General features: G+C 50.4%; 11 protein-coding genes (1 of these 11 cut by a window edge). 1 reads left to right on the forward strand and 10 read right to left on the reverse strand.

From position 1 onward, the window contains the following. Positions 1-211: 211 nt before the first annotated feature. Positions 212-1,054 (forward strand): pyrroline-5-carboxylate reductase, encoded by an 843-nt coding sequence (gene proC / locus L3V45_RS11520; RefSeq protein ID WP_043867261.1) that lies wholly within the window; start codon positions 212-214, stop codon positions 1,052-1,054. A 34-nt stretch (positions 1,055-1,088) separates the two neighbouring features. Here proC and L3V45_RS11525 read toward each other — a convergent pair whose 3' ends face one another. From L3V45_RS11525 to L3V45_RS11570, 10 genes are all read right to left on the reverse strand, one after another. Beyond that, positions 1,089-1,835, reverse strand: coding sequence for a polyketide synthase (locus L3V45_RS11525; RefSeq protein ID WP_014305356.1), 747 nt, complete (start codon positions 1,833-1,835; stop codon positions 1,089-1,091). Positions 1,836-1,884: 49 nt separating this feature from the next. Next, positions 1,885-3,132, reverse strand: a complete 1,248-nt coding sequence (locus tag L3V45_RS11530) for a hydroxymethylglutaryl-CoA synthase family protein (RefSeq protein ID WP_024085561.1) — start codon at positions 3,130-3,132, stop codon at positions 1,885-1,887. A 56-nt stretch (positions 3,133-3,188) separates the two neighbouring features. Next, positions 3,189-4,343: a cytochrome P450 gene (locus L3V45_RS11535; RefSeq protein WP_058906165.1), complete on the reverse strand. Its 1,155-nt coding sequence runs from the start codon at positions 4,341-4,343 to the stop codon at positions 3,189-3,191. A gap of 81 nt (positions 4,344-4,424) precedes the next feature. Further along, entirely contained in the window at positions 4,425-10,640 is a 6,216-nt protein-coding gene (locus L3V45_RS11540) for a beta-ketoacyl synthase N-terminal-like domain-containing protein (protein WP_234949384.1), read from the reverse strand. After that, positions 10,637-16,792, reverse strand: coding sequence for a type I polyketide synthase (locus L3V45_RS11545; RefSeq protein WP_234949385.1), 6,156 nt, complete (start codon positions 16,790-16,792; stop codon positions 10,637-10,639). The genes L3V45_RS11540 and L3V45_RS11545 overlap by 4 nt, the downstream gene beginning before the upstream one ends. Before the next feature lie 22 nt (positions 16,793-16,814). Continuing rightward, positions 16,815-24,533: a type I polyketide synthase gene (locus L3V45_RS11550; protein ID WP_236837002.1), complete on the reverse strand. Its 7,719-nt coding sequence runs from the start codon at positions 24,531-24,533 to the stop codon at positions 16,815-16,817. Between the two features lie 4 nt (positions 24,534-24,537). Then, the gene (locus tag L3V45_RS11555; RefSeq protein ID WP_236837003.1) at positions 24,538-40,149 is read right to left on the reverse strand and encodes an SDR family NAD(P)-dependent oxidoreductase; all 15,612 of its coding nucleotides are present in this window, start codon (positions 40,147-40,149) and stop codon (positions 24,538-24,540) included. A 51-nt stretch (positions 40,150-40,200) separates the two neighbouring features. Beyond that, positions 40,201-45,927, reverse strand: a complete 5,727-nt coding sequence (locus tag L3V45_RS11560; protein ID WP_236837004.1) for a type I polyketide synthase — start codon at positions 45,925-45,927, stop codon at positions 40,201-40,203. A gap of 39 nt (positions 45,928-45,966) precedes the next feature. Continuing rightward, positions 45,967-52,263: a type I polyketide synthase gene (locus tag L3V45_RS11565; protein ID WP_236837005.1), complete on the reverse strand. Its 6,297-nt coding sequence runs from the start codon at positions 52,261-52,263 to the stop codon at positions 45,967-45,969. 18 nt (positions 52,264-52,281) lie between these two features. Beyond that, on the reverse strand, positions 52,282-57,671 hold the 3' end of the coding sequence (locus tag L3V45_RS11570) for a type I polyketide synthase (RefSeq protein WP_236837006.1). Its footprint extends 7,192 nt past the window's final position; the window shows 5,390 of its 12,582 coding nt (coding positions 7,193-12,582); the start codon falls outside the window, past its right edge; the stop codon is at positions 52,282-52,284.

Below are 57,671 nucleotides of genomic sequence, written 5' to 3' on the forward strand. Positions count from 1 at the left end.
GCAGAGAGCAATGTCCCCGGCTGAAAGACATTGCGGCCCTCTTGTTTACAGAACCTGCCCTCAGAGCGGTTAGGAAAACCTAAACGTATCCCTCGTTACGGGATTTGAGCTGAGCACGGCTGATTCGTGCTAATGTAAGGTGGTACCGCGAAACCTTTTCGTCCTTTTTGACGGGAAGGTTTTTTTGTGTTTTAGAAGAAGGAGGATTTATATGAAGAAAATCGGTTTTATCGGGGCCGGATCAATGGCGGAAGCAATGGTGAACGGACTGCTGCAAAGCGGAATGACAGCCCCCGGACATATATATATGACAAACCGGTCAAATGACAGCCGGCTTGAAGAGCTCCAAAAAACGTACGGAGTGAAACCGTGCCGGGATAAAGAAGAGTTTTTCAGCAATACCGACATTATTGTTCTCGCCTTTAAACCGAAAGATGCGGCAGAAAGCATTGAGAACATTCGCGAATACGTGAAAGATCAGCTTGTGATTTCTGTCATCGCGGGGCTGACGATTCACACGATTCAGCAATATTTCGGCAGAAAGCTCACCATCATCCGGGCGATGCCGAATACATCCGCGGCCATTCAGCAATCGGCGACCGGTTTTTCCGCAAGCTCTGAGGCGAGTGAAGCTGAAATCCGGACGGCAAAAGAGCTTCTGGAAACAATCGGAGAAGCGACGCTCTTTGAAGAAAAACACCTTGATGCCGTCACAGCCATTGCCGGAAGCGGTCCCGCCTATGTGTACCGGTATGTGGAAGCGATGGAAAAGGCCGCCGTTCAAGCCGGCCTGCCGGAAGAAACGGCAAAAGAGCTGATTTTACAAACCATGGCCGGGGCGACGGAAATGCTCAGAACAAGCAGCAAACGGCCTGAACGCCTGCGTAAGGAAATCACAAGCCCGGGCGGCACGACTGAAGCAGGCCTTCGCGCATTAGACGAGCGCCGCTTTGAAGAAGCCATCATGCACTGCATCGCAAAAACCGCAGCCCGGAGCGCCGAAATTAAAGAACAATTCGCAGGCTCCGTTCTGCAAAAGACGGACCAGTCATAAAGCATGGGGGCATCCCATGCTTTTTTCATTCTGTTTAACTGCCGTATAAGCGGCTGATTCTCTCTTTTACTTCAGGAAGATGGAATGTGGCTTCGTGCATGTTTACCTCTTCCTCAACCGCTTTTGTCAGCTCTCTTTTGATCCGTGCGGTCACATTGGTTTTCAGCGCAACCAGTGAGGCTCTCGGTTTATCCGCCAGCAACCGGGCCAATTCGCGGCCTCTTTGAAGGGCGTCTTTTTTCGGCAGCACTTCAAACGGAACACCCCGTTTTTCCAGAGCGGCGCCGCTGAAATTCGCGGCCGTAAACAGCATTTCTTCCCCGAGGACAATTCCCAGTTTTTCAGGCACAATATACGTCGCGCCCATTCCCGGTGTAAATCCGTACTTCATATAATTACAAGAATAAAAACTCTCTCTGCTTAAAATGACGAAATCCGAGCTCAGACCGATCGTAAAGCCGGCTCCGATCGCATGCCCCTGCATGACGGAAATCACAGGGATCCTGCAATCCAATAAAAGACTGTGAAGCTTTAAATCTGTAAATTGAAGCTTTCCGCTCTGAATGGTCAAAAGCCCCTCCTGCGTTCCTCCCGTGCAGAAATAATTTCCGTAACCCGTCAGAAGGACAGTTTTATAGGACGGATGGGCATTGATGTCTTGGAATACCCGGTGCAGCTCTCTTACAAACTCTTCTGACAGCCCGTTTTTCCCGGCCGTATCCTGCATTGTGACCTGCACAATGCCCGGTTCTGTTTCCTGTACATCAATCATTGGATTCATGTGTATTCTCCGTTTCTTTAAAAATACTCAAGCCTTTCCGGCTCTTATACTAGGTCGTCCATTCATACTTTCTGTGAAACTCTTTTATTTCAGTCAGCACTAATCGCGTTTTTCCTTGATGCGCATTCGGGATGTCTGCTGCGGGCGCGGCATTTCTTGTGCCGAATTTTACGATGCCGCTGTCTTGGAGCAGCCGGTCATAATCAGTCATTGATAAACGGACGCGTTCATCCAAATGCCGGCTGATCTGAAATTGATTCTGCCGCGCACGGCTTTGCGGCATAACGACACCGCTGTAAAATTCAGAGCAGCAGCCCGAACCGTATGAAAAACAGCCGACGCGTTTCGGCGTTTCAAAAGAGCCGTTATCAATCGTGCTGGCAAGAGATAAAAATACGGTGGCCCCCATGATGTTGCCGACGCGCTGACAGTATTGAATCCCAGGCAGCACGCGTTGCTGAAAATCCGCTTCAATGTCCTGCGGCTTAGCCTTTGCCAATTTTCTCATCATCGTCCGATGCGCTCCTTTTACCATTCCGCCAAACGGAGTATGAAAAGAAAGGTATTGAAATGTATTCTTATAATCCGCCCCGCTCACACGCTTTCGGTATTCCTGAAATGAATTTTCACAGCAATCCAAATAAGACATGAGCGACAGATCAGCATCCCCCGCTTCACTATCCGGAATCGGGCGGCAGGTATCCATGACTTCATACCCGTAATACCCGCTTGCACCTTGATCAAGCAAAAAGACATGAGGGGTGCTGCTGACTAAAAGCGCGACAGCTCCCGCCCCCGCACTCGGTTCGGCATAGGACCATTCCTCCGTCAACGCGTCACCGCCTTCAGCCACTAAAAAGCGGGAAATATCCGTTCCGATGATGAGCGCTTTCGCTCCCGGCGATGTTTGCGACAAGATGAAATTCACGCCCATTTGAAACCCGGCCGTTAAAGAATAGCAAGCCTGCTTCACCTCAAATAACCGGCAATTCCGCTTCAGCTGCAAATAATCATGGACATAGGTACTGATGGATTTGCCAAAATCAATCCCGGATTCCGTACAGGTAATGACCATTTCAATCTGATTCCGTTCCTCATCTGACAGAGAATCGATAATCGGTTTTGCGGCATTTACGGCGAACGTAATCGGATCTTCAAACGGAAGCGCCACCACTTTTTCTTTCATCAGCAGGTTCTCAAACCTTTTTTTATCCAGGTTCCGATGTTCCGCAAGCTCCATGACGTCTACATACGCGGTTCCGCCAAACACGTTCATTGCTTCGATTCCTACATTCATTTCTCCAAGCCCCCAGAGTAAAGAGGCTTCCCGTGAAGCCTCTTTTATTTTTTCGTTCAAAACTCAACAAGCAGCCTGTCAACGCCGTGAAATACAGGGCTCGGAACCAGATTCGGCTCTTGATCCTCAGTAAAACGCCATGCGGGCATCTGTTCAAAAAAGTGGGAAAGCGCGATTTTCGCTTCAAGCCGGGCCAGCGGCGCTCCTAAGCAATAATGGCTGCCCTGACCGAATGACAGGTGCTGATTCGGCTTTCGTCCCAAGTCAATCTGATCGGGATTTTCAAACTTCTTTTCATCTCTGTTCGCCGATCCAATCCACGCATATACTTTTTCTCCGGCCGGAATCGTTTTTCCGCCAATCTCGCTCTCAACCGCGGTGTAGCGGGTTACCCGCTGAATGGAAGGTCTGAGGCGGATGACTTCCTCAATAAAGTCAGGAAGGAGCGCCTTATTTTCAAGCAGCCGGGGCAGAATATGCGGGAACTCCTTGAGACTGAGAAATGAATTTCCGATCACATTTTCCGTCGTTACGTGCCCCGCGACGATCAACAAGCCGCAAAAACCGATTAATTGCTTGTCTGACAGCGGCTCTCCGTCTAAATCAGCTGAAATTAAATGGCTGATTAAATCATTTTGCGGCTGTTTTCTCCGCTGTAAAATAAACTGCATAAAGTATCCGATCATCTGCTTTTGCACTTCATTCATTTTCTTTTCATCTTTTACATTCTGGCTTTGGTCGACCCAGCTTTTAAAGATATCCCTGTCTTTCGGAGGAAATCCTAAAAGCTCTGCGATCACGATAATCGGAAGCGGAAATGCGTAATCTTCAATAATGTCCATCCTGCCTTTTGAACGGACGGCCTGAAGCAGGTCATCAGCGATCGCGGCTATACGCGGTGCAAGAGACTCAACCGATTTCGGCATGAACGGCTGATTGACCAATTTTCTGAAGACGGTGTGTTCAGGCGGGTCCATTTTCAAAAGGCTGTCTTTGTTAATATGCCGGATCATTTTTTCCTGCTTGTCCGCACTTAAGTATTTATGATCGGAAGAAAAATGACTGTAGTCAGAAATCACCCGCTTCACTTCATCATAGGTGAAGATTTCCCAGCAATCTTCCTTTTCATTGTAATGAACGGGAGAGGTTTCTCTCATCGTTTGGTACCACTTGTACGGCTGCTGCTGTCTGATTTTTGTTAAACTGGTCATTTTCATTCCTCCAAGATGTGTCCAAGATTTGAAATGACCCGCCAAAGCTTACGAGTAAACCCGGCGGGCGGATATGTGAATTTACGGTCTTATTTTGGCGGGCTGCTTCAGCATCTCACCATGCACGTTCAGTATCTTTTCCTGCAGTTTCAGAAAGCTGTGTTCTGTCATTCCGTCTGCCGAATATAAAACGCCGCAAAATTCAGAAATCGTTTCGGCTGCGCTGTCTTCAGCCAATAACGTCATATGGTTGGATACCGCCACATCCATGATGGCGATGTTTGTCATATGCTCTTGCCACTGGCTCCAGTAGTTGACGAAATCAGCGGATAAAATATCGGCCCTGATCGTAAAATACGGATCAAGCTCACCCAAGAAAATACCGTTTTTATTTCGGAAATAATAGCATGTCACCCCGTTCGGATCCGGAAGCGGCAGGAGTTCGTAATCAGTGATTTCGTAAGCGTCCTGAACGTTTATATTCTGCCTGATCAGATTTTTCACCAACGCGTCCGTCTTCGTTAACCCCCGCTGTTTGGCTTTTGCTATTAATTGCTCTAAAAATATGTCTTCATGAAGATCGGCATCTAGTTCATCACGGTGAATCAAGGTTTCAGAAATGCGTTCCGGATGTTGATAGATCGGTGCAAATAAAGCCATGTTCACCGTCTGCAGCATCATATTTTTATCAAATAATTCATCAGGAATGTTTATTTCCCGCGCACCCGCCGAGTCAAAGGAGTCGAGCATGACGATTGACTCAACGGTTTCTCCAGCCAGCTGCAATTGCCGGGTGACTTCATAAGCGAGCATGCCCCCTAATGAATAGCCGCCTACATCGTAAGGCCCCCGGGGCTGCACGGTACGTATGAGCTTAACGTAATATTCCGCCATGTTTTTAATGCCGCGGATCGGTTCCCGGTCTGTCATCCATCCTCTTGCCTGAATTCCGTAAAAAGGACGCCCGGTCCGTTCGGCAACAGGCTGGTACAGCTCCACTGCCCCCAGCGCGGAATGAAACCAGAAAATCGGTCTTCCCTTTTCCCCCGGGTTAAGACAGATCAGTTCGGGCGGTTCTTGATCATCTGTCTCTTCTGATATATCGTTTTGTTTCGTATGTTCCTCATGTACTTCATCAGTGTCTTTTTGAACGGAACCGGTCAGATACCCGGCTAATTTTGCGATTGTCGGATATTCATAGACCAGATTTGCCGTAATAGACGCTTGATAGGTTTTATTAATAGACTGAACCCATTCCACACCGATAATAGAATCCAGCCCCATGTCAATGAATGCCTCATGCTCATCAATATCTTCCGGCTTCAGAAACAGGATGTCCGCAAGGCTTTCTTTAAGCTCTTTGCGCAAAGTGCCGTCAGAGATGCCGGCAAGGGGAGTTTCTGCTTCCGGGATTTGCGGACGTACCGCTGTTTCCTCCGCTTCAGCATACTCGGGTTTCTTTATTTGCCCCGCTATATATTCCGCAAGCTCCTCAAGCGTCGGGTGTTCATACACCTTATTGGCAGTAATCCCAATGTGGTACGTTTTATTTACTGTTTGTATCCATTCAACCCCGATAATGGAGTCAAGCCCCATGTCGATGAAAGGCTCATCAGCATCAATATCTTCCGGCGACAAAAATAAAATATCTGCCAGGCTTATCCTCAATTCTTCAAGCAATGTTCTATTGTCTTCGGAAACGGCGTTTTCCGGCTGCTGGACAGAAACAGTACAATCCAAAGGCTGTAAGACGATCGGTTTTTGCAATGTCTCCGGTTCAAACGCTGTCATTTCGATCTCAGTTAAAGGACTCAGAGAAATCAGACCTTCATGTTCAGGCTGTGGCGGAGACGGGGGAACGGTTTGCGTTTCAGACTTTTTCATGGCTTGGCCTGGTAAAGAACTGTTTACATCAGCCGCCCAATACCTTTCTTTTAAAAACGGATAGGCAGGAAGCGGCGTTTTATAATATTGCCCTCCGTCAAAAAGCCGTGTGAAAGGAAGATCATATCCTCTGCAAAAAAGGTCAGCGATATGTGCCAGGCTTTCTCTGTACTGTGCGGGTGAAGCCGCCGAGCAGCACTGTTCAATGCATTCCATTCCGAATGTTTTCATTCCGGCTTCGTCTGCCGGCTTCTGGTCCTTCAAATTGGACACAAACACACCCGGAAGCTCTCTTTTTACAAGCCACTCCGATAATACCCGCTTCAGTTCGTCCGCACTGCTTACGATACAGGCAAACCGGTGATGCAGATGCTTTCTGCCGAGCAGGAGCGTATAACTTATATTTCCCAGATCGCTGTCTTTGTTCTTGCTGAGTGAATCCAGCAGGCGTTCTGCCTGAATTTCCAGCTGACGCTCCGTCCGCGCAGATAAAGGAATGAGGCAGGCCGGTTTTGCCGGTGACCGGCGCACGGTTTGCGGCGCCTCTTCAATAACAAGATGGGCATTTGTTCCGCTGAATCCGAATGAACTGATCGCGGCTCTGCGCGGTGCATCCGGATTCCGTTCCCACGGTATCAGCTTTTCATTCACAAAAAACGGGCTGTCCGCAAATTGAATATGCTGATTGGCTTGATGAAAATGCAGGGAAGCCGGAATCTGCCGATGCTTCAGCGACAGCAGGATTTTAAACAATCCGGCCATCCCCGCGGCCGCAGCGGCATGTCCGAGATTGGTTTTCACAGAGCCGATGGCGCAATATCCTTTTTTATCCGTATAGCGGCGGAAAGCGCGCGTTAAGGCGCTGAATTCGATCGGGTCGCCCAGTGCAGTGCCCGTTCCGTGAGCTTCCACCATTTGAATGGTTTCCGGATTAATGTGAAAAGTATCATAGACATGCCGTTCCAATCGTTCTTGAGAAAGCGCGCTTGGAGCGGTTATTCCGTTTGTAGCGCCGTCCTGATTCATTGCAGAGCCTTTTATGACGCCGTACACATGATCTCCGTCACTGACGGCGTCGCTAAGACGTTTCAGCACCACCGCTCCCACGCCTTCACCCGGCACGAAGCCGTCCGCGCTTTGATCAAACGTATGGCAGCGCCCGGTCGGTGACAGCATATTCGCCTTATTTGACGACTGATAAAAAGCGGGAGTGGATTGAATGAAAACCCCGCCCGCCACCGCCATTTCCGTTTCTTTCGTCCAGAGCCCCTGACATGCCAAATGAATGGCTGTCAGCGAACTGGAACATGCTGTATCAACAGTGATCGCCGGCCCTTGTAAATTAAGGTGATAGGCGATCCTTGCCGGAGTGACGGAATTATGATTGCCCCAAAAAGCCTGCGCGGGCCCCTGCTGTTTAAAAATGGCCTGGTAATCTCCGCCGCAGGAGCCGGCATACACGCCGCATTCCCGGCCTCTTACCGAGTCTCCCGCATATCCCGCATCTTCAAGCGCTTTCCATGATTCTTCCAGAAACAGCCTCTGCTGCGGGTCCATATAGGTCGCTTCACGTCCTGATATATGAAAGAAAACGGGGTCAAAACATTCAATGCCCTCTATAAAACTGCCATACTGGCATTGACTGTCAGAGACATCCCATCTGTCTGCTTTTTTAATCAGATCCCGTCCAGCGGCTAAGTTTTCCCAAAACTCATGGACATTCTCCGATTCAGCAAACCGCCCGCTCATCCCGATAATCGCGATCGGTTCTTTTTCAGGTAACACAGCTGCTGATTTTACCGTTTCGGCCGGATCCTTTTGTTCGGGGCGGTACGTCATTTGATACGGCTCAGAAACGCTGATGACGATTTTCCCGATATTTCCGCGGTCATCCAGACAGTGATACGCTTCTTTTATGTCTTCAAAGGAAAAGATTTTTGAGATGACAGGCTGAATGACTCCCTCTTCCGCCAGCCGCTGCAGTTCCAATTGATAGTCTTTGACCTGATCCGGATTTTGAAGGGAGAGCTTCCGCAAATCCACGCTGTGAAACGATTGATTGTTATGAAGGACGGACAAGTCGACTGATTTAGCGGATTTCAGCGCAGTCATGGCAATTTCGATATATCTTCCGCCCGGCGCCAGGCAATTCATTCCTTTTTGCATGGCATCACCGGCCAGGGTATTAATGACAACATCCACCCCACGGCCGCCGGTCATTCGCATGATTTCCGTTTCAAAATCTTCTTCCAAATAGCAAATGGTATTGTGGATCCCGAGCGAATGCAGATACTCAATTTTTTTCTGTGATCCGGCCGTTGCATATATTTCCGCGCCGATATGCCGGGCCATTTGCACCGCGATCAGCCCCGTTCCTCCCGTCGCGGTCTGAATTAATATTTTTTCGCCTTTTTTAAGTCCGGCTTTCCGGAAGGCGTCTATCATTGTCACCGCCACGGTAGGAAGAGCGCATGCTTCTTCAAAGGTCAGCCGGGCCGGTTTATGATAGACTTGATGTTCTTTACATGTGATGAGATTCGCCTGAGAGCCAAATTCCTCTCCCATGCCGACAATCACTTCATCACCCGGAATGACGGATGTTACATGCCTCCCTGTCTTGATCACGACGCCGCTTGCTTCGAATCCCGGAGTGAACGGATAAGGCGGCATCGTCGGATACAGCCCTCTGACACAAAGCAAGTCTCCGAAGTTTAAAGAAAAGGCGCGGACGGCTATTTGAACTTCGTCATCTTTTATCTCGGGCACTTCACTGCGGGCAATCGTCAGATCTTCAATGCCGCCCGGACGGTCAATCACAATCCGGAACATTCCCGAGTCATCGGACTTTGCGAAAGAAAGCGGCATCCGTTCTTGTTTCGGTTTCTGATAACCGTTTTCCTTTCTTTCCGTCTTCAAAGGTTTTTCAGCAGGCCGTTCTTCCTGAAGCGCCGGGCGGATTTTCGCTCTTTCGGTCTCCAGAGATGAGGCTATGATGGTTTCATATTCTGCCGAGATATAACCGGTCAGCAGTTTCACATGATAGTAATCAAATAAAATCGTTGTCTGCAGTGTAAGATTCAATCGCTTATTAATCTCGTTAATCACATTGACGGCCAAAATGGAATCAATGCCGTATTCAGAGAAATTCAGTTCTTCCTGAATATCCTCTTCTTTCATTTTTAATACATCGGCAATACTTGTTTTGATGACAGAGCGGACATGGGAAGCGACCGATTCCCCATCAGCCTTAACAGCTTGATGCTCCTCTGGCGCGCGGCTGCGGGAAACAGGCTGTGCGGGCTTTCGGAAAACTTCGGCCGGGGCGGCGTATGGCTTTCTGCCGTCTCTGATCCCTTGCATCCGAACGAGTCCGTCACTCTCAGCTGCGATAATCTGCTGACCTAAATCATGAGCCGTTTCAGCAGGGAAACAAACCGCTCTGTATCCTTCCGAATGCAGCACACGCTCCCACGATTTTGGATATAGGCCGGGACTTCCCGGAATCCGAAGCTCAGCATCCTCATAGGACCACCAGCCGTCAAGCAGCCCGAAGGTTAAATGGGTAAAAACAGAACGATCGCTGATTTCGTTTATCAAAATCATCCCGTTGTATTTCAGGAGCGCTTTCAGACGGCGCAGCGTCAAACCGATATTTTTTGTGGCGTGAAGCACATTGGCGGCGATGACAATATCGTAAACACCCGTTTTGATATTTTGTGATTCGCAAGGCTCCTCTGCATTAAACAAGGCTGTTGTCAAATACGGCACGTCAGGTCCGTATTCCTGTTCGGCATGCATTAAAAAAGCTTTAGAAACATCCGTATAACAATATTCCGCAATCTGTTTTGCAAATGGTTTCAGTTTTGTAAACAGCATGGCGCTCGTTCCGCCCGTCCCGGCCCCTACTTCTATCAGCCTGATACGGGCATCGGGATGTTCTGTAAGGTAGGCTTTCAGGTAAGCGGCCGCGGAATCTGCTAACACTTCATTAAAATAATCCGCAACGGGATTATGCTTATAAACACCTTCAACGAGCCGCATTGATGAATCGGGAAATACGATATCCGTAGCCGGACGTTCTCCTTTTAAAATTGAAGGCATCGCTTTTATCGTCGCCTCGGCCAATTCAGCTTGCGCAAGCTCCCCCTTGGGAAGCAGGCGTTTATGGGCATTCCACTCATTCCAGACTGTGCGGCCGTCCGGGCGCTGATCCGCGAGAAGAGTGATCGTGTATCCGTCATACGCGATATATCCGTTTTCTTTTAATAGATTCAGGCTTTCTTCCAGCCATCTGCCGTATGTGCCGATCACGCCGGCGCTCCGCATGGATGCTGCAGGTGTGGTGACAGGCTCGCTGAAAAACCCGATTGACTGTAATTGATAAAAGAGCAGTTTGCAAAGAAGGCTGTTCATATGCGCAACTCCATTTCTCGTTTTAAAGTCTCAAGCCGTTCATTCCGATCCGGATTTTGCCGCTTGACGCTTTCCATAAATGAAGGCTCCGGGCCGGATACAACCGATATTGCATCTTGATCCGTCAGTGCGGCTAAGCCGTGCGGAGCAGCTTTGATGAATGCCGCTTGGCTGAACGGTTCTGATAGTAAGACTTCCAGCGCCTCCATTGCTTCATCGGGTTCAATAGAACCGATCCCTGACGCCTCCATCCGTTTTCTGTAAGACGGGTCTGATACAACGCCCAGACTGCCCCAATATCCCCAATTCATGACTTTCACTTCACAATCAAGCAAGGAAGCGATATGGCGGGCAAAGGCGTCTTGAAATGTACACCCTGCCGCATAGTTGCTTTGCCCGGCATTTTTTGTGAAAGAATTAACGGATGAGAAAAACAGCACAAAATCAAGCGGTTCTCCCTTAAAAGCTTCGATCATTCGGACGCTCGTATTCACCTTAGCTGAAAAAGCGTTTCTGAAAGAAGCTTCATCCATATTCGCCATACTTTTGTCGGCAAGCGTTATCGCGGAATGGATGACTCCCGTTATATTGCCGTATCGCTCTCTTATGGAACGGACGGCCGCTTTAAGCGCTGCGGCATCTTGAGCATCAGCCTGTATATAATGCGGCGCGGGGCCTGATAGGGCCAGCCTGTCTATTTTGCTCTGAATCTCCTGATCCTTCGGCCGCCTGCCGATCCATATCATCCGTGCTTTGTAACGGGTGATCATGTATTTGCTCCATGCTTCTCCGATGCCGCCCGCTCCGCCGATGACAGCATAAACGCCGCCTTCTCTGTACGACATACGCGGAGCGGAACTTGTCAGCACCCGGACTGTTTTTTGCTTGTGCCAAGCTCCGTTACGGTACGCGGCAGCATTTCCGTCCGGATCTGGAGGAAGGCGCCAGATGTTTTTCATCTCAGACGAATCACTGCCTTCTTCTGCATCAATCAGCCTGATGTCCCAGTTCGGATATTCTTTTGCCAATGAACCGATCAAACCGTGTACGCCTGCATGCTCAGGCTGCGGGAGATCACCCGGATACACGGACTGTGTCTGCCGGGTGACCGCCGTAAAGCTGATGTTTCGGTTTCCATACCCGAGTGACAGCAGCGCTTTGATGAAACGGAAACATTGAATCACCCCATTCTCCTGCTCATCAAGCATTTCCTGACTGGCGGATGCGGGTGCGAAACGATCCGGCGCAATCCATAAGAAATGGCGGATATCTTGATAACCGGCTGTCAATTCACGTAATGTTTGCTCGCTTGAATGATCCGGCGTCTCCGCCAGATGGGCGCGGGGCCACATTTTTGCCGCGGCCTTTATGGTATTTCCCGGCTTTCCGATGATCAGCAATTGTTCCTGATCAACCGCTCGATTTTCTTCCAGGGAAAAGAAAGTTTTGTCCCAAACAGGGGCAAGCATCGCCGTCTGAACTTCCTGCCGTTTGCTTTCGGTTTGGTTTGTCTGCCGGACAGCCCGGCAGGAGAAGCCCGTCAATCTCATACAAACAGCGCCGTTTTCATCACATAAATCAATATCCAGCGTCAGCGCTCCGTTATCTGACCGATCGCTCTGTTTGCGGACAAGCGCCCACATCGTTTTCTGAGTCGGCTGAAATATTTCTGCCTGCCGCAGGGAAAACGGCAGCATCGGAGTGTCTCCGGCAGTATCTGAACCGGCACCCAGTGACGCCTGAAACGCGGCATCCAGAAGACTCGGATGGATGACAAACTGATCGGCGGTACTGTCTGCCGTTTCCGGCAGCGACAGCCGGGCTGCAGCCCCCCTCTCTCCGATCATCAGCTGATCAATGCCTTGATGGCTCGGCCCGTAGATCATACCCGCATGCCGGAAAGCCTGATAAACCTCATCAGACGTCATAACCGATTGGCTGCAGCCGGACAGCCAGCCCTCTAAATGAACAGACGGAGCCGCTGCTATCTCTCCCGATACGGCGGTGCCTTTACTGTATAAAATCCGTTCTCCCCCAGGTTCTTCCGATAGGCTGTAAATCGTAAATTCAATGTCTTCATTTTCCTTAAGAATAAGGCTGATATGGACTTCTACATCCGTCCCTTTATGAATGACAGGCCTCATCCATATGAGATCTTTCAAATACATTCCTTTACGTCCGTCCGGCACAGCGTATGCGGCACGCTCAACGGCCGCTCTGGCCATTTCGATCACGGCGGCTCCCGGGAGCACCTTCTGTCCATTGACTGAGTGATCAGTGAAAAAGAATTCCCGTCCGGTAAAAACAGAGGTGAATTTCAGCTCCCAAAGATCGGATGTGTTTTCATGGAGCAGCGGATGGATCACCGTTTTGCCGTCATCCCTTTTTGAAACCGCCTCGGCTTCATCTTGAATCCAGCATCTGACTTTTGCAAACGGATAGGCGGGAAGACTGATTCTCCGGGGTTTTTGTCCCGAATATAACAAGTTCCAGTCCACATCAACTCCTTGCACCCACATTTTCAGCAAATGACCGTACTTTCTCTTTTTCAGCCATTTAACCATGGCTTCCTGCAAATCTTCATCAGATTCAAACACAGCCACTGTCTCGTGATTTCGCTTCGCCCGTCCCCTGTAAAGATGCGGTGCGTTTTCATTTTCCAAGTACGATCTGAGCTTGTCCTCCAGCTCCTTAAGGGAGTCCGCAATGAGAGCCAGCCGCTCATCCATCGCTTCGCGCCCCGCTTGTAAAGTGTACGCGACATCAAATAAGTCCGGCTTATCAATATGCTTCTTTTGAAGAAAAGCAAGAAGGCGCTCCGCATATTCTGTCAGACGCTCGCCATTTTTCGCAGACAGCAGAATGACCGCCGGCTCTTGGCTGCTGATTGCTTGTTTGACAGGAGCCTCATATTCTTCAATAATGATATGCGCGTTAGAACCGCCCGCACCAAAGCTGCTGATTCCCGCCCTGAGCGGCTGTTCTTCTCCGTCTGCTGAAATCCGTTTCCAATCTGTTAATTCACGGCAGACGGAAAACGGCCCTCCATCAAATTGAATATTCGGATTTAAAACATCAGCATGCAAGGATGGGGCGATTTGTTTGTGCTTCATCTGCAGCAGCACTTTTGTAACTGCGGCGATGCCTGCTGCCGATTCCCCATGTCCGATATTTGATTTGACAGACCCGACAAGACATGTTTCAGGAACATCACCGAATGCATCGGTTAAAGCCCGGATTTCAATCGGATCGCCTAATTTCGTCCCTGTCCCGTGCGCTTCCACATAGCTGATCCGGCCCGGAGATACCCCCGCTTCCTGTAAAGCTTGAGAAATGACTTCGCTTTGCGCCTTGGGGTTCGGGACGGTGTAACCGCTCGCTCTCCCGCCGTGATTAATGGCAGCTCCTTTAATGACGCCGTAAATCCGATCTCCGTCTTGTACGGCGTCTTCTAAACGTTTAAGAAGCAGCACCCCGACCCCTTCTGCCGGAATATAGCCGTCACCTCCCGCGCCGAAACTTCCGCAGTGTCCTTTAGATGAGATGAACTGCCCCTGGCTCAGCATGAAGTACTTGTTAGGATGAACGGTGAGATTCACTCCGCCGGCAAGCGCCGCGCGAATCCGATGATCCCGCAGATCCCGGCACGCCATGTACAATGAAGTCAGCGAACCCGAACACATCGTATCGACCGAAATGCTTGGCCCTTGAAAGTCACAAAAATAGGAGACACGGTTAGCAATGGATGAAATCCCGCCGGGGAGCCCGATATGCCGTCCTTTCACTCCCGCTTCAGCCGCGAATAGCGGGTATTCCTGATACATGACACCGGCATACACGCCTACCTGACGCCCCAGTTCAGGTGATGTCCTCGTATATCCCGCATCCTCCATGGCCATCCAAGCATGCATTAAAAACAGCCGCTCCTGGGGATCAAGGTGTTCCGCTTCCCGGGGGGAAATCTTAAAAAACTCAGGATCAAAATCGGCGATCCCGTCAATGAACCCGCCCCATTTGCTGTAGATCGCTCCCGGCGCCGTACGGTCCTCGGAAAAGTAATGTTCCCATTTCCAGCGGTCTTTCGGAATTTCGGTAATACAATCCTTGCCTTGTTTGAGATTATCCCAAAACGCATCGATATCATCGGCCTGCGGATACTTGCCGGAAATCCCGACAACGGCAATATCCAGCGGTTTTCCTTTCGTTTCCTGACGGCTTTGATTCCCGGACGGGGCAAAAGACGCATTTTCAAGCCGATTTGGCTGAAGCACTTCTTTCACAGACGCATTTTTCAATTCCGCCAGCTGTTCCCCGGTATGACTGAGGATTGCGGCATCAAATGAGAGAAACCCGTCTTTTTTATGTTTGATTGTATTCACCACATAGACGGTATCAGACATGACAGGTCCGTAAAGCGTCAGCCTCTCAATCATGAGCGGGACGTGAATCCGCTTTTTCAGCTGCAATTCTTCTTCACCGAGCGACATATAACATGAATTCAAAATAAGCGGGTCAAATGCAAAGTGATGCAGATCGCCTTTTTCTTTTTTTCCTGATAAGTCCAGCTGCAATAAAAAGGAGCTCTCACTCATTTTGTATCCCGCCGTTACCGTTTTCAGCATCGGGCCTATCGTGAAGTCGGCAACCGAATCGTACAGACGGGAAATGACATCCGGCGCCACCTTTTGTGCATGCGACTTCATTTGCTCAACGTCATATGATTTTTTTATGGGTGCCTCTGTATATCTGCTTATTTCTCCTTCCGCACATGTCTTCCGGCTTTCTTTACCGGAGACAGTGCAGCTTGCGGTAAAGCGTTCGGCACTCTTTTCTGCCGCAAATGAAATGTCAATCTGCGCGGCCTCACCAGGCTCCAGCGTGACGGGCCCGCCCGTAAAGCGGATATCTTTCAGCTCGGCGGGACACGTGCCGGAATGAGACGCTCCGGAGGCTTCAAGCACCAGACACGGATACACTACGCCCATCAGTGCCGGTTTGCCGAAAACCAGATGATCCTGAAGGAATGCTTCATGTTCATAGAAAGTAAATGTCTGACTGCCTGATTGTGTTTCAGAGACCGGTGCTGCATCCGCGACAAGGCCGGAAGATTCATCTGTTCCTTTTGTTTTTATGTCTTCGAGCAGTTCGGACATGCTGCTGCACTCAAATAAAAGAGTCGGATTCAGACGCAGATCAAACGCCCCTTCGATGTCTTTAATAATGGCCAGAAGCTGTGACGATTCAAGACCTAATTCAAAAAACACGGTGTGCGCATCATTTCTTGTGACTGGACGGCCTACGTATGTCGAGAAAATGCGGTATAAGGTTTCCTCCATCTGCTGAACGCCTGGTGTCAGCTGCCGGTCTGTCCGCACCTTTTTGGCTGTCAGGCCGAGCAGTGAAGCAATATGCGCACCGCTGAGGTTGTAAAAGTCAATATCCATTTTCACCATTTCAGAAGGCGTGCCGGACTTTTTCGAAATCACCGCGTAACAGCGCTCCGTAACGGTCTCAGCGGCAATAAACGACTCAAAATAAATCGGTAAAAACAACTCGGCGCCTGCAGCTGTCTGCAATACGCCGGAGGCCATGGCGGCACCGTCCATCAGCGCGGGATGAAAGAGCGTGCCGGGGAGATTTTCCCGGCATGAACCAGACTGCCGAATATCAAGGAAACATGCCTCTTCATAAGCATAGATCTCTCCCTCCGGCTTCATCAGCCCGTCATGCGACAGTCCGCGGCTTCTCGCGGCTTCGTAAACCGCATGCAAGGAGACTGATGGAAGTGCGGCTTGTTGTTTTTTCTCCCCTGCGTCAAGACGCCTGTCTGATGAAAAGACTTCTTCATGCATCTCCGCGGATAAGAAAACCGTCCCGGAATCCGCCCCGCAAATCGAGGCAGTCCAGAACTCCTTTTCTTTACTGAATATGACACTCACATCAAGCCGCTCTGACCGCTTCACTGATAAAGGATGATAAATGGTCACCCGTTTCAGACAGATTGAACGGAATGAAAGATCAAGGCTTTGCTTTGCCAGCTGATACAGCATATCAATATAGGCCAGACCGGGCATGACAGATTCTCCGTGAACAAGATGGTTTTTCATAATGGGATGCTCTGCCGTCAGGCGCAGATTCACTGTTTTTTTCATGGTTAGTCCCCTTTTAAAAACGTCACGTTGTCACCTGCCAGAACGAGTCTGCAGGTGCAGTGCTTGTCTCTGCTTTTTTCTCATATTTCTTTAAAAGATCCGCAATGTCCGTTTTTTCATTACTTGTTTTTTCCGGTTCACTTTCCGTGCTGTTCCAGCCGCCCAAAAGCGGGTAGTGTTTTTTTCTGAATTCCGGCGGCTGAGGCGACCGGTGATGTTCCCGCTGTCTTTCACCTCTGTATTCTTCAACGAGGATATGAGCATTTGTCCCGCCGTCAGGAAATGAACTCTGAGCTGCGACGCGGGGTTTCTTCTCTGAATGCCAATCAACGGGTTCACGATTAAAATGAATACGCGACGCTTCAAAGTCATAATGTTCAAATGGGTCACGCGCTGATAAGAAAGGCGGAATCCGCTTATGATAGACGCTCAGCACACATCGGATGAAGCCCGCAAGACCTGAAGACAGAAGCAAATGCCCTACATTCGGTTTCACCGATCCGATCCGGCAGGGCAGAAGCGTTTTCCGGTTCAGCTGATAGACATCTGAGAGCGCCTTGATCTCCACCGAATCAACGATTGGGGAACCGCCTCCGTTCACTTCTATATATCCAATGTCTTCAGGCGACTTTTCCGCCATATTAAGCGCAGTTTGAATGACGTCTCTCTGCGCTCTTATATTCGGTGAACCGGGACCGAGCGTCCGGCCGTCATTGTTTACCGAGACGGCTTTTATGACGCCGTAAATGCGGTCTCCGTCCCGCACCGCATCGCTCAATCGCTTGATAAAAACCGCCCCCGCTCCTTCTCCGAGCACTTCTCCCGCTGATTCACGGTCGAATATATGAAACACGCCGTTCTCATTTAAAATATGGCGCGCTCCGAATAACCGGTGCGCGGACGGAGATAAGAGCAGACTCACCGAACCGACTAAGGCCGCGTCAATCCTTCCGGCCAAAAGGGCGTCTTTTGCAAAGGACAGCCCGATCAGCCCTGAGGAACATGCTGTATCCACGACAAGGCTCGGCCCTGTGACATTCAAAAATCGTGAAATGTTGGCCGCCAAATAGTTTTGCCCCGCCCCCAAAATCGGGTTAGGCGCCTGCAGGATATGTTCCATACCGGCTGAAGGCTGCGCCCTGCCGCCGATGTACACGCCGACTTTCCGGCCCGACAAATCCTTTTGGCCGTACCCGGCATCATAAACGGAATGAACCGCTTCTTCTAATATGATCCGCGCCTGCGGGTCCATAATTGCCGCGTCTTTTTCAGAGATGCCGAAAAAGCCCGCATCAAACATGTCGATATCATCAATCCACCCCGCATAATCCTTTGCATTTGCTGTTGCATGCCAGCGCGATGCGGGGACAGGCCGGATGGCAGTATTCCCTTTCATCAGCAGCTCCCAAAAAGCATCCGTTCCGCCCGCCCCCGGAAAACGGCAGGAGATGCCGACGACGGCAATATCGTCTTCGGTATCCGCTTTCGGCTTCATGGATGTTCTCTCTTCAGCGGCGGCGGTTACATCAGGCTGAACGTCCCCGTCTTGAACGAAACCATTTTCTTTTGTCACAAAATCGGCTTCATGATGCGCTGCGAAATAGTCAACCATTTCTGTAATCGTTTGATATTGAAGCATTAAGGACGGTGTTAACTTGATGCTGATCCGTTTTTGCAATGATTGAACCAATTCCGCAAAGAGTATTGAGTCAATCCCGTATTCATCAAACGGCATATCATCTTTTATCTGCTCATCCGTCATTTTCAGTTCTTCGCTGAAAACGGTGCGCACCCATTGACGAATCATATCCTTCACCTTTTGGTCACCGGCACTGCTTTTTTTCATGGGAGCTTCAGTTTTCTTCACCTTCAGAAGATCACCAAAATCAGCCTTACTGTCTTCGGGAACACAAGGAATTCCGCAGCTTTGTCCGTTTAATATGATGTAATCTAAAAACTTCAGTCCGTCTTCGGCAGACAGCCTGGAAAGTCCTGATTTTTGATAAGCAGGTGTTTCCGGCAGGCCTTCAGCCATGCCGGTTTCTTTCCAGACGGGCCATTGAACGGCTTTAACAAACACGTTTCCTTTGCCTGCCTGATGATTTGCAAAAGAGTCCATAAATGAATTAGCCATCGCGTAGTCACTTTGCCCCGCAGCAAGCGAAGGGATCAGACCCGAAACGGATGAGAACAAAATAAAAAACGACAGCGGCTCATTCCGAACGGCTTCATAGAGACCGCCAAGCCCTGTTACTTTCGGCGTGCAAACGCTTTCGATTTCAGTTTCGGTTTTGTTATAAAAAGCGGGGTGTTCTCCCATTGCACCCGCGCAATGAAAAACACCGGTAATCGGTCCCATTGTGCCGCGGATGCTGTCCGTCATGTTCCGGAGCCCCTTTTGATCCGTAAGAGAAACGCTGTAATAACGGATCTCCGCGCCCCGCTCGGCTAACCTCTGCATCCGCTCGGCTTTTTCCGGGAGAATGCCATCCTTTTTCATGTCTTCCCACTCCGAGGAATCGGGAAGCGGCTCCCGCCCCATGATGACCAGTTTTCTGCACCCGCGTGAAACGGCATGCTCCGCCGCAATTGCGCCGATCCCGCGCGATCCGCCCGTTATTAACAGCACATCATCAGACGAATAGGAAAGCTCAGGCACCGCAGACACATTCGTACCCGGCTTCAGAAACGGCACATAACGGCGATTCAGCCTGTAGCAGCATTCACTGCCGCTTTTGGCCCGCGGCTGTAAAAATTCAGTTTCAATCTGTCTGCTTAATTCTTCTGTATGCTCAATCGCACAATCGCTATCTATCGTAAAAGAATGAATGTTGGCATACTCAGCGCCCAGCATCCGGTACAGCCCCGCCGTTTTCGCCCCCTGCATCAGAGGTTTACTTTCCTTGAAAGGCTGGAGGCGGTGTGTCACTTGGCTGAGCACAGCGCCGCTATGACGGAATAATTCCAGAACCTGCTGTAAAAAGGCAAGCTTTCCGTATTCTATATCTTCCCGCCGTTCATATTCCGCATCATATGCGGTTATGTCGACGACCCCGAGTATCTGTTTGTTTTGAAGAGACTCCCGCACTCTGCCGTAAAGGTTTCGCCCCGATGCGGCAGCGTAATAATCGGCGCCGTCTTTTGCCTGATGGATGAAACAGATCGTTTCAATATGGCCGTTTCCTTTAAATAGAGCATCGGCCAATCGGCTCGTCTTATCAGTTGCAAGTATCATTACTGTTCCTGATAATGCTTCAGACTCCGCCGGATCTTGCTGCTTCCAGTCTTTTTGAAGAATGATCTTTTGGTTTTCCGCCGGTTCGTCTGTCTGTTTCCGGATATCCGCAGGCACAGGCACCCAATACCGCTCCTTCGCGAACGGATATACAGGAAGGCTGACCCGTTTCGGCTTCTCTCCTTCGTATAACTGGATCCAGTCAACGGCGGCTCCTTTTGCCCACTCAGTGAGCAATCTGGAATATTGCTTGTTTTTCAAAAGTTCGGCCATTCCACTTGTTGAAATATCATCTTGAGCACGTCCGCGGAAACACCCTTCAATTTCCGTTTTCCGTTCAAGCACATCCTTCAGTTTCGCTTGCAGGCCGCAAACGGATGTAACGATCAATGCCAGCCGTTCAGGCATCGCTTCTCTGCCCGCTTGAAGCGTGTAGGCCAGGTCATTAAGATTGACTTCTTTTTCCCGTAAAAAGCGGTCATACCGTTTGACATATTCCAATAGCCGTTCTTCATTTTTTGCCGAAAGCAGAAACAGAACCGGCTCGTCTTCCCGTATACTCAGCGATTTCTTTTCAGCCTGCGGCGGCAGATATTCTTCTATGACAAAATGGGCATTGCTCCCGCTGGCGCCAAAAGAACTTAAACCCGCTCTTCTCGGCTGGTCAGGATGTGACGGCCGTTCCCATTCTTCCAGCCGGTCCGCCACATAAAACGGCGTATCCGGAAATGGAATATGGGGATTCAGCGTGTCCGCGTGCAATGACGGAAAGATTTCTCCATGCTTCAGCTGCAAAAGCACCTTTGTTAATCCGGCGATTCCGGCGGCTCCTTCTAAATGGCCGATATTTGATTTGGCAGAGCCGATGGCGCAAAACCGCTTCTTGTTTGTCCAATTACGGAAAGCGCGGCTCAGCCCTTCAATTTCAATCGGATCACCCAGAGACGTACCCGTTCCGTGAGCTTCAATATAGCTCAATGTCTCCGGATCAATGCCGGCACTCTGAAAGGAATCTGTAATGACTTCCGCCTGTGATGCCGGATCAGGCACGGTCAAACCGGATGTTTTTCCGACATGGTTTAAAGCGGAGCCTTTTATGACGCCATATATCGGACAGCCCATCTTTTCCGCTTCTTGAACGGTTGTCAGCAACACCGCGCCGACGCCTTCTCCCGGCACATAGCCGTCACCGCCGTCGGCGAAGCTTTTGCAGACGCCTTCTGAAGACAGAAATCCGGCATTCGCCAAAAACGCATATTTATGCGGATGTGTGACCGCATTAACACCGCCGGCAATGGCGAATTCGCACTCCCCCCTTTTAATGCTTTCACATGCCAAATGTATGGATGTGAGCGAAGAAGAGCACATCGTATCAACAGCCATTGACGGCCCTGTAAAGTTCAGGCAGTGAGACACGATATTCGGAACGGAGGCAGGCGTCACGCCCATAGACAGCGGTGTGCCCCACTGTGTGATTTCAGCGCCGAACAGCTCATAATGGCTCCAAAACACACCTGCGAATACCCCGACGCGTTTTCTTTTTTGTGAAGATGGCCCGCGCGCCGTTCTGTCCTGATAAAAACCGGCATCTTCACAAGCTTCCCAAGCCGTCTCTAAAAACAGCCGCGCCTGCGGGTCCATCATTTCAGCTTGGCGCGGAGTCAGATTGAAAAACAGCGGATCAAAGCTGTCTATGCGATCTAAAAATCCTCCGTAACGGTAGAACTGATCTGCTTCATATGAGAAAGGATAACCTTTCCATCTGTCTTTCGGCATTGTTGTGATACAGTCTTTACCTGAGCGCAGATTTTGGTAAAATTCATCGATGCTTCCCGCCTGCGGATATCTTCCCGCCAATCCGATTACGGCAATATCGTGCTCTTCTGTATGTCTCTCTTGTTTTCGGCTCCTTCTCTTGACAGCTGCATGGGATAATGAAGAGCGGTTCTTGTCTGCCACCGGAACCAATCGGGCCATGCTTTCAGTTACAGCAGGCTCCTTCCCGTATAAAATAACGGATTGCAGCTTGCCGAGACGCAGCATATATTCTAGTGAAGCCATCCCTTCCCCGGCCGGAAGCGGGCTGGTGCCGGTTGCATCATTCATGATCTCTTTCATCAAACTGTCAACCTGCATGCCGCCATCTTCCCAAAGCGGCCAGTTGATCGTCATAGAAGCCCCGGTCCGTTCGCCTTTTTCCGCTTTGCAATCGCGATATTTCATATATTCATCCATAAAAGCATTCGCTGCGGCATAATCTGTCTGGCCCGCATTTCCGGTCAACGCCGAGAATGAGGAAAATGCGGCGAAAAATTCAAGCGGTTCATGCCGTGAAGCTTCGTCCGCATGAATCAGGCCGCTGATTTTCGGCAGGAACACCCTCTTCAAGTCAGAACTGTCTTTTTGGATGATAAATTGATCTTTTAAAACACCGGCGCAATGAAAAATGCCCGTCAGACGGCCGAAAGTTTCTGTAATCTGAGCAAATGCCCGCTCTGTTTCGGCTTTGCTGCCGATGTCCGCTTGAACGTAAAGAACTTCCGCTCCCAATGCTTTCAGTCTGCTGATCTTCTCAGACTGTTCCGGCGAACGCCCGATGAGTGCGAGCTTCACCTTTTCTTTTTCTGCAAGGTGACGGGCAAGCAGAAATCCAAGACCGCCGAGACCTCCTGTAATGACATATACGCCGTTTTGTTTCCAAGGAGACTGTGTCTGTCCGCCCGGTTTCTCAATACGTTCGAACAATCTGATCTGCCGCATATCGTCTTTATACCGAATGTCTGTGCAGCCTGCATGAGAGCAGTCTGCTTCTGTTCTAATGATTGCGGCCGTCTCACTTGGCAATCTCTCATTCTTGTCACAGAAGGTGATCACCTGAGTGCGAAGAGCCGGATTTTCCAGATGTGCCGTTTTCAGCATAGCCCCGAGAGCTGAAGACAATGCCGCTCCATTCTCAACGGCGCATACAAGCTGAATCAATGTATGTTCTTTCGGATGGTCTGTCAGTTCCCGTTTAAGCATACGAAATATAAGCTCGGCATCTGCTCCAAACTGCTCATCTGCAACCTCATGCTCCCTTTTCAGTTCTATCACTTCCGCTTCCGGGCAATGTGTGCCGAGTTCACCGGTGAGACGGGGTCCTGCATCGGCAGCGATAATAAGATGACGGGTGTGTTTTTGCCCGTTCTGCACCGCCGTTTCCAGCGGATGATCTTTCCAGGCGGGTTCAAAAAACAGAACCTCATCAGCAATGTCAGCGTCTGATGTATGCCGTTCTTCGGCCGAATCTTTCAGCACACAGCCCGCTTCATTGATAAGGTAATCCGCAAGGCGGCGGACAGATGAATATTCAAAAAGCAGTGTCGGATAAAACTGCTGCTGAAAAGTCTGCTCTAATATCTTTACAAGCTTCAGCAAATGCGCCGAGTCAAGCCCCATATCATAAAAGCCTTTCCGCACATCAATATCCTGTGCCGGACGATTGATCAGCCTGGCGATTTCCGACTTTATGTAAGTCACCATGTTTTGTTCCGGCGTTTGCTGTTCAGACACGTCTTCTGCGGCCACAGGACTTTCGGGCTCTCCACGGCCGTTTCTGTTCTGCTGAGGCGGCTTCTCTTTGTCTATCAGATGGGTAATCATATTCGCTTGTCTGACCCTTTTTACTGTCAGTTTCTCACATTCGGCCAATACGTTCCCTTCCCTGTCGTAAATCGTGAAGTCGGCCGAATAAAAATCAGGTTCGCTATCTGATGCGCCGCTTTCAGTGCGGCTGTTTTTCGCAGAATAAGTGTAAATCGTTTTCGGAAACGGCTGATATATGCAAAAACGATTAATCATAAAAGGAATATACGGTGTGTCATTCTGCTTTTGGGCCGACAATGCAAAGGAAGAGCCGGCAAGGGTGGACGCATCTAAAAAAGCCGGATGCGCCTTAAATTTCTCCCGGAATCCTTCAGCCAAATCACTCAGAGTGAGCTCCATTAATTCTTCTTTATCCTGAAGCTGATAAACGGCCCCTTCATTTTTCATAAACTCGCCATGCTCAATATGGCTTCTTCTTGCAATTCCGTAAATGTCATGCATGTCCCATTTTCGGCTTGCGTTTTTCATGAATGCTTCAATATTCAGCTCTTTTGCCCGGGGCGTGTCTTTTTGCAAATAAAGCTGACATTCCATATTCTCATCCCGTTTTCCGCCAAGCGGTGTGCCGTTTTTTGCTTTTTCGCTTGTAATCTCAACTTTCCAGCTGTCACGCGCCGGCGTAAAGGTGACATACAGGTGTTTATCAAACTCTTCAGATGTTACAACAGGCTGCTTAAAAATAATCTGTCTTAATTCTATAGGCCTTTCACCGAGATACCCGGCGGCGAGCCGATACAGCATATCTATTAAAGTCACGCCCGGGAGGACGCGGATTTGGTGAACGCGATGATCCCGGACGATATAATTCGTATGGCTGATTTTCTGCAGGAACGTTTTGACTTGATCGGTGGCAACTGCCAATCTATCACACCTCGCTTATTTCAAACATTGCTTCTGTGCCCGCCTCATTTTCTTCCGCTTCGGACAACTGTGCTTTTTCAGGCCAATACCGCTGTTTTCGGTATACTGTCTGGCCGCCTTTCGGTTCCATGGTCGCTTTTCGTTCTTTCGGAATTCCTTCGTTGCTGACAATGATATGGGCGTTATTCCCGCCCAAACCGAACGCGCTGACCCCGGCCCTGAGTATCTCTTTTTTTCCGTCCCACCGCTTCAGCTCAAGCACAGGATAAAGCGGCGAATCATGAAATTGAAAGCGGGGGTTCGGTTTATGGCAATGCAAAGTCGGCGGCAGTTCTTCATTGGCAATCGCCAGCAAAACTTTGATGATTCCCGCCGCGCCCGCCGCACTCAGCAAGTGGCCGATATTGCTTTTGACGCTCCCTACACCGCAAAATTGTTTTTCATCGGAATAAGCAGACAAGACATTGGTTAATCCTTTTAATTCAATCGGGTCGCCGATCAATGTACCGGTTCCGTGCGTCTCTACGTATGTCATGGTGTCCGGCTCGATTTCCGCTGATTGAACCGCCTGCTCAATCAAGTCCTGCTGCGCCCGGGGATTCGGCGTCGTCACCCCCATTGTGCTGCCGTCATTATTTATCGCAGAGCCGTCAATAACGCCGTATATTTTATCTTCGTCTTCTATCGCTTTTTCGAGCGGCTTCAGCATCAGCACACCGCAGCCCTCTCCGATTCCTGTTCCGTCCGCATCGGCATCGAAAGATTTTGAACGGCCATTTGGCGATAAGATTCTCGCCGCGCTCATTGTGAGAAAAGGTTTTTCATCAAGCAAAATGTCAACCCCGCCCGCAAAGGCCGCCTCCGCTTCTCCATTTTGAATAGCCTGCACGGCCAAATGAATTGCCGTAAGCGAACTGGAGCAGGCCGTATCTACGACCAGGTTGGGCCCTGTAAAGTTATAAATGTGCGCCATATGTGCGGTAATAAAATTTTGCCCCGCGCCAATAATCGCGTCTTTTTGCAAATATTGAAATTTCTGATGAAACGCACCTGCCCTTGCACCGGCAAAAACGCCGATACGGCGGCCCCAGAGATCCTCTTTTTGATAACCGGCATCGGCCAAAGCTTCCGCGCTCACTTCGAGCCACTGCCTTTGCAGCGGGTCTATCATCGGTGCCAGCGTTTCTGAAATATTAAAATACTCCGGGTCAAATTGATCAATATCATGAATAAAACCGCCCCATTTACTGATACTTTTTCCTTCTTGATATTCACCCGGCTGATAGTGTTCCCCGGCGTTCCATCTGTCCGGCGGAACTTCAGTGACGGCATCCGTTCCGCTGCGGAGATTCTTCCAAAATTCTTTTATATCCCCCGCTTCCGGAAAATGACAGGCCATGCCGATGATCGCAACCTTTCCCCGTTTCCCGGGCTTATCTGCCGTTTTTTTGCTCTGTTTCGGCGTTTTCTGCAAAGGGACCTTCTCCGCGGGAACCGCTGCATCTGCCGAAAAAGCTTCCGGACAATGTGCGGCTAAATAATCCGCGAGCTGTTCTATGGTAGGGTGTTCCAGAAGGACAGTCGGATCAATTGAAACGGACGGCAGTTTTTGATCGATCTTTGTCAGCACTTGCGCCAGAAAGATAGAATCCATTCCGTATTCCTGAAAAGGCACATCGATATCCATATGCGTTTCATCGATACTCAGCTCTTTTGCCAAAAGCGACTTCAGCCAAGATTGAATATCAGTCCGGTTATGGACCCGTTTTTTTGTTTCAGGAGGTTTGGAAGCTGTTCTCATTCCTTTATGGGCGGCTGGCTTAGCGTTTTCAAGCGCTTTGATGTCCCAATCATTTTTCACTTGTGCCGGCAGCACGACAGTTCCGGGTCTTTCTCTTAAAATGTAATCAAGCATCTTGAGACCTTCCGCGTCAGAGTGACGCAGCAATCCCGTTTGCTGATACATCCCGCTTTTTGTATCCCTGCTCATGCCCGTCTCATCCCATGCCGGCCATTGTATGCTCATGATGCCGCCCTCATTGTTTTCTGCAAAATAGTCCATATAAGAATTAGCCATCGCATAATCGCTCTGTCCCGCCGCAAGAATCGGGACGGCTGCCGAGACAGATGAAAACAGGACGAAAAATGCCGGCGCATCATCCTTTACACTCTCATACAGACCGCGGAGGCCGTCTGCTTTCGGTGCGAGCACCCGCGCGATACTGTTTTTGGATTTGCGGAGAAAAGCAGGGTTTTCAAGGTCCGCAATTCCTGCGCAATGCAGAATGCCTCCGACAGGTCCGAGCGTTGTGGTTACCTCTTTTATAAGCCGTCCGACGGCCTGCTTATCCGTCAGATCAACTGCTGAGACGCACACTTTTACGCCCTGTGATTCCATCTTTCGGATAAGCTGTATTTTTTCCGAAACGACAGGGTCTGTTTGCTCAAGATCCCACTCTGTTTTCGGCGGCAGCTCCTTTCTGCCTGTCAGAAGCAGTTTCTTCACACCGTATGCGGAAACGAAATGCTTGGCGCATAAAGCGCCGAGTCCGCGCGTTCCTCCGGTTATCATGAGGACGGCGTCTTTTGGAAACACAGTCCGGTCTGTTTGCACGGCTTCTGGTTCAATCTGATCAGTCTGCCGAAGAACATAGCTGAAGCGCATGCCGTCCCTGTAGCAAACAGCAGATTCCGTTAAGTCTGATTCAATTTCTTGTTTAATAAAAGCGGCTGTCTGCTCCAGCGGCTCTTCAGGATCAATATCAGCGTGACAGGTGAGAATATGGCTGTATTCATGCCGCAGCATGCGATAAAGCCCCGCTTTTTCAATACCATGCATAGCGGCCGCCTTATTTTTGAAGGATTCAAGGCCTTTTGTAAGATAAAGCATTTTCATGTTTTCTTTTCCGCGGCCGTATTCAATCAGCTGCTGCAGCGATGCCACCCAGCTGATGTCCTGCCGCTTTTGTCGGGAGCCGCAGCCGGTGAAGTCAATAAACCCGGAATAGATGGCCGCATTCGCATCCTGTAAGAAAGAGATGAGCTGATTTTCCTGCACAATGTCAGCATCATTCAGCTGTTTTTTCACCTCGGCGGCAAGGTCTTTTGTATCCTCGGAGACGATGAGCGCTATTTTGCTGAATGGCTCGGATGAAGACACTGCCTCGCAAGGCTCCCATGTTTTCTGCAATACTACTGTTTTTTGGTTCGAAAGCGGCAGCTGCTCCCGTTTCGGCACCCAATAGCGGTCTGCTCTGAACGGATAGGAGGGCAGGCTGATGCGGCGCGGCTTACTGTCCGTATACAGCTGCTCCCAATCTGTGTCAAATCCGTTTACCCAGAGCCGCAGCACTTTCTTGTATTTCTTTTTCTCAATCCAGGCGCTGACGAGGTCAGCTGCGTCTTCATCGTCTGAGAACATGGAGATCGTGTTATTCTCGCGTTTTTTACGGCCGCTGATGATATCTTCGCTGTTTTTTCCCGTCAGAAACGCGTTCAGTTTTTCAGTCATTTCCTCTGCGGAGCCTGCAATGATTCCCAGCCTCGCTTCCATTGCGTCCCGTCCGGTCTGCAGTGTGTATGCAACATCTGCAAGATCGATATGGCGGGATGATCCGTTTTGGATAAAATCGCGAAGGAGACGCGCTCTTTCTTTCAGCCGCTCTTCATTTTTAGCCGACAAAACAAAAAGAGATGACGCTTTCTCACGGGTTTCCGGCTGTTCCGTCTCACTTTTACCCATGTATTCTTCAATAACGATATGCGCATTGACGCCTCCGAAACCGAATGAGCTTACACCCGCCCGGCGGGGCAGGACCCGGCCGTTTTCATCACGCAGCGCTTCCCACTCCTTTGTTTCTGTCACAATGTAAAACGGGCTGTCCTTCAATTTGATATGGGGATTGATGTTCTCGCAATGCAGACTTTTGGCGAGCGTCCGATGTTTCAGCTGCATCAATACTTTGATAACGCCCACAATGCCTGCTGCGAGCTCCAAATGTCCGATATTTGTCTTCACTGAGCCTATCCCGCAATATCCGCCCGGAGCCCCGTCTGTTTGGAAAGCTTTTTTCAATGCATTGATTTCAATCGGATCTCCGAGCGCCGTACCTGTTCCGTGCGCTTCTATATAAGTGATCGTTGACGGCTGAATACCGGCTTTTTGATAAGCGCTTTTCAGCACATCCGTCTGAGCCTGCGGGTTCGGCGCGGTAAGTGACGCTGAGCGTCCGCCGTGATTTTCCGCTGTACCGCGGATGAGGCCGTAGATGTGATCCCTGTCATGCTCAGCCTCTGAAAGCTTTTTCAAGACAATCATGCCGGCACCCTCTCCTCTGACATAACCGTCAGCCTGATCAGAAAATGTTTTGCAGCGCCCGTCTTCACTGAGCATGCCTGCTTTTTGAAAACCGATATGCCCTTCTGGCGTGACGATCGTGTTGACGCCTCCTGCGACCGCCATATCACAATCTCCCGTTTCAATGGCTTTTACCGCGCGGTGAATGGCGACTAAAGAGCTTGAACAAGCGGTTTCTATCGGCTCGCTCGGCCCGTGGATATCAAGAAAATAACTCATTCGGTTCGGCCCGACGGACGGCACGATTCCGGTCATCGTATACCCCTCGACAGGAAGACCCGCCTTATTGATTAAGGTTTGATATCCGCTTCCCAATGTGCCGGTGAAAATGCCGGTTTTTGTTCCGGCAATCCGTTTTGCCGAGTACCCCGCGTCTTCAATGGCTTTCCACACATACATCATTAATAGGCGCTGCTGAGGATCCATCATTTCAGCTTCTTTCGGAGATATCCCGAAAAACAGCGGGTCAAACCCGGCGATTCCATCTATAAAACCGCCCCATTTAATTGACGTTTTATTTGCATCCGCTGCCGGATCGCCGTAATATTCGCGCCAATCCCAGCGATCCCGGGGAATTTCTGTGATGCAATGCTCTCCTTTTGATAAACGTGTCCAGAATTCATCTATGTCTTTCGCTTGCGGAAAAATACCGCTGATTCCGATAATGGCTATCGGTTCGGTTTTTTCTTCTGATTTTCCTTTTACGGATACGGGCGTTTCCCGTTTGACATGAACGGCCGCCGGAGCTTCAGCTTTTCTTATTCCGGCTTTTGGGGCGGTTTTAAAATTCTCTCTTTCTAAGCCGCTGAATGCTTCTTTCCATTCAGATATCAAATGGCCGCTCAGTTTGCGCAATGTCGGAAATTCAAAGAAGATAGTCGGGCTGAGCTCAAGCTGATAAGACCGATTTAATAGATTTGTAAATTCAGTGAAGATGATCGAATCAAATCCGTATTCCGTCAGTTCGCTGTCAGCCTCAATATCTTTCATGCTTACCTTTAAAAGATCTGATACATGACGCTTTAGTTTCTCTTGAACCCGATCTTTCAGATCTCCTGCATCTGTCTCTGCCGGAGCTTTTGCGGCGGCGCTTTGTTCTTCACGCAGATCGAAAATATGGCTGCGAATCCGTTTTTCATCTCCTTCTGCCACCATGATCTGGTGTTCTCCGGAGGCAAAAGCGGCGTAAAGCGCCTGGATGCCTGAAGCCGATCGCATGGCTTTCATTCCGGTCTGTTCATACATCAGCCGTTCGGTCTCTTTGTCCACGCGCATACCGCCCTCTTCCCAAAGCGGCCAGTTGACGGACAGGGTCTGCCCGCTCCGCTTGTTGTCCCGCACGAGACGATTTCGGCGGGCTGCATATACGTCCATAAATGCGTTGGCTGCCGCATAACCGGCCTGCCCCGGATTTCCCATACCTCCCGCCAAGGAAGAAAACAGAATGAAAAAGTCCAGCCGCATATCTTTCGCTGCTTCATCAAGATTGATAAGCCCTTTCACTTTCGGCGCCATGACGGCCTTCCGTTCGTTTTCTGTCTGGTTCAGAATGTAGTTGTCGGCGATCACGCCGGCGCCGTGAATGATCCCGTCGAGTGTTCCGTGCTCCTCCTTTATGCCGCGGACGAGGGCGATAACCGCCGCCCTGTCTGTCACGTCAACCGGTTGATACAATACGCGGGCACCCGACGCTTCCAAGCGCCGTAAGCGGTCGGAGCGCTCTTCATCAAGCGCTTCCGCCCTTCCCGTTAATATGAGGACGGCGTTTTTGACGCGGGAGGCTATTTCTTCAGCGAAAATCAGTCCGATGCCGCCCGCTCCCCCGGTGAGGAGGTAAACCCCTTCGTCTTTCCACGGAACGGTGCCGCTTTGAGAGGCCGGAAGGTGACGCCAGTTTCTGACGAAACGTTTGCCGCCTTCATAACGGATTTCCGCTTGTTCAGGGTGCGCCCGGTTTTCTTTCAGCTTGGCAAGAAGCGCTGATGCTGACTCGTCCGGATCGGCTTGGATGACTTGGCCGTACAGCTTCGGATGTTCAAGGTGAGCCGTTTTCAGGAAAGCGGCCAGCCCCGCCAATACATTGTCTTCCCCCCTGTCGGGGACAAGAAGCTGGATCAGCGTTTTTCCCTTCTGTTTTTCTTTGATAAGACGCTTGACGATCGCTGACAGCTCCGCCGCACAGGCGTCATAACGGTCTTCAATGGGACCTTCCCCGTCAGCCGCACATACGGCGCCGTTTATGTCCTCAGCGTTCATTCCGCCATACAGCGTCACGTATCTGAAAGACTCTGCTTGTCCGCCGCCTTCACCCGGCGGTGATTCCTGCCACTTTGGCTGAAGCAAGAGCGGTTTTCCCTCCGTTTCCTCTTCCAGAAAACGGGCGGTGAGCCCCGTCAATCGGACACATACCTCGCCGTTTTCATCACACAGCTCAATATGATAGGCGCCGTCCGCTGAGGAAAGCACCGCCCACATCGTCTCCCGGCATGCAGAAAACACCTGCATATCTTGGAGGGCAAACGGCAGAAACGGCCGTCCGGACGCGGAACCGTCTGAGTGCACGAGACCGATAGAAGCCTGGAGGGCGGCGTCCAGCATGCTCGGATGCAGGATGAACGGCTCCTTTTCCTCGCGGGCGGACGGCGGAAGAGTGAGCTTCGCGAGCACTTCTCCGCTTCCGGCATAGACGGCGTCAAGCGCCTGATGAGACGGTCCGTAGGTGATGCCGAGGCTGTCGAATGCTTCATAACACTCAGCCTTTGACATGCGCCGGCCGCCGCAGCGCGCCTGAACCGCCTCCACATCGAGTACAGGAGCACGCTCCGTCTCTTCGAGCACGGCCTTTCCCTGGAAAAAGACAAGCGGCTCTTCTCCTTCGGCATACGCTTCAAAAGCGATGTCTCCGTTTTCTTCCGGCTGAAGCTTTACATGAAGCGTCACGCCTTCAGAAAGCGCCGTCACCGGACGGAGCCAAACGATCTGTTTGAGCCGGACACCCGCTTTCCCGCCCGGCAAGTCCTCAGCGGCAAGCGTAACGGCGGCCCGGGCCATTTCTAAAGCAGCCGCGCCCGGAAGCACCGGTTTTCCATTGACGATGTGATCGGCAAAAAACGGTTCACGCCCTGAAAAAACAGAAGTAAAGCGCTGGGCGGTAAAGGTCGATGTATTCGCGTGGAGCAGCGGGTGAAGCTTTTCACGTTCAGCTGAATTCCGGCTTTCAAGCTCTCCCTGAAGACGATCGGACGCCCAATACGTCTGCCTGGCAAACGGGTAGCCCGGCAGATTGCCGATTCGCGGCAAAGGTCCGCCATAAAGCAAGTCCCCTTCGATTTCATAACCTTGACAATAAAAATCTGCCAGCACACATAACAGTTCCTGATATTTTCTATGGTCAGAATATGAAGCGCTGCACTTGCCGAGCACTTCTATTATGTGCTCTTGAATATGCTGTCGGCCTGCAAAGTGCTGCGGTACTTTTCCCGAAAACACATAAGGATGATGTTCATTAAGCTTTGCCTGCTTCCATACATACACTGCGTCATCAGCATCTTGAACCACGATGGCGGCGCGATGGTTAAAGTGATGCCGTCCTTTTAGCAACGTATAGCTGAGCTGGGCTAGATCATTTTCTTTCAGTCCGCCATTTTCCGCCCAAGTGATCATATCTTCGATTTTTTCCTGAAGGGCCTCCTTTGTTTTTGCTGATAAAGTCAGTAAATAAGCAGGGGCATCCGGATGAGGTGAAGCGCTGCGCTTATAGCTTTCCATAACGACATGGGCGTTTGTTCCGCTCATCCCGAATGCGCTGACTGCCCCCATTCGGTTTTTACCCGGCAGAGAAGGCCACGCTTTAGCCGTTTTATTCACATAAAAAGGACTTTTCTCCCAGTTGATATAGCGGTTTTCCCCGCTGCAATGCAGACTGGCGGGAATCATTTCACGGGAGAATGCCTGTAAAAGACTGATCAAACTGACAATGCCTGACGCGGCAAACGTGTGGCCGATATTGGTTTTAATTGATGTGAGCGCGCAAAATGCTTCTTCGTTTGTATAGGCAGAAAATGCGTCATAAAGCGCGTTAATTTCCACCGGATCACCGAGTTTTGTACCCGTGCCGTGTGTGACGATATATTCGATATCTTCAGGGTTGATACGGCCCCGGTCATAAACGGAAGTAAGCAGCCGGGTCTGCGCGACGCCGCTAGGAGCGGTAATTCCGTTTGTTTTCCCGTCATAATTGATGCCGCTCGCCCGAATCACCCCGTAAATCGGATCGCCATCTTCTTCCGCCTCTCTCAGCGGCTTAAGAACAACCGCCGCAGCCGCTTCCCCGGGAACCATGCCGTCAGCCCTTTTATCAAACGCGAAGCATTTCCCGTTTTCCGACAGCATTCCGGCTTTATCTATCATTTCAAAAAAGTCCGGGGTATTCATGATATTCACCCCGGCCGCAACAGCTGTTGTACACTCTTTATTCTGCAGGCTTAATACCGCCTGATGGACAGAAACGAGCCCCGAAGAACATGCTGTATTTATCGCCATCACAGGACCTGATAAATTCAAGTGATAAGCCAGCCGCGCCGCCAAAATACCGTTATGATGAGACGTGACATTGCCTTTGTCCCGTGTTAAAAGGTGATAATCTCCTTCTTCCGCCCCCACAAACATACCGATCGTCTGCTGCCTGATGTGACTGGCGCCGTAGCCGGCGTCCTCAAGGGCCATCCACGCTTCCTGAAGTAGCAGCCGCTGCTTCGGATCCATCGTTTCAGCTTCCCTCGGCGATATTTCAAAAAATAAAGGGTCGAATTCGTCCGCCCCCGGTACAGCGCCGAGTTTCCATTTTGAACTTGTGAAGCCTTTTTTTGCGACCGGTGCGACAACGTCCTTTTCCTGAAACAGAATGTCCCACAGCTCGTCCGCCGTGCGCGCCTGAGGAAAGCGGCCGCTCATGCCGATAATGGCAATGGAATCAGCTGCCTGACTGCCCTCGGTTCCGGCGTTCAGCTTATTTCTTCCCCTCTGCTTCTTTCGCTTTTCCGTTCCTGCCTTTTCAAAGACAGATTGATCTGCGGATTCAGGTTTCTTTTCTTCATAGACATGCTCCATGACGGACTTGTGTTCCGTCAGAAAATAGCGGACGACCTTCTCCAGTGTGGAATGTCCGAAAAACAGGGCCGGGGTCACTTCAATTCCGTAGTGAGCGGACAAAGAAGAGGCGAATTCCGCCAAACTGATAGAATCAAAGCCGAAATCAGCCAGATTGTCAGCATCCGTCAGTCTGTTCTTGTCTATTTTCAAAAGCCCCGCCGCCAGTTCCTTCACATCCCAGCTTACGCATTCTTCCAGTGTAAAGCCTTTCATTTCACTCCGCCTTCCTGAAAACGGGATGTTCCTATTTACAGAACCCGAAATCGGCCGTTCGCCTTGATCTATCTGCAGGAAGCGTTTGGCCCTCGACGGAAAACCGGCCAGGACGAGATACTGGCTGGACGGCTGGACTAACAAAGTTTCAAAAGCTTCGAGTCCTTCCTTTGTATATAAATAACGCTGTCCGCTTGATTTTAAATACATATCGGTGCTTTCCGCCGTGCCGACATGCATCCCCCCTTCTTTCCAAAGCGGCCAATTGATTGCAAGTGACTTGCCGCTTCTGAGTCCGAGGCTCACAAGTTTATCCCGGTGGCGGACAAAAGCCATTTGGAAGCGGTTCCCCATCGCGTAGTCACAAGAACCGAAGTCTCCTAAAATCGCTGAAGAAGAAGAGAAACAACAGAAGAAGTCAAGCGGCTCCCGTGACAGAACCTGATCTAACACCGCGGTGCCGTCCGCTTTTGGCGATAAGACTTGCTGAAAGGTTTGCAGATCTTTCTCCAGAATGCTTTCAGTGCCTTGAAGACCCGCAGCGTGAATGACACCGTGAATCGGCCCGCATCCTTTCTCTTTCGCTTCTTGCAAACCTTTCTCCATCTGAGCCTGATCTGCGGCATCCGCCTGCACGTAAAACACCTTGGCGCCTGATTCTTCCAATCTCTTTATCTTGTGCAGCACCGGGCCGCCTGCCGCTGATCTCCCCGTCAAAATGAGCGTAACCGGTCCTTTTTCAGCAAAATATCCGGCAAATAACAAGCCCAAACCTCCGCATCCGCCGGTAATCAAGTACGTTTTTCCGCTTTTTATCACACGCTTCTCAACAGGGGCAATATCCGTCTGCTTCATTTCCATGACGTGACGGATTTCCCCACTGTACATGACACTGCGGAACGACCCGCTGTGAAGCTCTTCACATACATTATGGATCAGCTTTTCAAACGGTCCTTTTTGTCCAAAATAAACCGCGGCCGTATCCGTCTCCGGCAGGATTAGTTTCAGCGACCGTTCCAGCCCGATCCATGACTCGGCGTAACTGATATCGGTTTCGGTCCCGCACTGAGCGGAAAGAAGGATCCGCCTCGGTTTAGAACGCAAAGAAGCAGCTGCGCGGATCACATGATACAGAATGGAATAGTCTTTCACGGCCTTTTCATCTTCAAGCGGCCATCCATACAAAACGGCATCCGCCTTGCCTGCAGCCGTTTCAATATGCCGAAACGTTTCTTGATATGCTTGTCCGTCAGTGATTTTAATTTGATAATGCGTGTTTGAAAGCTTTTGAGTTTCCTCACCCTGTGAAATAAAAAACACGCCGGCTCCCGGATAAAGGGATTGTAAAGACCGATAAGCATGTTTTCTGGCAGCTTCTCCCGTAAGAAAACAGATGACCGTTTTCAGCTCTTCATGAATGGATTTCTTCAGAGGCTGCTGCGTCCACCTTTCTTCAAATATCATCATCTCGGAGTGTTCCTCTTGCCCGTGATCCTGCTGAGACGGCTGTCTCATTCTCACCCCTTTGATTTCTGCGCATACAATGCCGGTTTCGTCACAAAATTGAATGTCACAGCCGGTTTGATTCTTTTTATTCATATACATCCACATGCCGGATGAACACGGACGCATGACGCGCAGTTCTTCAACCGCTTCAGGCACGATATGGACTGACGGCTCCGTTTTTGCCAAGACATGAAAAGCTGCGTCCAGAAATTCCGGCGGTAGATGATATCCCGGATTACGGCCGCTTTCATCTGTAAGAGCAAGCTTCGCCCAAATCGCATTTTCTCCCGCATAAAGCTTTTCAATGGTGCGGAACTCCTTACTGATCGTTACACCTGATGTGCCTGGTGTTTCATAATCGAATGACAGCGGGCGGCAGTCTTTTTGTAAGGAGGCAATATCAAGCATGCGGGATGGCTGTATGTTCCCTTGACCGATGATTCCATAATGATGCAGCTTCTCTTCGTCACTGTATATTTCATAATGGATGCCTTCCTCGTCTTCAGACAGAAGGGAGAGATTGACGCCCGCACCGTGATGTCCGCCGGTAATCGGGTCAGTCCATGCCGCCGTTCGGATCCATATCTCTTTTTCTTCAGAGCTGTCTGCCGCATGATGATAAGCCGCAAGCGCCATTTCTAAATAAACGGCTGCCGACAGAACCCGCTCCCCTCTCACATCCTGGAAAACGTGTTCCCGGCCTGTAAAAGATGTATGATAGCTTTGCTCCGCCAAGGTTGACGTATTTTCATGCAGGAAAGGATGCACATATTCAGTTGTTCCTGTTTTTGGTTCATTCCGCTTCATCCAGTAGCTTTCTTTTGCAAATGGATAAGACGGCAGACTGATACGATGCGGCAGCGCGCCTTTATATAAAGATGCCCAATCGACGGGCGCCCCGTGGACCCAGGCATTCAAAAGACTGCCAAATTGACGTTTTTCCATCCAATCACCGACTGTGCCTTCCGTCTCTGTGACAGCACTATCACTCCGGCCCGTAAACACCCCGCTTACGGAACCGGCATTATTCAGAAAAGCAGTCAGCTTCTGTTCCAATTCAGAAACAGAGTCCGCTGTCATCGCCAGCCGTTCTTCCATCTGAACCCTGCCGACTTGAAGGGTAAATGCCGCGTCAAGCAGATTTGCATCTGTAATTGTTCCGTTTCCGGCGGCATCCGACAGCAACAGAGCCCGCTCGCGCAAGCGGTCTTTATCTTTTGCCGATAAAACAAAAAGCGCCGGACGGCCGAAGTCCGCCGAAGTCATTTCAGCCGGTTCATACTCTTCTATCAGCAGGTGGGCATTTGCCCCGCCCGCTCCGAAAGAAGATGTACCCGCGATTCTCGGATATTCCCGTGTTTCTCCTTCAGATTCTATGACCGGCCGTCTCCATTCCGCCATTTCCTGCTGCACGATAAAAGGAGAAGTTTCAAAATCAATTTCCGGGTTCAGCTGCTTTGAATGCAGCGACGGCACCAGATATCCGTGTTTCATCTGAAGAAGAATTTTGGTGACGGCAGCAATACCCGCCGCACTTTCCAGGTGTCCGATATTGGATTTAACAGAACCGATGGAACAAAATTGCTTTGCATCCGTATAGCGGCGGAAAGCCTTGGTTAACCCCGCGATTTCAATCGGATCTCCCAAGGAAGTGCCGGTGCCGTGGGCTTCCAGATAGCTGATTGCTCTCGGGTCAATTCCTGCCCGCTCCATCGCGTCTGCGATCACTTCCCCTTGTGCATTCGGGTTCGGAACGGTGAACCCGTTCGTTTTGCCGCCGGCGTTCAGAGCGCTTCCTTTAATGACACCGTATATATGATCATGATCTTCAACAGCCTTCTTCAACGGCTTTAACACGATACAGCCGACGCCCTCTCCGTCAACAAACCCGTCAGCCTTATCACCGAACGCTTTGCACGCGTTTGACGGCGACAGCATTCTCATAGAAGACAGTCCGATATAATGAACCGGATCTGTAATCAGGTTTACGCCGCCGGCAATCGCGCATTCAGATGCACCTGTTCTGATGCTTTCTGCGGCGAGATGAATGGCGGTTAAGGATGAGGAGCATGCGGTATCGACCGCGATGCTCGGACCGTGAAAATCAAACACATAGGATACGCGGTTCGGGATAAAGTGGTAGTGGGCCCCTGTCGGATAGTTGCCGTTCATGACACCTGCAAAAACACCAACCTTTTTACCGGCGCATAGTGAATCAGGGGTATATCCGGCATCCTCAAGGGCCGCATAAGCGGTTTCCAGAAACAGTCTCTCCTGCGGGTCCATGCGCTCCGCTTCTTTCGGGGAGATTTTAAAAAACAGCGGATCAAATTTATCAATGTCTGTTAAAAAGCCGCCCCACTTTGTATACATCCGGCCTTCCTTACCTTTTGTCTCATCATAGTAGTCCCGCCAATCCCAGCGGTCTTTCGGAATTTCGGTGATTCCGTGTTCACCGGTTTTTAACCGTTCCCAGAACTCATTAACATTTTCAGCTCCGGGATACTTCCCGGCAAGACCGACAATTGCCACTTCAAGGTGTTTTGACGGCGGTTCGGAGGCGGGCGGCGCTTTTTCAGAAAAAGATGCCGCTTGGCGCTTCGTCAATCCGGCGCTTTTTTTGCGGCTTTGCTTTTTCTGTAGAGTGTGCGGCACCTTTTCGGCTTCTTTATTTGTCTTGAAAATCCCAGCCATATCTTCCTGTCTTGAGCTGACGAGATATTCCGCTAATCCGCCGATTGTCGGATACTCGAAGAACAATGTGCTGCTGATATCAGGGACGTCTTCCCGCACGCGGTTGGTCAGCTGTACGATTAAGATGGAATCAATTCCGTATTCTTCAAGGGGCGTATGGGCTTGAACGTCCTCAATCGGCATCTTTAAGATGACGCTGACGATCTGTTTCAGATACTCTGTGCTTTTTTCAAGCAAAGAGCCTGATGATACCGCTTCAGTATGACGGACTTCTTCAGAAAATCGCGCAAGCAGTTCGCGCTCCTTCGTTTCAGCCAAGTATGCGGCAAGCTCTTCTATCGTTCGGTGTTCAAAAAACAGCGTGCTGCTGATATCAGGGACGAGATCCCGCAGCTCGTTCGTCAGCTGAACGATCAGAATAGAGTCAATGCCGTATTCATCCAGAGGAGCCAGCGGATTTATCTCTTCTGCCGGCATTTTTAATACTTTTGCCGCAGCCCTTATCAGAAAAGCAGCTGTCTTTTCCGAAAGCCCTTCTCCCGCTTGTTTGATGGGGAGCTGACGATCAGAGGATGTTCGCGGTACGTTTGATTGGCGCTTTTGCGCGGTGTAAGCTTCCCTGCTCTGCCTGATGACTCCGTTGCTTTTCGCCGTGATAATCTGCTGGGTGTGCAGACGTTCGTTTTCAGCCGGAAATTGAATGGAATGAAAGCCTTCAGCCATTAAAACCGATTTCCATGTTTCCGGATAAAGACCGGGGCACCCCGGAATCCGCAGCGCCTCGTCTTCGTACAGCCACCAGCCCTCTAATAAGCCGAATGTAACATGTGTAAACGGCGTATGTCCGCCCAGTTCATTAACGAGCAGCAAACCGTCTTTTTTCAATACGGCTTTTGCCGTCCGTAAGGTTTTCCGGATATTTTTGGTGGCATGCAGCACGTTTGCGGCGATAGCGATATCGTAGGTTCTCAGATGTAATCCCTGGCCCGCCGCAGGCTTCTCCACATTAAACAGCTGATACGTCAAATACGGATTGTCCGCGCCGTATTCCTTTTCGGCATGCATTAAAAAAGCTTTTGACAAGTCGGTATAACAGTATTCCTGAATATGGTTTTGATAGGGGCGGAGCTTTTTAAACAGTGTGCTGCTCGTTCCGCCGGTGCCCGCTCCGATCTCCAGCAGACGGATGTTTGCCTCAGGATTGTTTTTAATTACATTTTCCACATAAATACACGCTTCATTTGCCATCACATCGTTGTAATAATCAGCGAGAATGTTATGCTTATAGATTCCTTCAACGAGCTCCATTGAAGAATCGGGAAACATCACGTCAGTGGCTTTTATTTTGCCTGTTAAAATGTCAGGCAAAGCTTGAATGACGGTATCCGCCAGCAGAGCCTGCGCTTTCATATCCGGATCTTTCAGCCATTCGTTTTTCTTCTTATGCCACTCTTCCCAAATCGCGGCCGTTTCACCGCTTTTAAGATCGCGGTCTAAAAGGCGGATGCTTTCTTCCAGCCAGCGCTCATATAAAGGCAGACAGGAAGCCGCCGGCGCTTCGCCGGTCAGACCCATTGAACGCAGCGTCCCCCGCAGCACTTGCAGCAAAAGCCGATTCAATTCTTTCATTTGATTGCTTATTTCTGTTCTTAAGGATAACTGTGTACGGTCTTTTTGTTTGTCTCCCTTACCCAAAACCTTATCCTCCTAAGAAAATTAAATTTGCTCCGTCATTTTGACAGGCAATCAGATAGTCACAAATTCATGAGGGTTCATTCCCTCGATCGGAATCGGCTTGGTCAGCTTCATCAGCCCCATGCGGGAGATCGGCTGCGTCAGCAGAGTTTCCAGCGCCTGCATCCCTTCCGCCCGGCTGATCAGTCCGAGACCGATTGCACTCAGTCTGTCAAACTCTTCAGAAATGTGATTGTCAGCCCGCTCCCAATACCCCCAGTTCATCACTTTGACCGGGCATGACAGCCGCCCGGAAAGCTCATGGGCAAATGCGTCTTTAAATGCGCACCCCGCCGCATAATGACTTTGATTCGGATTCTTAATATATGAAATAACCGAAGAGAAAAAGAGAATAAAGTCCAAAGACTCTTTCGCAAATACTTCGGCAATGTTGACGGAAATATCCACTTTCGCCGCAAGGCCGGCGTGAAACTGTGATTCTTCCATATCTTTTACGCTTTCATTCGCAAATACCATCGCTGAATGAACGACGCCGCTGATGGTGCCGTATGTGTTTTTAATCTGTTCATAGGCGCGCTGAAGCGATGGAAGATCAGAAGCATCTGCTGCTATATATTCGGGAGCACGGCCTAATGGCCGGTACCGGTCTATTTTTTGGCGTATCCGGCTGTCCAGCGGCCGCCTCCCGATCCAGACGACTCGGGCTTTATACGCCGTCACCATATAATCTGTCCAAACCTCGCCGATGCCTCCCGCACCGCCGATGATGACATATACGCCTCCATATCGGTAAGGAACACTTTCAGACGGCCCGCTTTGGACCGGAAGCAATTGAGGCCGGTGCCATTCCTGATGTCTGCGCACCCATGCTTTACCCGTACGGTCGCGGGGCAGGCTGAATATGTCTTCTGCGGGGAAATCCCCCCCGTCTTCAAGATCGACCAGACGGATGTGCCAGCTCGGATGTTCTTTTGCGAGAGACCCGACGAAACCGTGCACACTGGAATGAGCGGGACGCACCTCATCATATTGGGTGATAGGCTGTGCTTGGTGCGTAATCACCGTCATCCCAAGCTGCTCTTTTCCATACCCGAGACCGATAAGAGCTTTGGCCGCTCTGAAAATTTGCAGCACCCCGCTTTTTTGATCATGAATGTAAGAATCAGCCGGCTGAGGGGCAAACCAGATCATATGCTGAATCTCACCGAGACGGCGGAGCCGATCGGATATCACTTCAACGGAAGCACTTTGGCTGCTATCAAATCGCACAGCTTTAGGAAACAATCGTAAAACCGCGTCCGCCTGCCCGTCTGTACCGCCTATGATGACAGCTTTTGCTTCAGAAATGGGGAAGCCGGTTTGGTTGTCTATCGGTTCCGCGTCCCATACCTGCATCAGTTTGACGGCTCCGGTAAGGTTACCCGGCAGATCGTATTGCTTGTCATCCGTTTCAGCCGGCGCACTTTCGGCCATCCGGGCAGAAAATCCTTTTATTCTTACACACACATTGCCGCGTTCATCACATATATCAATGTCCATTCTTCGCACGGCCGGTGTTTCATGCGTCACAAACACGGCCGCCCACATGTTTGGACTGCACGGATGAAAAACGGTCAGTTCATGCAATTCAAAAGGCATTAACGGCTGCTCCGGATAACCCGCTTTATCCTCATTCATAACGCCGATGGCCGCCTGAAAAGCGGAATCAATCAGACTCGGATGGAGCACAAACTGTTCGGCCTCATCACAAACGGAAGCAGGGAGCACCAATTTAGCCAAGGCTACTTTTTCCCCGCAATAAATGTGATCAATTCCTTGATGTGAAGGTCCGTATACAATTTCCGCCTTTGCAAATGCCGCATAGCAGTCTTCTTTTGACAGCACTTTTTTGCGGCAGCGCGCTTTCAGCTGTTCAATATGCAAAACCGGCGCCTCAGACAGCGGCTCAATCACAGCACTGCCTTCACAATAAATGTCTGAATCGTTTTCATTGCTGTACACTTGAAATGAAACATTGCCGTTATCCTCTAAGGAAAGACCTGTCGTCATACGCAGCGGCTCTTTTTTATGAACGGCCTGGCGTATCCAGCTGATATACCGTAGCGAAATGCCGGTTTTAGCCGTGTATTCAGCGGCTAACGGCGCGGCAGCCAGTTCAGCCGCGGCTCTCGCCATTTCAAGATAAGCCGCCCCGGGGAGAACACACTTGTTTCGGACGATATGATCGGCTAAGAAGAATTCATCTCCGTTCAGTACCGTGCTGAATTTTTGTTCTAACAAATCTGATGTATTGCGGTGAAGCAGCGGGTGAAGCCTGCTTTCTGTATTTACGGAAGTGACGGGATGATCGGGCTCCGGTATCCAATAGCGTTCCTTCGCAAACGGATATGTCGGCAGACTCATCCTGCGCGGTTTCTCCTCCAGATACAGCCGCGTCCAGTCTATCTCAAATCCTTTTGACCACAGCTCCGCAAGTTTTTTGTAAGTGCCGCTGTCCGTCCATTTTCGGATCAGCTCCTCCGTATCCTGATCATCATTCAGGAAACCCCTGATTTCCGTTCCGCTATCAGACCGGCCTTGAAAGCAGCCGTCAATCTGCCGTTTTCGTTCTGTAAATTCGGTTAATTTCCTGATCAGGTTCGCTTGATCGTTCACTAAAAAAACAAGCCGTTCTTCCATTGCCAGCCGTCCCGTTTGCAGCGTATACGCCAGTGACCGCAGGGAAAAAGGTTCATCAGACTGCTTCTCTAATCCGGACTGACCGAAAAGACCGGAAAGAATATTCTTATGTTTCTCATCGTTTGTCAGACATTCTGCTAAAGTCCGGACGGAAGTATGCTGTATGAGATCAGTCATGTCTATTGCCAGCCCGTATTGATCCGTCAGCCGCTCAGAAAACTGTGTCAGCTGCATGACATCCAAGCCGAATTCCTTCCAATCCTGTTCACCATCTACCGAGCCGGCCTCTACATGCAGAACTTCGGCCAGAGCACCGCGCAGCGCATTTTCCAGCTGATTTTGCATTGTATCTGTTTTGTCATGACGCGGCCCGCTTCCTTCAAGCGCTTTATCTTTGAGAAACATCAGCAGGCGGGCAGCGTATTCCTTCAGCCGCTCCGGATTTTTCGCTGATAGAGGCACGATATACGGTCTCTCTTGATTCTCCGTAATGCCGGGGTTTTTGGGCCTGTACTCTTCTAAAATGAGATGAACGTTTGAACCCGTCGCCCCGAATGAACTGATGCCTGCGCGTCTCGGACAGGAATGTTCACTGCCGTTCTCTGTATACGCCGGCTTTTTCCATGACTCGGTTTTTTGCTGCACGTAAAATGGCGAGTCCTCTAAACGGAGATACGGATTAATCGTCTCTGAGTGCAAAGAAGGGACAAGCGTTTTGTGAAACAGCTGCAAAACCGTTTTATGAAGCCCGCTGATTCCGGCGGCTGATTCCGCATGTCCGATATTCGATTTAACGGAACCGATCGCACAAAATTGCCGATCCTCCGTAAACGTGCGGTAAGCTTTAACAAGACCTTGTATTTCAATCGGATCTCCTAAAGAAGTTCCGGTTCCATGCGCTTCCACATAAGAAATCGTCCTGGGATCGATCCCCGTCTTTTCAAGACATTCAGCTATCATATCCCCCTGCGCCACTGGGCTCGGCACGGTAATCCCGCTGACGGTTCCCACGTGATTGACGGCGCTGCCTTTTATCACCGCATAAATATGATCCTTATCTTCTTCGGCTTTGTGAAGCGGCTTCAGCAGCACGGCCCCGATGCCGTCAGCTGAGACATAGCCTGTGCCGCCTTCGCCGAACGTGCGGCACAGCCCGTCACTCGAATGCATATCCATCAAGCCGTATGTGATATATTTTGTCGGGTGCAATGATAAATTGACGCCTCCGGCAAGAGCTGCTTCACATTCACCGCGTCTCAGACTTTCCGCCGCCATATGGACGGCCGTCAGAGATGACGAACACACCGTGTCAACCGCCATGCTCGGCCCGTGAAAATTGCAGAAATATGAAACCCGGTTTGCGATCGGCGCATAGTTCAAGGGATAAGGAAAGACCAGCCCTTTGGCCGCAGCTTCAGCGCCGGCGAGAGAATAATCCATATGCATCACCCCGGCAAACACACCGACGTTCATTCTCTTATTCGGCCCTTTCGGCTGAACGATTGTTTCCGGGGTATAGCCCGCATCCTCAATCGTTTCCCAGCATGTTTCTAAAAACAATCGTTCTTGCGGATCTTTAGCTTCTGCCTCCCGCGGAGAAATCCGGAAAAATTTCGCATCAAAACAATCCGGATCGTCTATAAAACCGCCCCATTTGGAAATCGGCTTGCCGGACGGCGATCGCAAATGCTCATATTTCCTCGTATCCCAGCGGGAACGAGGCACTTCCGTTACGCTGTTTTCTCCATTTTTTAAATTTGTCCAGAATTCACGAAGATTTTTGGCGCCGGGGTACCGTCCCGCCATCCCGACGATCGCAATATCTCCATTCTGCGTTCCGGCTGACGCCGATTTTTTCACGCGGATTTGGGTCGTCCTCTTTTTTTCCCGGTGCAAAGGTTCAGCATTTGAATGCCCGCTTTGAGCATGGCCGAAGCCGGCTCCGTAATGTTCGCACAAATATCCCGCCAATTCCGCGATTGTCGTGTATTCAAATAACAGCGTCGGCAGAAGCTGCGTTCCGATTTTTCGTTCAATTTCCTTTACCATGTCCAACAGCCCCGGAGAATCCAGCCCCATTTCATAGTAGCCGATATCCGGGTCAATCTCTTTCACAGGTTTGTTCAATCGGGCGGCAAGCAATTCTTTTAAATAAAGGATGCACTGTTCAGTAAGGCCGGCGGAAGCCTCCGCACGGCGGGGCTCGGAAGGCGCCGGTTCCGCTTGCGGAGCCGGGACGGCATTCCGCCCGTCAGGTTCTTTCTTTTGCCGTTTCTGATTGATCAGTTCCGGGTCCCTCACCCGTTTATTGGCGAAGTTTTTCAGTTCGCCGACTTTTCTGCCTTCCTCATTGAAAAACTCCATTGTCACGTAAACGAGATCTTTCTTACGGGTGAGGGATTCTTTTTTTATCTTGGTGATACATGTCGTCTGCAGCAATTCGGCGCAATAAAACGATTCATAAAACAGCGGCAGAAATAATTGCCCATCCTCCCTCGTCAAAGGAGCGAGATATACATTGGAGCCGATGCTGCTCGCATCTATCAATGCAGGATGAAACATCGCCTCTTCTGCATGGTCCAGCTGATCCTTTTGCACCGACAGATCAATATAAATCTCTTTTTCAGTCTGGTAGACGCTTCCGCAGCCTTTCATCATTCCTGAATGAACCAGTTCTTGATCCCTGCATTCCGCGTAAATATCCTCAAGCGGTATTTCTGCCGCCGTTTGTTTTACGGCATCCATCCGGACGCTCTCTTGGAAGCCGGCGGGCTTGACGGAATGCATTTGCGCCGCGGCATATATCTTTTTCTCTGCTGCTTCGTCACCTTGTTTTTGCCCTTTCACCTCTACCTTCCACTGCCCTTCGCCGTTCTCTGTACAGTCAACGGAAAGCAGGATTGTTTCTCCCTGTTCAGGAGCTAAAGGGTGAAAAATCGATAAGTGCCTGAGTTCAAGGCCGGCATGAAAAAAACCGTTTTCTCTGAAAGTCTGATAGATCAGGTCAATATAAGCCAGACCCGGCAGCAGTTCCTTTCCATAGGCTTTATGATGTTTCAGAACGGGATGCTGATTGTTAATAAGAAGCTGCTCTTGCATATGAACTTCCTCCATATCGACGTTCAATTTTCAGCGCAATCAGTAAGTCTTCATTTGTTTCCAAAACGTATTCGGGCGGGATTCATGTGCGTTTTCATGCAGGTTTTCAGCTTTGTCCGGACGGATGGGCCGGCGTTTTAATTCCTGTCTCGGCAAAGGCTTTCTAACCGGGGTATACGCCTCCTGCTCCCAGGCTTCCACTATGACATGGGCATTCGTCCCTCCGTCAGCGAAACTGCTGACGGCGGCAATCCGCGGTGAATCCGTCCATTCACGCAGAACGTGCGAAAAATAAAACGGCGAGGCGGACAGATCGTAATGCGTCATCGGCTCTTTGCCCGAAAGGAAAGGCACACGCATTCGGCGCGAGAGCATAAGCACTGTTTTAATGAATCCGGCAATCCCTTCAGCGCATAACGGGTGTCCGATATTCGGCTTCATCGACCCCAATTCGCAAGGCGCGCTGTTTTGCATACGGTACACCGCTTCAATCGCCCTCAGTTCCAAAAGGTCGGTTACTTCAGAGCCTGAACCGTTTGCTTCAATGTAGCTGATATCCTCCGCTTTTCTGCCGCTTTTGGCAAGCGCCTTGGCCATCACTTCTTTCTGCGCCTGTATATTCGGTGTGGCAGGCCCCGCGGTTCTGCCGTCATTGTTTACGGAAATGCCTTTAATGACCGCATGAATCCGGTCCCCGTCTTTTACAGCCTGGGCCGCTGTTTTTAAATACACCATTCCGACGCCTTCTCCCAATACGATGCCTCCGGTGCGGCGGTCAAAAATATGAAACGCAGGCTCTTCGCTTAACAGATTGCGAAGTTCGAACATCCGGTGGGTTTGACCGGATTCCAGCAGACTGACTCCCCCGACCACCGCTGAGTCGATTTCACCGCAAGAAAGCGCCTGTATCGCCATATTCATACCGACAAGCGCTGAAGAACAGGCCGTATCCAAAACGAGACTCGGCCCCTTCAAATCAAAGAACTGAGAAAGATTGGCCGCCAAGTAATTCGGGCCGGCGGCGACTATCGGATTTTTTGCATGCTTCAGACGGTTTTCGTCAGGCATACTGCCGCCGCGTCCTCCTAAATAGACACCGGCTGACCTGCCTTTCATTTCTTGTAAAGAGTAACCGCTGTCTCTGAACAGATGAAGCGCCTCTTCTAATATAAGAAAGGACTGGATATCCATTGCCTTGATGTCTTCTTCGGGAATAAGGAAAAACTCCGGGTCAAAATGCGTTACATTTTTTAAAAGGCCCGCATAATCCGCCTTCTCCGTTTTCCAGCGTTCTTTCGGCACCCTTTGAATAGCCGACGACCCTTCAGACAGCAGCTTCCAATAAGCTTCAATTGATTCAGCTCCAGGAAAACGGCAGGACATTCCGACAACAGCGATGTCTTGCGCCGCTGCAGCGCCAGAAGGCTGAATGACAGCGGCTGCTGTTTGTTTGGGAACGTCCGGGATTACAGGCTGAACCGGTTTTGAAACGGCAGCTTTGATTTCCGGATATGCCGTTTCAAGCCATCCCGCCAGCGCAGCAACCGTAGGGTATTCATACAGCACCGCCGGGTCAAGGTCAGCTTTGATCCTCTTTCCGATCGCTCTGGACACTTGGGCAAGCATGATAGAATCGGCTCCGTAATCTTGAAACGGTGTATCAGATTCAAATCTTGACGGCTCCAGTCTTAATTCCCGGCAGCAAATGCCCGTCAGCCACTCCTCTACGCTTTCTGTCTCACCCTGTACATGCTGCTTTGTTTCGGTAAGGCCGGTTGAAAGCATCAGACGGTCGGGCTCCCATTTTTCCGGGTGAATGACGGCCGGCATAATAACAGATCCGCAATCGCCTGCCATAACGGCATCAAACAGGCTCAGCCCATCTCTGTCAGTGATGCTCTTTAAACCGCTTTTCTGATAGGCCCGGCTTTTTGATTCGCCCATACCCGTTTCTTTCCAGCTCGGCCATTGGATGCTCAGCACCGGAAAACCTTTTGCGGCCGCAAAATAATCCATATAGGCGTTAGCCATGGCATAATCGCTTTGTCCCGCTCCTAATTCCGGCATCACGCCGGACACTGAAGAAAACAGCGCAAAAAACCGGAGAGGCTCCTTGTGCAGCGCTTGATACAAAAGGTCCAGTCCGTCAGTTTTAGGTTCAAGCACAGTCATCATCTGTTCTCTTGTTTTGCGGATAAAGGCGGGATGATCGAGATCTACGGCTCCCGCTGCGTGTATCACGCCTCCAATCGGTCCCATCTTCTCTTTCACCCGGCTGACGGCCTGCTCATATTCAGGGCCGGAAGATACAGACAGCACTTCCGTTCGGACACCTTTTTGTTCGAGCTCTCTGATTCTTCTCACTTTATCGGAAAACGGGGAATTCCGTTTGATATGATCATCCCACTCCGCTTTCGGAGGCATTGTTTCTTTTCCGGTAAGCACGAGTTTCGTGACTCCGTAACGTTCGGCAAAATGCCGGGCGAATAAATATCCGAGTCCCCGGGTCCCTCCGGTGATCCAGAGCGCATGGTCTTTCGGAAATGAAAATTCTTTTTCAGCTAAGCTGTTTGTTTCCTTTAACCGCGCGTGATAGCGCACATCGTTTCGGTAACACACTTCGATGTCTGCAGAATCGCGAAAAAACTCCTCTGCGATCTGGTTTGCCAGCTCGGAATCTTCAGCAGTCCGTTCTGCATCCATATGCCGCGAGCGGATATCCTTATACTCACTTTGGAGCATCCGGTACAATCCGGCCTTTTTTGCACCTGAGAGATTTATCGTTTCATTCGCAAAAGGTTCAAGCCCCTTTGTCACACAAAGCAGCTGTAGCTTTCGGCCGCGGTTTCTGTTGTCGATGAGAGACTGCAGACGATGAATCCAGCCGTCATCATGCTTGATTTCCGTCCCGCATCCCGTCACATCAATCAGACCGCCAAACCGGGCCGCGTCCCCGGATATTTCCGGTGATGCAGCGTCAATGATTTCAGACTCGGGGAAATAACGGGACAGCTCAACGGCCAAATTTCCTGTCTGGTGATCAGCGGCTATTCCGATGACGCCCCGCACTTCCTTAGCCGGAACACGGCTGCTTTCTGCCCAGCTTTTCTGTAAAAAGCGGAATTCACGAAATGTTTCAGAATGTGTTTCAGCACCGCGAACATTGTCCGGCGCTGCATCGTCCGGCCAATAACGATCCTTTATAAATGGATAACCGGGAAGGCTGACGCGATGAGGCAGGCTGCCGTTATAAAGCTCTGACCAATCAATCTTCAGCCCTTTTACCCAAAGTTCCAGAAGCTTCGCGAATTTTTTTCTTTTCATCCATTTACGGACGGCTTCCTGCATATCTTCATCCTTAAAAACGGCTAGAATGTCTTTATACTGTTTGCTTTTCCCCCTGAAGCAGCCGTCTGTCCCGCCGTCAATAAAACGCTGCAGTTTTTCCGCTAACTGCTCTGTCGACGTCACGATAAACGCCGCACGTTCTTCCATCGCTTCTCTTCCGGTTTGAAGGGTGTAAGCCGCATCCCGGAGGCTGCGGTCTGTGACGTCATTTTTTCTGATCGCTTGAAGAAGCTGCTGCGCCCGCTGCTTCAGGCTGGCCTCCTGTTTGGCGGATAATAAAATGACTGCGGGATCTTCATCTGTGAATGGCTCAGAAATCTCCCTATCAGGTTCAATATATTCTTCTATCAATATGTGGGCATTTGCCCCGCCCGCGCCAAAAGAAGAGATTCCCGCGATTCTCGGAATCTCTTTCTGCGCTCCGTTTTCCTCAATGACCGGCCGTTTCCAGTCTGCCAATTCACGCTGCACCGCAAACGGCGTCCGGTCAAATGCAATATTCGGATTCAAATTTCGGCAATGTAATGAAGGGGCCAGCTTTCGTTTTTGAAACTGGAGCAGCAGTTTTGTTACACCGGCAATGCCTGCCGCGGCTTCCAAATGCCCGATATTGGATTTAACTGAGCTGATGGCGCAAAAGCCTTTATCTGACGTTTTCGTTTGAAATGCGCGGGTCAAACCGTCAATTTCGATCGGATCTCCGAGTTCAGTGCCCGTGCCGTGGGCTTCGATACAGCTGATCATCCGCGGATGTATTCCTGATTTTTCAAGCGCGCCGGAAATCACGTCAGCCTGGGCGCTCGGACTCGGCACTGTATACCCGTTTGTTCTGCCGCCGTGATTGATATGAGTGCCGCGAATCACCCCGTAAATATGGTCCTTATCAGCCATCGCTTTTGACAGCGGCTTTAACAGCACGGCCCCGACGCCTTCCCCGGGAACAAACCCGTCCCCGCCTTCACCGAAACTTTTGCACGTTCCGTCTTTTGAAAGCATTCGATAGGCGCTGAGCTCCGCATAAGCCGAAGGATGCGTATACACATTCACACCGCCGGCAATCGCCATGTCACATGCGCCGCGAAGGATGTTTTCACACGCTTCATGAATTGCAGTTAGCGAAGACGAGCACATCGTGTCGACCGGCATGCTCGGCCCTTTCAGATTAAGAAAATAGGAAACTCTGTTGGCCGCTGAACTGAACGACGTTTTCGGCTGCAGGGTGCCGCCGTTTTTCCAGTACATTCCGTACCCGTTTTTCGTAATGCCAGCAAAAACGCCGACCCGGCCGTTATACAGATTCTCAAGCTGTTCCTTCGTATAACCGGCATCCTCCAGCACCTGCCAGCACATTTCAATAAAGAGACGCTCCTGCGGGTCCATATTCAAAGCATCACGGGGTGAAATTTGAAAAAACAGCGGATCAAAGAAAGCGGCATCTTTCAGAAACCCGCCCCGCTTACTGTAACTTTTCCCTGCTTTCACGGCCGCTTCGGGATCAGGGTTGTAGTACCTGTCCTTTTCCCAGCGCTCTTCGGGAATTTCCGTCACACAGTCTTTTCCGGCCGCTAAGTTATCCCAGTACTCTTCAAGTGTTTCAGCTTGCGGATAACGTCCGCTGACTCCGATAATCGCAATCCCTTCTTTTGTCTGTTTCTCATTGGAAAAAGCAGGCCGTTTTCTTCGCTTGATAAACGACGGAAGCACCGGAAAATCTTCATTTGCCAAAACCTGTTCTGATATGCCTGAACGGTGCTCATCATCATTTGTCCATTTTCGGCATTCATTCGGATAATCCGTGACAAAGTGAGCTGCCAAAGAGCCCAGTGTCTTATATTCGTAAAAAACCGTTTTGGAAAGGTCACCGAAAAGCAGAGACAATTCGCGGTTCAATTTCGTCACAGTGACTGAGTCGATTCCGTAAGTTTCCAGCGGCTCTTCAGTATCTATGTTGGAAACAGCAATTTTTGCAGTCAGGCCAAAAAGCGTTTTGAGCTGAAGAAGCGTTTGTTCATACAAACGTTCACTGCGGTGTTCGGCATTGGTTTTTCCGGAAGCGCCCGTCTTGATGACAGGCTGCAGCTTCAACCCCGACAGGGAAGCCCATATTTTTCCTTCTCCGTCACATAAATCAATATAAAAGCTCCCCGCCTTCTCTTGTATCTCGGCCCATACCTTGTCAGGACAAGATTCATAAAACAAAAGCTCGTCCAATGAAACCGGGGCGAGCGTTTTATATTCTTTGCCGCCAAGCAGCGCGCATGCCTCTGTCACACTTTGCATCACACAGGGAGGGAGGCCGAATCGGGCGGATTCTTTTTGGTTTGTCAATGGAATTGATATGTCTGCCAGCATCCGTCCTGCTGAGGCGTAAATACGCTCAATTCCTTTCATGTGCTCACTGTATTGAACGGTATCGTTCTGAGTGATGGCTTCAATTTGCTGCTGATCCATCAGGGAACCGCTGTTTTCCATCAAGCGGCTGATATCCAGCATGCCGGGCGCAGCATCAACTGGCTGAATCGTCCCTTGGCTGTACACATCATAATGACTGGAATCAGCAGAAAATGGATTATAAATCTCAAACCTTTTGGCTTCACCCTCTGCGGGTATCAGCCTGATTTCGATATGGAACGGCTCAGCCTCAGTCAGAATGGGCTTTGACCACACGATATGCGTCAGCCGGACAGCCGCAGTCTCCTTTACTGTCAAAACAGCCGCAGCTCTCGCCATTTCCAAAAGAAGTTCTCCAGGCATAAGCTTTTTATGCTGTAAAGAAACATCAGCGAGAAAAAATTCCCGGCCGCTGAAAGCTGCCGAGAATCCCTGTCCCGTTTCATCGGAAATATGCTGCTGAGCAAGCGGATGAAGGGAAGCCGCTTGGCGAAGTCCCATCCGCATATCATAATCGCGCAAAATGCCGATCGCATCCTGTTTTGTCATTTTTTTATTTTTGACGTCAGAAAAAACCCGGTGCAGAAACTCTTTCATATGGTTTCCTCCATTACGCTAATCCCTGTAAAAACCGATCGTTCTTTTTACAGCGGCTTCTATGCTTATTTCGTTTTTCTCCAATTCATCAAGCAGGCGCTCATAAGTCTCAAGCGGGGACGTATCAGTCCCGTAAGTCTCCCGGTGCCTTATATGCTGCGCACTGTGCGGTATCCAGCAATGTGTTTTCGCAAAAGGATAGACGGGCAGGCTGACTTTTTTCGGTCTTTCGTCCTGATACAATTTACTCCAATCAACATGCAAGCCTTGCACCCATAATTTTGCAAGCATTGCATACTTTCCTGCTTCAATCCATTGATCTACGGCCCCGCTCATTTCTGCATTGTCCGTCATCTCTGTAAACAGCTGTTTCATCGCTTTGTTCCGGCCTGTAAAGAAATTCTGCCCCGTCTCCTTGCCGCTGAGGAAATCATTCAGCGCGTTCGTAAGCTCTTCTTTTGTTTCAGCAATGACGGCAAGGCGCTCTTCCATTTCATCCCGGCCAAGCTGAAGCGTATAAGCGATATCCGCAAGAGCTCCGTCAGCTGAATGTGACTTTTCCAAATATCTGCGCAGCTGTTCCGCACGTTCCTTCAGCTGTTCCGCCGTCTTTGCCGAGAGAATGAATAAGGACGGCTGAAGTTCACCGGCCGTCCATTGTTTCTCTTCAACAGGAGAAACATATTCTTCGAGCACGACATGAGCATTGACACCGCCAAATCCGAACGAGCTGACACCCGCTCTCCGCGGCAGTTCATTTCCGCTATCATCAGTCGCCGCTTTCCACGGCTGAGTGTCACGGACGAAATAAAACGGGCTGCCGTCGAGGCTGATATACGGATTAACGGTTTCACAATGCAGACTTTTAACGAGCGTTTTGTGCTGCATCTGCAAAATAATTTTTAAAAGTCCGGCCATGCCGGCGGCAAGCTCTGTGTGGCCGATATTCGTTTTGACGGAACCGAGGCCGCAATGAGGCTGATCGGGTGCCGTTACTCCGGCTTTCTGATAAAGCGCTGCAAAAGCCGCTTTGAGTCCGTTGATTTCTATCGGATCTCCGAGCGCCGTTCCCGTGCCGTGGGCTTCAATATAACTCACTGTACGGGGGTCGATGTTCGCTTGCTGATACGCTTTTATCATGACTTCTGTCTGCGCTTTCGGATTCGGCGATGTAAGGGAAGCCGCCCTTCCGCCATGATTTTCCGCCGTTCCGCGGATAACGGCATAAATACGGTCGCCGTCACGTTCCGCATCGGATAATGTTTTCAAAACAATCATGCCGGCACCTTCAGCTCTGACATAGCCGTCCGCTTGATCGGAAAATGTTTTGCAGCGCCCGTCTTCACTGAGCATTCCTGCTTTATTAAAGCTGATATGCATGTCCGGCGACACAATAGCATTGACGCCTCCTGCAATCGCGATGCCGCAGTCTCCGGCCTGAATTGCCCTGACCGCACGGTGAACAGCGACCAATGAGCTTGAACAGGCGGTTTCAATCGGTTCGCTCGGCCCATGTATATTCAGAAAATAGCTCATGCGGTTCGGACCGATTGACGGAACCGTTCCGGCGGCGGAAGAACCCTCAATCTCTATATGGAACTTTGAAGCTTCCTGAGCGTAACCGCTGTTTGTCGTGCCTGCAAAAATGCCTGTATTTGTACCTGACAGGCTTTTTGCAGAGCAGCCGGCATCTTCAATCGCTTTCCATACATGCATCATTAAAAGTCTTTGCTGAGGATCCATCATTTCGGCTTCATGCGGAGAAATACCGAAAAATAATGGATCAAATTGAGCGGTTTCATCAATGAAGCCGCCCCACTTTACATTGCTCGCATTTTTATCTTTCTGCGGATCTCCGTAATACTGTCTCCAGTCCCAGCGCTCCGGCGGTATTTCAGAAATGCAGTCCTTTTCTCCGGCTAAATTCTCCCAAAACATTTCCGGATTTTCAGCCATTGGAAATGCACAGCTGATTCCGATTATCGCCACGGGCTCTTCAGGTGCAGCTGCGGTTTTTGTTTTAGGAAGGCGGGACGGAATCGAGAATGGCTCCGTCTTCATTTTTTTACGCTCAACCGGTTTCTCCGTTTCTGTTTCTTCCTGTGGGCCGAATGTATCCGGATGTTCCGTCAGCAAGTATTGGGCAAAACTAAAGACTGTCGGATATTCAAAAAACACGGCTGGCGTCAGTTCAAGCCCATACATTTTATTTAGTTCATTTGCAAACTGCGTGAATGAAACCGAATCAAATCCATAATCTCTCATCTCTGATTCAGCATCTATTTCTTCTTCTTTCACCTTCAGAATGCCTGATATCATATGTTTGAGTTCCGCTTGTACTTTATTTGGCAGATGGACGTGGGTCTTCCTTGACACATGAATGCTGCGTGACGGTTCCGGCGCTTCAGGCATCAGGTTTTTTCGAATCCGTTTCTCGTCGCCTTCTGCCACCATGACCTGGTGTGCTCCGGAGGCAAAAGCGGCGTACAGCGCCTGGATGCCTGAAGCCGATCGCATGGCTTTCATTCCGGTCTGTTCATACATCAGCCGTTCGGTCTCTTTGTCCACGCGCATACCGCCCTCTTCCCAAAGCGGCCAGTTGACGGACAGGGTCTGCCCGCTCCGCTTGTTGTCCCGCACGAGACGATTTCGGCGGGCTGCATAAACATCCATAAATGCGTTGGCTGCCGCATAACCGGCCTGCCCCGGATTTCCCATGCCTCCCGCCAAGGAAGAAAACAGAATGAAAAAGTCCAGCCGTACATCTTTCGCTGCTTCATCAAGATTGATAAGCCCTTTCACTTTCGGCGCCATGACGGTCTTCCGTTCGTTTTCTGTCTGGTTCAGAATGTAGTTGTCGGCGATCACGCCTGCGCCGTGAATAATCCCATCGAGTGTTCCGTGCTCCTCCTGTATGCCGCGGACGAGGGCGATGACCGCCGTCCTGTCTGTCACGTCAACCGGTTGATACAATACGCGGGCGCCTGACGCTTCCAAGCGCCGTAAGCGGGCGGAGCGGTCTTCATCAAGCGCTTCCGCCCTCCCCGTTAATATGAGGACGGTGTTTTTGACGCGGGAGGCTATTTCTTCAGCGAAAATCAGTCCGATGCCGCCCGCTCCCCCGGTGAGGAGGTAGACCCCTTCGTCTTTCCACGGAACGGTGCCGCTTTGAGGCGCAGGCAGGTGACGCCAGTTTCTGACGAGACGTTTGCCGGCTTCATAACGGATTTCCGCTTGTTCAGGGTGCGCCCGGTTTTCTTTCAGCTTGGCAAGAAGCGCTGATGCTGACTCGTCCGGATCGGCTTGGATGACTTGGCCGTACAGCTTCGGATGTTCAAGGTGAGCCGTTTTCAGAAAAGCGGCCAGCCCCGCCAATACATTGTCTTCCCCCCTGTCGGGGACAAGAAGCTGGATCAGCGTTTTTCCCTTCTGTTTTTCTTTGATAAGACGCTTGACGATCGCTGACAGCTCCGCCGCGCAGGCGTCATAACGGTCTTCAATGGGACCTTCCCCGTCAGCCGCACATACGGCGCCGTTTATGTCCTCAGCGTTCATTCCGCCATACAGCGTCACGTATCTGAAAGACTCTGCTTGTCCGCCGCCTTCACCCGGCGGTGATTCCTGCCACTTTGGCTGAAGCAAGAGCGGTTTTCCCTCCGTTTCCTCTTCCAGAAAACGGGCGGTGAGCCCCGTCAATCGGACGCATACCTCGCCGTTTTCATCACACAGCTCAATATGATAGGCGCCGTCCGCTGAGGAAAGCACCGCCCACATCGTCTCCCGGCACGCAGAAAACACCTGCATATCCCGGAGGGCAAACGGCAGAAACGGCCGTCCGGACGCGGAACCGTCTGAGAGCACGAGACCGATAGAAGCCTGAAGGGCGGCGTCCAGCATGCTCGGATGCAGGATGAACGGCTCCTTTTCTTCGCGGGCGGACGGCGGAAGAGTGAGCTTCGCGAGCACTTCTCCGCTTCCGGCATAGACGGCGTCAAGCGCCTGATGAGACGGTCCGTAGGTGATGCCGAGGCTGTCGAATGCTTCATAACACTCAGCCTTTGACATGCGCCGGCCGCCGCAGCGCGCCTGAACCGCCTCCACATCGAGTACAGGAGCACGCTCCGTCTCTTCGAGCACGGCCTTTCCCTGGAAAAAGACAAGCGGCTCTTCTCCTTCGGCATACGCTTCAAAAGCGATGTCTCCGTTTTCTTCCGGCTGAAGCTTTACATGAAGCGTCACGCCTTCAGAAAGCGCCGTCACCGGACGGAGCCAAACGATCTGTTTGAGCCGGACACCCGCTTTCCCGCCCGGCAAGTCCTCAGCGGCAAGCGTAACGGCGGCCCGGGCCATTTCTAAAGCAGCCGCGCCCGGAAGCACCGGTTTTCCATTGACGATATGATCGGCAAAAAACGGTTCACGCCCTGAAAAAACAGAAGTAAAGCGCTGGGCGGTAAAGGTCGATGTATTCGCGTGGAGCAGCGGGTGAAGTCTGCCTGCTTTCTCACTTTCCGCTGAGCCTGTTTTGTCAAGTGACACATCAGCTTTTGTGACCCAATATCGGTCTTTGGCAAAAGGGTAAGCCGGGAGACTGATGCGGCCCGGGTTGCGCTGATAAAGAGCTGACCAATCGACGTCAAGTCCTTTAACCCAAAGGTCAAGCAGCTTTCCGTATTTCCCTTTTTTCAGCCAGGCATTTATGGTAAGCGCCATATCTTCATCGGAAGTAAGCGAAGCCGCCAATGAATGATGTTTGGCTGTCCTGCCCCGCCAGATATGAGCATGTTCGATATGATCGTTTGAGAAACTCATAAGCTTCATTTTCAGTTCTTCTATCGACTCGGCCGTAAATGCAAGCCGCTCAGCCATCGGTTCTCTTCCCGCCTGAAGCGTGTAAGCGATTTTGGCCAAATCCCCGTCAGAACGTTTTTTTCTTATGACATCATCCAGAAGCTGGCGGGCGCGCTCTGTCAATTGCTGCTCATTTCGCGCTGATAAAATAATAACAGCCGGTTTTTGCGGAGAAACAGACGCGTTTTCCCTTGGTTTCAGGCTGTCAGACGGCACATATTCCTGAATGATGATATGCGCGTTTGCCCCTCCTGCTCCAAAAGAGGAAATACCGGCAATTCTCGGATATTCCTTCATTTCACCCGTGATATTCAAGACAGGTCGTTTCCATTCCGTTTCTTTTTGCTGTACGAAAAACGGAGTGTGCTCAAACTCAATATTCGGATTCAATTCCGCCGCATGCAATGAAGGGGCAATCCTCTTATGTTTCAATTGGAGAAGCAGTTTGGTGATTCCCGCAATCCCGGCAGCGCTTTCTAAATGTCCGATATTTGATTTAATTGAACCGATGGAACAAAACTGCCGGTCTTCTGTTGTCAGGCGAAAAGCTTTCGTTAACC

Source organism: Bacillus sp. R45, assembly GCF_021729365.1.
Taxonomy (GTDB): Bacteria; Bacillota; Bacilli; order Bacillales; family Bacillaceae; genus Bacillus; species Bacillus velezensis.

Excerpts from the sequence above, each read along its gene's own strand:
- proC (WP_043867261.1), top strand. The coding sequence starts at position 212 with ATGAAGAAAATCGGTTTTATCGGGGCCGGATCAATGGCGGAAGCAATG.
- L3V45_RS11525 (WP_014305356.1), bottom strand. The coding sequence starts at position 1,835 with ATGAATCCAATGATTGATGTACAGGAAACAGAACCGGGCATTGTGCAG.
- L3V45_RS11530 (WP_024085561.1), bottom strand. The coding sequence starts at position 3,132 with ATGAATGTAGGAATCGAAGCAATGAACGTGTTTGGCGGAACCGCGTAT.
- L3V45_RS11535 (WP_058906165.1), bottom strand. The coding sequence starts at position 4,343 with ATGACCAGTTTAACAAAAATCAGACAGCAGCAGCCGTACAAGTGGTAC.
- L3V45_RS11540 (WP_234949384.1), bottom strand. The coding sequence starts at position 10,640 with ATGAACAGCCTTCTTTGCAAACTGCTCTTTTATCAATTACAGTCAATC.
- L3V45_RS11545 (WP_234949385.1), bottom strand. The coding sequence starts at position 16,792 with ATGAAAAAAACAGTGAATCTGCGCCTGACGGCAGAGCATCCCATTATG.
- L3V45_RS11560 (WP_236837004.1), bottom strand. The coding sequence starts at position 45,927 with ATGCAAGAGCAGCTTCTTATTAACAATCAGCATCCCGTTCTGAAACAT.
- L3V45_RS11565 (WP_236837005.1), bottom strand. The coding sequence starts at position 52,263 with ATGAAAGAGTTTCTGCACCGGGTTTTTTCTGACGTCAAAAATAAAAAA.